General features: G+C 41.2%; 50 protein-coding genes, 3 tRNA genes and 3 rRNA genes (2 of these 56 running past the window's edge). 19 read left to right on the top strand and 37 right to left on the bottom strand.

What is annotated here, in order from left to right; translation table 11 throughout:
• The 6 genes from ntrC to PNIG_RS00815 form a co-directional block, all read left to right on the top strand.
• On the top strand, nucleotides 1-703 hold the 3' portion of the coding sequence (gene ntrC / locus PNIG_RS00840) for a nitrogen regulation protein NR(I) (RefSeq protein ID WP_011326882.1). 683 nt of this gene lie to the left of the window's left edge; only the last 703 of its 1,386 coding nucleotides appear in the window; its start codon lies off the left edge, out of view; it ends in the stop codon at nucleotides 701-703.
• Nucleotides 704-731: 28 nt separating this feature from the next.
• Nucleotides 732-1,190, top strand: a complete 459-nt coding sequence (locus tag PNIG_RS00835; protein ID WP_011326881.1) for a Crp/Fnr family transcriptional regulator — start codon at nucleotides 732-734, stop codon at nucleotides 1,188-1,190.
• A gap of 79 nt (nucleotides 1,191-1,269) precedes the next feature.
• Nucleotides 1,270-1,653: an RNA-binding S4 domain-containing protein gene (locus PNIG_RS00830; protein ID WP_011326880.1), complete on the top strand. Its 384-nt coding sequence runs from the start codon at nucleotides 1,270-1,272 to the stop codon at nucleotides 1,651-1,653.
• A gap of 107 nt (nucleotides 1,654-1,760) precedes the next feature.
• Nucleotides 1,761-2,195 (top strand): hypothetical protein, encoded by a 435-nt coding sequence (locus tag PNIG_RS00825; RefSeq protein ID WP_089367572.1) that lies wholly within the window; start codon nucleotides 1,761-1,763, stop codon nucleotides 2,193-2,195.
• Nucleotides 2,196-2,381: 186 nt separating this feature from the next.
• The gene (gene acnA / locus PNIG_RS00820; protein ID WP_089367571.1) at nucleotides 2,382-5,126 is read left to right on the top strand and encodes an aconitate hydratase AcnA; all 2,745 of its coding nucleotides are present in this window, start codon (nucleotides 2,382-2,384) and stop codon (nucleotides 5,124-5,126) included.
• A 141-nt stretch (nucleotides 5,127-5,267) separates the two neighbouring features.
• Nucleotides 5,268-5,519 carry a hypothetical protein gene (locus PNIG_RS00815; RefSeq protein WP_089367570.1) on the top strand — a complete coding sequence of 84 codons (252 nt, stop codon included), beginning with the start codon at nucleotides 5,268-5,270 and terminating at the stop codon, nucleotides 5,517-5,519.
• Nucleotides 5,520-5,526: 7 nt separating this feature from the next.
• Here PNIG_RS00815 and PNIG_RS00810 read toward each other — a convergent pair whose 3' ends face one another.
• The 15 genes from PNIG_RS00810 to rpsJ all read right to left on the bottom strand — a co-directional run bounded on the left by PNIG_RS00810 (nucleotide 5,527) and on the right by rpsJ (nucleotide 15,898).
• A complete protein-coding gene (locus PNIG_RS00810; protein ID WP_089367569.1) occupies nucleotides 5,527-6,030 on the bottom strand; it encodes a DUF4124 domain-containing protein in 504 nt (167 codons plus the stop codon).
• Between the two features lie 136 nt (nucleotides 6,031-6,166).
• Nucleotides 6,167-6,907, bottom strand: a complete 741-nt coding sequence (locus PNIG_RS00805; RefSeq protein WP_089367568.1) for a phosphoadenylyl-sulfate reductase — start codon at nucleotides 6,905-6,907, stop codon at nucleotides 6,167-6,169.
• Nucleotides 6,908-6,950: 43 nt separating this feature from the next.
• Nucleotides 6,951-8,648, bottom strand: a complete 1,698-nt coding sequence (gene cysI, locus PNIG_RS00800; protein WP_089367567.1) for an assimilatory sulfite reductase (NADPH) hemoprotein subunit — start codon at nucleotides 8,646-8,648, stop codon at nucleotides 6,951-6,953.
• 48 nt (nucleotides 8,649-8,696) lie between these two features.
• Nucleotides 8,697-10,511, bottom strand: a complete 1,815-nt coding sequence (locus PNIG_RS00795) for an assimilatory sulfite reductase (NADPH) flavoprotein subunit (RefSeq protein WP_089367566.1) — start codon at nucleotides 10,509-10,511, stop codon at nucleotides 8,697-8,699.
• A gap of 421 nt (nucleotides 10,512-10,932) precedes the next feature.
• A complete protein-coding gene (rpsQ, locus tag PNIG_RS00790) occupies nucleotides 10,933-11,190 on the bottom strand; it encodes a 30S ribosomal protein S17 (RefSeq protein ID WP_011326872.1) in 258 nt (85 codons plus the stop codon).
• Nucleotides 11,190-11,381, bottom strand: a complete 192-nt coding sequence (gene rpmC / locus PNIG_RS00785) for a 50S ribosomal protein L29 (RefSeq protein ID WP_011326871.1) — start codon at nucleotides 11,379-11,381, stop codon at nucleotides 11,190-11,192. The genes rpsQ and rpmC overlap by 1 nt, the downstream gene beginning before the upstream one ends.
• Nucleotides 11,381-11,794 carry a 50S ribosomal protein L16 gene (gene rplP / locus PNIG_RS00780; RefSeq protein ID WP_011326870.1) on the bottom strand — a complete coding sequence of 138 codons (414 nt, stop codon included), beginning with the start codon at nucleotides 11,792-11,794 and terminating at the stop codon, nucleotides 11,381-11,383. The genes rpmC and rplP overlap by 1 nt, the downstream gene beginning before the upstream one ends.
• A gap of 12 nt (nucleotides 11,795-11,806) precedes the next feature.
• Nucleotides 11,807-12,508, bottom strand: coding sequence for a 30S ribosomal protein S3 (gene rpsC, locus PNIG_RS00775; RefSeq protein ID WP_011326869.1), 702 nt, complete (start codon nucleotides 12,506-12,508; stop codon nucleotides 11,807-11,809).
• A gap of 12 nt (nucleotides 12,509-12,520) precedes the next feature.
• Entirely contained in the window at nucleotides 12,521-12,853 is a 333-nt protein-coding gene (gene rplV / locus PNIG_RS00770) for a 50S ribosomal protein L22 (protein ID WP_002957892.1), read from the bottom strand.
• Between the two features lie 13 nt (nucleotides 12,854-12,866).
• Nucleotides 12,867-13,145 (bottom strand): 30S ribosomal protein S19, encoded by a 279-nt coding sequence (gene rpsS / locus PNIG_RS00765; protein WP_010376377.1) that lies wholly within the window; start codon nucleotides 13,143-13,145, stop codon nucleotides 12,867-12,869.
• A 16-nt stretch (nucleotides 13,146-13,161) separates the two neighbouring features.
• Nucleotides 13,162-13,986 (bottom strand): 50S ribosomal protein L2, encoded by an 825-nt coding sequence (gene rplB, locus PNIG_RS00760; protein ID WP_011326867.1) that lies wholly within the window; start codon nucleotides 13,984-13,986, stop codon nucleotides 13,162-13,164.
• Nucleotides 13,987-14,001: 15 nt separating this feature from the next.
• Complete coding sequence (gene rplW / locus PNIG_RS00755) at nucleotides 14,002-14,304, bottom strand: 50S ribosomal protein L23 (protein WP_011326866.1); 303 nt, start codon at nucleotides 14,302-14,304, stop codon at nucleotides 14,002-14,004.
• Nucleotides 14,301-14,906, bottom strand: coding sequence for a 50S ribosomal protein L4 (gene rplD / locus PNIG_RS00750; protein WP_002957897.1), 606 nt, complete (start codon nucleotides 14,904-14,906; stop codon nucleotides 14,301-14,303). Before rplD ends, rplW begins: the two co-directional genes overlap by 4 nt.
• Nucleotides 14,907-14,923: 17 nt before the next feature.
• Complete coding sequence (rplC, locus tag PNIG_RS00745; protein WP_011326865.1) at nucleotides 14,924-15,559, bottom strand: 50S ribosomal protein L3; 636 nt, start codon at nucleotides 15,557-15,559, stop codon at nucleotides 14,924-14,926.
• A gap of 27 nt (nucleotides 15,560-15,586) precedes the next feature.
• On the bottom strand, nucleotides 15,587-15,898 hold the full coding sequence (rpsJ, locus tag PNIG_RS00740; RefSeq protein ID WP_002957900.1) for a 30S ribosomal protein S10: 312 nt from the start codon (nucleotides 15,896-15,898) through the stop codon (nucleotides 15,587-15,589).
• 438 nt (nucleotides 15,899-16,336) lie between these two features.
• Here rpsJ and plsB point away from each other — a divergent pair, with 438 nt between their 5' ends.
• Nucleotides 16,337-18,775 (top strand): glycerol-3-phosphate 1-O-acyltransferase PlsB, encoded by a 2,439-nt coding sequence (gene plsB / locus PNIG_RS00735; RefSeq protein ID WP_089367565.1) that lies wholly within the window; start codon nucleotides 16,337-16,339, stop codon nucleotides 18,773-18,775.
• A gap of 103 nt (nucleotides 18,776-18,878) precedes the next feature.
• On the opposite strand, the gene tesB is transcribed toward plsB, so the two are convergent.
• Nucleotides 18,879-19,736, bottom strand: coding sequence for an acyl-CoA thioesterase II (tesB, locus tag PNIG_RS00730; RefSeq protein WP_011326863.1), 858 nt, complete (start codon nucleotides 19,734-19,736; stop codon nucleotides 18,879-18,881).
• 76 nt (nucleotides 19,737-19,812) lie between these two features.
• On the opposite strand from tesB, the gene PNIG_RS00725 reads away from it, so the two are divergent.
• Together PNIG_RS00725 and PNIG_RS00720 are read left to right on the top strand one after the other, a co-directional pair.
• A complete protein-coding gene (locus PNIG_RS00725; RefSeq protein WP_089367564.1) occupies nucleotides 19,813-20,274 on the top strand; it encodes an EVE domain-containing protein in 462 nt (153 codons plus the stop codon).
• Between the two features lie 186 nt (nucleotides 20,275-20,460).
• Nucleotides 20,461-21,492: a hypothetical protein gene (locus tag PNIG_RS00720; protein WP_011326861.1), complete on the top strand. Its 1,032-nt coding sequence runs from the start codon at nucleotides 20,461-20,463 to the stop codon at nucleotides 21,490-21,492.
• Between the two features lie 80 nt (nucleotides 21,493-21,572).
• On the opposite strand, the gene PNIG_RS00715 is transcribed toward PNIG_RS00720, so the two are convergent.
• Nucleotides 21,573-21,776, bottom strand: a complete 204-nt coding sequence (locus tag PNIG_RS00715; RefSeq protein ID WP_011326860.1) for a PLDc N-terminal domain-containing protein — start codon at nucleotides 21,774-21,776, stop codon at nucleotides 21,573-21,575.
• Nucleotides 21,773-22,843: a potassium channel family protein gene (locus tag PNIG_RS00710; RefSeq protein ID WP_011326859.1), complete on the bottom strand. Its 1,071-nt coding sequence runs from the start codon at nucleotides 22,841-22,843 to the stop codon at nucleotides 21,773-21,775. The genes PNIG_RS00715 and PNIG_RS00710 overlap by 4 nt, the downstream gene beginning before the upstream one ends.
• A 179-nt stretch (nucleotides 22,844-23,022) precedes the next feature.
• On the opposite strand from PNIG_RS00710, the gene PNIG_RS00705 reads away from it, so the two are divergent.
• Nucleotides 23,023-24,333 (top strand): short-chain fatty acid transporter, encoded by a 1,311-nt coding sequence (locus tag PNIG_RS00705; RefSeq protein ID WP_089367563.1) that lies wholly within the window; start codon nucleotides 23,023-23,025, stop codon nucleotides 24,331-24,333.
• Nucleotides 24,334-24,391: 58 nt separating this feature from the next.
• Here PNIG_RS00705 and PNIG_RS00700 read toward each other — a convergent pair whose 3' ends face one another.
• The gene (locus PNIG_RS00700; protein WP_011326857.1) at nucleotides 24,392-25,408 is read right to left on the bottom strand and encodes a metalloprotease; all 1,017 of its coding nucleotides are present in this window, start codon (nucleotides 25,406-25,408) and stop codon (nucleotides 24,392-24,394) included.
• A gap of 176 nt (nucleotides 25,409-25,584) precedes the next feature.
• Between PNIG_RS00700 and PNIG_RS00695 the strand changes: the two genes are divergently transcribed.
• The gene (locus PNIG_RS00695; RefSeq protein WP_041454312.1) at nucleotides 25,585-26,814 is read left to right on the top strand and encodes an EAL domain-containing response regulator; all 1,230 of its coding nucleotides are present in this window, start codon (nucleotides 25,585-25,587) and stop codon (nucleotides 26,812-26,814) included.
• 13 nt (nucleotides 26,815-26,827) lie between these two features.
• Here the strand turns inward: PNIG_RS00695 and PNIG_RS00690 are convergent, their stop codons facing one another.
• Nucleotides 26,828-27,904, bottom strand: coding sequence for a hemolysin family protein (locus tag PNIG_RS00690; protein ID WP_089367562.1), 1,077 nt, complete (start codon nucleotides 27,902-27,904; stop codon nucleotides 26,828-26,830).
• Nucleotides 27,905-27,988: 84 nt separating this feature from the next.
• Here PNIG_RS00690 and PNIG_RS00685 point away from each other — a divergent pair, with 84 nt between their 5' ends.
• A complete protein-coding gene (locus tag PNIG_RS00685) occupies nucleotides 27,989-30,490 on the top strand; it encodes an alpha/beta hydrolase family protein (protein WP_089367561.1) in 2,502 nt (833 codons plus the stop codon).
• Between the two features lie 229 nt (nucleotides 30,491-30,719).
• On the top strand, nucleotides 30,720-31,439 hold the full coding sequence (locus PNIG_RS00680; RefSeq protein WP_011326853.1) for a response regulator transcription factor: 720 nt from the start codon (nucleotides 30,720-30,722) through the stop codon (nucleotides 31,437-31,439).
• On the opposite strand, the gene PNIG_RS00675 is transcribed toward PNIG_RS00680, so the two are convergent.
• The 7 genes from PNIG_RS00675 to nudE form a co-directional block, all read right to left on the bottom strand.
• Nucleotides 31,436-32,947, bottom strand: coding sequence for a YifB family Mg chelatase-like AAA ATPase (locus PNIG_RS00675; RefSeq protein WP_089367560.1), 1,512 nt, complete (start codon nucleotides 32,945-32,947; stop codon nucleotides 31,436-31,438). The two genes, PNIG_RS00680 and PNIG_RS00675, sit on opposite strands and share 4 nt — an antisense overlap.
• Nucleotides 32,948-32,980: 33 nt before the next feature.
• Nucleotides 32,981-33,595: a trimeric intracellular cation channel family protein gene (locus tag PNIG_RS00670; protein WP_011326851.1), complete on the bottom strand. Its 615-nt coding sequence runs from the start codon at nucleotides 33,593-33,595 to the stop codon at nucleotides 32,981-32,983.
• 289 nt (nucleotides 33,596-33,884) lie between these two features.
• Nucleotides 33,885-33,961 (bottom strand) — tRNA-Met (locus PNIG_RS00665).
• 172 nt (nucleotides 33,962-34,133) lie between these two features.
• Nucleotides 34,134-34,210 (bottom strand) — tRNA-Met (locus PNIG_RS00660).
• Between the two features lie 195 nt (nucleotides 34,211-34,405).
• Nucleotides 34,406-34,482, bottom strand: a tRNA-Met gene (locus tag PNIG_RS00655).
• A gap of 152 nt (nucleotides 34,483-34,634) precedes the next feature.
• Entirely contained in the window at nucleotides 34,635-35,420 is a 786-nt protein-coding gene (gene cysQ / locus PNIG_RS00650; protein ID WP_011326850.1) for a 3'(2'),5'-bisphosphate nucleotidase CysQ, read from the bottom strand.
• Nucleotides 35,413-35,985 carry an ADP compounds hydrolase NudE gene (gene nudE / locus PNIG_RS00645; protein WP_089368921.1) on the bottom strand — a complete coding sequence of 191 codons (573 nt, stop codon included), beginning with the start codon at nucleotides 35,983-35,985 and terminating at the stop codon, nucleotides 35,413-35,415. The genes cysQ and nudE overlap by 8 nt, the downstream gene beginning before the upstream one ends.
• Before the next feature lie 62 nt (nucleotides 35,986-36,047).
• Here nudE and yrfG point away from each other — a divergent pair, with 62 nt between their 5' ends.
• Nucleotides 36,048-36,695, top strand: a complete 648-nt coding sequence (yrfG, locus tag PNIG_RS00640; protein WP_011326848.1) for a GMP/IMP nucleotidase — start codon at nucleotides 36,048-36,050, stop codon at nucleotides 36,693-36,695.
• Between the two features lie 15 nt (nucleotides 36,696-36,710).
• Here yrfG and PNIG_RS00635 read toward each other — a convergent pair whose 3' ends face one another.
• From PNIG_RS00635 to PNIG_RS00625, 3 genes are all read right to left on the bottom strand, one after another.
• Nucleotides 36,711-37,334: a dUTP diphosphatase gene (locus PNIG_RS00635; protein ID WP_086994344.1), complete on the bottom strand. Its 624-nt coding sequence runs from the start codon at nucleotides 37,332-37,334 to the stop codon at nucleotides 36,711-36,713.
• A 106-nt stretch (nucleotides 37,335-37,440) separates the two neighbouring features.
• Entirely contained in the window at nucleotides 37,441-37,809 is a 369-nt protein-coding gene (locus PNIG_RS00630; RefSeq protein WP_011326846.1) for a YacL family protein, read from the bottom strand.
• Between the two features lie 114 nt (nucleotides 37,810-37,923).
• Nucleotides 37,924-38,142, bottom strand: a complete 219-nt coding sequence (locus PNIG_RS00625) for a hypothetical protein (RefSeq protein ID WP_011326845.1) — start codon at nucleotides 38,140-38,142, stop codon at nucleotides 37,924-37,926.
• Nucleotides 38,143-38,455: 313 nt separating this feature from the next.
• On the opposite strand from PNIG_RS00625, the gene uvrD reads away from it, so the two are divergent.
• Both uvrD and PNIG_RS00615 read left to right on the top strand, forming a co-directional pair.
• Nucleotides 38,456-40,621, top strand: coding sequence for a DNA helicase II (uvrD, locus tag PNIG_RS00620; protein WP_058372303.1), 2,166 nt, complete (start codon nucleotides 38,456-38,458; stop codon nucleotides 40,619-40,621).
• Complete coding sequence (locus PNIG_RS00615) at nucleotides 40,599-42,668, top strand: tRNA(Met) cytidine acetyltransferase TmcA domain-containing protein (RefSeq protein WP_089367559.1); 2,070 nt, start codon at nucleotides 40,599-40,601, stop codon at nucleotides 42,666-42,668. Before uvrD ends, PNIG_RS00615 begins: the two co-directional genes overlap by 23 nt.
• Nucleotides 42,669-42,981: 313 nt before the next feature.
• Here PNIG_RS00615 and rrf read toward each other — a convergent pair.
• The 5 genes from rrf to rhlB form a co-directional block, all read right to left on the bottom strand.
• Nucleotides 42,982-43,096, bottom strand: a 5S ribosomal RNA gene (gene rrf, locus PNIG_RS00610).
• A 145-nt stretch (nucleotides 43,097-43,241) separates the two neighbouring features.
• Nucleotides 43,242-46,130: ribosomal RNA gene (locus PNIG_RS00605) — 23S ribosomal RNA — on the bottom strand.
• A 300-nt stretch (nucleotides 46,131-46,430) separates the two neighbouring features.
• Nucleotides 46,431-47,966: ribosomal RNA gene (locus PNIG_RS00600) — 16S ribosomal RNA — on the bottom strand.
• Together the 16S, 23S and 5S rRNA genes form the textbook arrangement of a ribosomal RNA operon.
• A gap of 529 nt (nucleotides 47,967-48,495) precedes the next feature.
• Nucleotides 48,496-49,989 (bottom strand): guanosine-5'-triphosphate,3'-diphosphate diphosphatase, encoded by a 1,494-nt coding sequence (gene gppA / locus PNIG_RS00595; protein WP_089367558.1) that lies wholly within the window; start codon nucleotides 49,987-49,989, stop codon nucleotides 48,496-48,498.
• 45 nt (nucleotides 49,990-50,034) lie between these two features.
• Nucleotides 50,035-51,312 carry an ATP-dependent RNA helicase RhlB gene (gene rhlB, locus PNIG_RS00590; protein WP_041454311.1) on the bottom strand — a complete coding sequence of 426 codons (1,278 nt, stop codon included), beginning with the start codon at nucleotides 51,310-51,312 and terminating at the stop codon, nucleotides 50,035-50,037.
• Between the two features lie 91 nt (nucleotides 51,313-51,403).
• Between rhlB and trxA the strand changes: the two genes are divergently transcribed.
• Nucleotides 51,404-51,730 carry a thioredoxin TrxA gene (gene trxA / locus PNIG_RS00585; RefSeq protein ID WP_011326840.1) on the top strand — a complete coding sequence of 109 codons (327 nt, stop codon included), beginning with the start codon at nucleotides 51,404-51,406 and terminating at the stop codon, nucleotides 51,728-51,730.
• Between the two features lie 184 nt (nucleotides 51,731-51,914).
• Nucleotides 51,915-53,174: a transcription termination factor Rho gene (rho, locus tag PNIG_RS00580; RefSeq protein ID WP_011326839.1), complete on the top strand. Its 1,260-nt coding sequence runs from the start codon at nucleotides 51,915-51,917 to the stop codon at nucleotides 53,172-53,174.
• Nucleotides 53,175-53,273: 99 nt separating this feature from the next.
• On the opposite strand, the gene PNIG_RS00575 is transcribed toward rho, so the two are convergent.
• On the bottom strand, nucleotides 53,274-56,102 hold the full coding sequence (locus tag PNIG_RS00575) for a tetratricopeptide repeat protein (protein ID WP_089367557.1): 2,829 nt from the start codon (nucleotides 56,100-56,102) through the stop codon (nucleotides 53,274-53,276).
• 73 nt (nucleotides 56,103-56,175) lie between these two features.
• Between PNIG_RS00575 and PNIG_RS00570 the strand changes: the two genes are divergently transcribed.
• Entirely contained in the window at nucleotides 56,176-56,760 is a 585-nt protein-coding gene (locus tag PNIG_RS00570) for a DNA-J related domain-containing protein (RefSeq protein ID WP_089367556.1), read from the top strand.
• Between the two features lie 30 nt (nucleotides 56,761-56,790).
• Here PNIG_RS00570 and dbpA read toward each other — a convergent pair whose 3' ends face one another.
• On the bottom strand, nucleotides 56,791-57,671 hold the 3' portion of the coding sequence (gene dbpA / locus PNIG_RS00565) for an ATP-dependent RNA helicase DbpA (RefSeq protein WP_089367555.1). 508 nt of this gene lie beyond the right edge of the window; the window shows 881 of its 1,389 coding nt (coding positions 509-1,389); its start codon lies beyond the right edge, outside the window — the gene reads right to left on this strand; its stop codon occupies nucleotides 56,791-56,793.

Here is a 57,671-nt window from a genome sequence, read left to right as displayed (position 1 = left end):
CAATGGCGGCACCCTATTTTTAGATGAAATTGGCGATATGCCTCTCGACGTACAAACTCGACTACTGCGGGTATTATCTGATGGTGAGTTTTACCGTGTTGGCGGGCATAAAAGCATAAAAGTAGATGTGCGTATTATTGCTGCAACCCATCAAAACCTTGAAGAGCTCGTAAAACAAGGCAAGTTTAGGGATGACTTATTTCATCGCTTAAATGTAGTGCGCCTGCGCTTACCAGCCCTTCGAGAGCGTACCGAAGACATTGAGCGTCTAGCACTGCACTTTTTACATAAAAGCGCTAAAGATCTACAAGTAGAAAGTAAAATTCTTAGCCTTAAAGCAATTGAGCAGCTACGCTTGTTCAGTTGGCCCGGTAACGTACGTCAATTAGAAAACACCTGCCGTTGGCTTACGGTTATGGCTCCTGGCGAGCTTGTTAGCGAGCAAGACTTGCCACCTGAAATTATTAATGCCTCACTAACTCAAGAAGAAGGCGATTGGTTAGATGCCTTCCAGTTATGGCTTAATCAGGAACTTAAACAAGGTAAGGAAAATATTTGGCCTAATATTCAAGCGCAACTAGAAACCCGCTTAATAAAAACAGCACTCGCCAATTGCGCAGGCCACAAACAAGAAGCCGCTATAAAAATAGGCTGGGGACGCAATACATTGACCCGTAAATTAAAAGAGCGCAACATTAATTAGTTTTGCGCGAATAACTCTTAGGTAATTAATGAAGTTAATAGAGAACATTCCGCTATTTAAACAGATGGAAATTATCAACCGTTTAGGATTTTTTAAAGAATTTAGCCTTAACGAGCGCCAAATACTTTTAGAGTCGTTTGGTTTATTATATTTAGTGCGCGAAAATTCATTTTTATTTAAACAGCACGACAACGATAAGCGCCTATTTATAGTACTTAGCGGTGCATTAATAGTGTTTAAGCACAACCATTTATTAGAGCTCGGTACTATACGTCCTGGGGAGTTTATTGGTGAAGGCGCTTTTATTAATAACCGCGCACGCAGCATTAGCGCACGTGCTAAAACGGATGCAATTGTGCTTGCTATTACCTCTGATGCCCTTACTCGCTTACCCAATGTAATACGCGAAAAAATTAAAGATCGAATAATTGAAGGTATGAGCTTACGTATTGCCAAGTTGAGCGAACACATAGAAAACCATGGTTAGATTTGTATACGCACTTTGATGCAAAAATAGTGACTTCACTTTATACTAGCGTTAATGCGTTACCCCACCGAGAGCAAACATGAACGAAGAATATATAGAAATTGAACTAGAAGAAGAGCCGATTGAGCTGTGTAAATTATTAAAAGTACTAAATTTAGTAGAAGGCGGCGGCCAAGCAAAAAACTTAATTGCTGAAGGTTATGTGGGTGTTAACCATGAAATTTGTACAATTAAACGGAAAAAACTATACAGTGGCGACATACTAGAATTTGATGGTGAGCTTTTTCAACTTGCATTAACCGAAGATGCAACACCGGTAGAGCGACCTGCCGAGCAGCCGCAATCTGAGCCAAGCCAAGCAGCACCGCAGCCAGCGAGTCAGCCTGCAAAAAATAAACGTAAGCGTACTAAAAAACCTAAAGTAGATGAAAAAACCGGTCGTCGCCCTATTTCATTCGGTTAAATTATAGTCTTTTTTTGATTTTTTATTTATAAAACCAGCCAGCTTGTATAGTTGGCTTTTTTGATCTTTAATTACCTCACTAACTATAAAAAAAGTAAGGTAATTAAATGCTTGCACACCCCCCTCCTAAGTGGTTAAAACCACTCGCATGGGTAGCGCTTATATGGAACTTATGCGGCGTTATTGCCTTCGCACTACAAATGCTGATGACACCTGAAGTAATTAGCAAAATGCCTATAGATCAGCAAGCTGCATATTCTAACATTCCCGTTTGGTCAACCATTGCATTTGCTATTGCAGTCTTTGGCGGCACGCTTGGCAGTGCTTTATTGCTCGCTAAAAAGTCATTTTCACTGCCCGTATTTACCGTGTCGTTAATGGCTATTTTAATCCAACAGTATTACAATTTTATTGTTATTAACAGCGTTGAAATAATGGGATCTAGTGCGGTATTTATGCCACTGTTTGTGGTAGTAATTGCCATATTGCTACTTTGCGTTAGCTTTAAAGGCAAACAGCAAGGCTGGTTGTATGCAAATTAAAAATATCTTTTGGGTAAGTCTAGCTGGCTCCCTTGAATTAAAAACTTTCAGCATCATCTCTATTGTAATGGCTGTTTAAAAATCACGCTTTAAACACTGTTTTTTATCTTGGTATACACTTTGCAATTCACAAACTATAAAAGGTCACTCTACACAACACTTATCTAATAACAAAAGGGGCAAATAATGAATAATAGTTTCAAAACCCAGCAGCAACTTACCGTTAATGGTGAGCAGTTTCATATTCACTCTCTTAAAGGCCTTGGCGACAAAGCCAAACGCTTACCTTTTTCTTTAAAAATACTACTCGAAAACCTACTTCGTAACGAAGACGGCGAAAACATTAAAGAACAAGACATTCAAGCCCTATTAGATTGGGACCCTCAAGCTAAGCCCTCTGCTGAAGTAGCGTTTACGCCTGCCCGTGTTGTGATGCAAGACTTTACCGGTGTACCTGCCATTGTCGATTTAGCGGCAATGCGCGATGCGATGGAAAAACTAGGCGGCGATCCAGCAAAAATTAACCCGCTTTCTCCTGCTGAACTTGTTATTGACCATTCTGTGCAAGTAGATGGCTATGGTAACGAGGGTGCGTTTGACTTAAACGCCAAGCTTGAATATGACCGTAATAAAGAGCGTTATGAATTTTTACGTTGGGGCCAAACTGCCTTCGATAACTTAAAAGTTGTCCCTCCAGCAACCGGTATTGTGCACCAAGTAAATTTAGAGTATTTAGCGCGCGTTGTTTTTAATGATGAACGTAATGGCCAAAAGTACGCGTACCCAGACACTTTAGTGGGTACCGATTCGCACACCACTATGATTAACGGCTTAGGCGTACTTGGCTGGGGCGTAGGCGGCATTGAAGCCGAAGCCGCTATGCTTGGCCAACCTATTAGCTTATTAATACCTCAGGTTGTAGGGGTTAAATTAAACGGCCGTTTACCAGAGGGCACCACAGCTACCGACTTAGTACTTACCGTTACCGAAATGCTACGTAACCATGGTGTCGTAGGTAAATTTGTAGAGTTTTATGGTGATGGCCTTGCCGACTTACCACTTGCCGATAGAGCAACAATTGCCAACATGGCGCCAGAATATGGTGCTACATGTGGTATTTTCCCGATTGATGACGAAACCATTAACTATCTGCGTTTAACCAACCGCGATGAGAAACAGCTTAAACTTATTGAAGATTATGCTAAGCATCAAGGCTTATGGCGTAACGATGGCGATGAAGCTAATTACACCGATAAACTTGAACTGATATTAGATGACGTAGTACCAAGCCTTGCTGGCCCTAAACGCCCACAGGATAGAATATCACTTGATAAAGCTGGCGAAGCAATTAGTCAGCATTTAAAAGAGTTTCAAGACGAGCGTTTAGCAAAAATTAGCAGCAGTGATACAGAGCAAGCACGTATCGAAAGCGAAGGCCCTGTAACTAATCCTGACGAATCAAGCAATGAAGCGCCGTTTATAGGCGCAGCAAAAGTAAACTTTAAAGGCCAAGAGTTCGAACTAAAAGATGGTGCCTGTGTTATTGCCGCAATCACTAGTTGTACAAACACCTCTAACCCCAGTGTTATTTTAGCGGCTGGCTTAGTTGCTAAAAAAGCCAAGCAATTAGGGGTTAATGTAAAACCTTGGGTTAAAACATCACTTGCTCCTGGCTCTAAGGTCGTTACTGACTACTTAGAAAAAGCAGGGCTAATGGACGATTTAGAAAGCCTAGGCTTTAACTTAGTTGGCTATGGTTGTACAACGTGTATTGGTAACTCAGGCCCGCTGGCTCCTGAAATTTCAGATGCTATTCAAAAGCACAAACTGGTTGTGAGCTCAATTTTATCGGGTAACCGTAACTTTGAAGGGCGTATTCACCAAGATGTTAAAATGAACTTTTTAGCATCTCCTCCGCTTGTTGTAGCATACGCCATTGCGGGCAGAACCGATATTGACGTATATAACGAACCACTGGCACAAGATGCTAACGGTAACGATATTTACCTTAAAAACATTTGGCCAAGTGTTAAAGAAGTAAGCGATTTAGTTAAGGAAACGGTAACCAGAGAAATGTTCGAAAAAAATTATGCTAACGTATACGAAGGCGATAGCCGTTGGCAAAAAATTCAAATACCTGATGGGAAACTTTACGATTGGGATGATGCATCAACCTATATTAAAAAAGCACCCTTTTTTGATGGTATGAGTATTGAGCCTCCGGGTATTCCAACCATTACCGGCGCACGTTGTTTAGCAAAACTAGGTGACTCGGTTACTACGGATCATATTTCGCCAGCCGGTGCTATTAAAGCAGACTCACCAGCAGGGTTATATTTACAAGATAACAAAGTAGTACAAGCGCAGTTTAACTCCTATGGTTCGCGTCGTGGTAACCACGAAGTAATGATGCGCGGTACATTTGCTAATATTAGGCTTAAAAACCTCCTTGCACCCGGTACTGAAGGCGGTGTTACCCGCACGCAACCTGATGATGAGCTTGCCAGTATTTATGATGCCGCCATGGAATATCAAAAGAACGATACGCCATTGGTTATTTTAGCTGGTAAAGAATATGGTACCGGCTCATCTCGTGACTGGGCAGCGAAAGGCTCGCTACTGTTAGGTGTTAAAGCTGTAATAGCACAAAGCTATGAGCGTATTCATCGCTCTAACCTTATTGGTATGGGAGTTTTACCGCTACAGTTTAAAGATGGCGAAAGTCATGAGTCGCTAGGTTTAACCGGCCAAGAGCAGTTTGATATTGAAGGCTTGTTTGATAAAACCAAGGAAGTTAGCGTTATTGCAACTAATAGTGAAGGTAAAAAAGTAAGCTTTAGTGCCGATGTACGTATTGATACGCCAAAAGAGTGGGATTACTACAAACACGGTGGCATTTTACAGTATGTACTTCGTAATATGCTCGATTAACTAATAGCAACTTAAACTTACGCCTAAAATTTAATCATAGCCTAACAATTTTGTTAGGCTTTTTTATGCGCGTCAGTTGCGATAAATCAAGGTAATGCTTTAAAAACACCCTACACTAGTAAGACTATTAGTGAGGGCGCTATGTCACAAATCATAATTATTAGGCTACTTAAAATATCAATTATACTTGGGTTATGCCTAATTGTGACTGGTCATGCGTTAATTGTATCAAGCTACTTTACTCGCCAGCATGGTATTAACGGCATAATTACAGCGGCAGCCTGCATTGCTATTGGCGTATTATTATCGTTACCCACTAAAATTTATTTAACTATTTTACTTATGGAAGCAGAAAAGCGTTATTTAAAAGCGCATAGCCATAAACACAAATAATGAATAATTAAAAACCGTTTAAATCATTTAATTGTTTAGTACGTTGCTCTAATTTTTGTTTTGCTTTTTCAGCGTCATCAAACACCTTTTTAATTGATACTGGATCATAAACTGTAGGTGTAGCTGAAGTGTTATTTACTGCCGAGGATTTGGAACTGCCCGATAAAATAGCCGTATCTTGGGCAACCACCACGTTAATATCTTTAGGGTCTAGTTTTACTTCAACACTTTTACCATTAGGGTGAGGCGTATCTGAAAAATGCCATTGGCCTTGCCGATCTTGCCACTTAAATATTTTACTGCGGGTTGTTGAGGGTGTGTTCGACACGCTACTAACGGCTTGCTCAAACGTATTGCTGGTAAACGAGATTATTTTATCTTTAATTTGCTGAGATTCGTTGATCACAACAGATGTACTAAGCCATGTTTCTCCGTTTGGCTTTTTTAAATAAAATAGAGAAATAACAGCAATAATCATTACTGACACTGCTAAATAGGTAAAGTATTTCATAGCCTTCCTGCTTAAAATTAATCCTTTATTCGGCCAAGTTTAATAAAAAGCAATCAATCAGGCAATCCTTTTGTGTAAGTAAAAAACGCAGCCAAGGCTGCGTTTTATTAAATATTGAGCGAGATAATCAATAATATTAAATACCGTCACCATCCATGTGCAGTCCACATTCTCGGTTTAAACCAAAAAAGCGAGTTTCTTCCTCTGTCATTCCTGGTTCCAACTTACGTGTTGTATGTACGTCCCCCATCGACACATAACCTTGTTCCCATAATGGGTGGTAAGGTAAATCATGCTTAGTCAGGTACTGATACACGTCGCGGTTAGACCATTCAATAATCGGGTACACTTTAACGGTACCACGGCTTATTTCTACAAACTGTTTATCAGCACGTGTAGATGATTGATCGCGACGCAAACCACTAAACCACGTGCCCGCTTCTATCTCTTTAAGTGCGCGGGTCATCGGCTCAACTTTATTAAGCTGGTTATATTGCTTAATACCGTCCTCACCTTGCTCCCACAACTTGCCAAACTTAGCTTCTTGCCATGCTGGGCTTAGCTGCGCTCTATACACCTTTAAGTTTAGTGATAAACGCTCACTCATTTGTTCAATAAACTGATACGTTTCAGGAAATAGATAGCCTGTATCGGTTAATACAACGGGAATATCTGGACGTTGTGAGGTCATTAAATGCAGCATTACTGCCGCTTGAATACCAAAGCTAGATGATAAAAAAGCCGTATTAGGCAAGTTATCAAGCGCCCATGAAACACGCTGTTCTGCGCTCATATTCGCTAGCAAACCATTAGCATCAGCTAACATAGCCGCCTGGCTTTGTTTATCTAGCTGTAAAATGTTTTTAAATTCACTCATGGTAAATTCCAAACCTCACCAGCGCCAAAGCGCTGGTATTTAATTAAGCGTGAAAATCGGTTACTGATACTTTTACTTCAGCAACTATGCCTTTGCGTATAACAAAGTCACCAAAACACTCACCTTCGTTACGCTCATTAACCCATTGACCAATTAATTCATCAAAAGCAGCTAAATACACGTCTTCACCCACATTTTCTAAATATAATTTAGGAATACGTGTGCCTTCAAGGTTACCGCCTAGATACACATTATATTTACCCGGACCTTTCCCAACCAATCCCGCTTCGGCTAACATGGCACGCCCACAACCATTGGGGCAACCCACAACGCGCATAATAATACTGTCATTCGGCACACCATGCTTGGCTAACAGTGCTTCTATTTTTTCAACCAAACTAGGTAAATAACGCTCAGCTTCAGCCATAGCTAATGGGCATGTTGGCAGTGCCACACACGCCATAGAATTTTTACGTTGTTCGGTGTCTTTATCGTCAATTAAACCATGGTTACGGGCAATTTCTTCAATCACGGCTTTTTGATTTGCAGCTACACCAGCAATAATTAAGTTTTGGTTTGCCGTCATGCGCATGTCACCTTGGTGAACTTCTGCTATTTTACGACAGCCTGTTTTTAGTGGTTTGTCTGGATAATCTAAAATACGCCCACTTTGAATAAATAATGTTAAGTGATGTTTGCCATCTATACCTTCAACCCAACCTATACGATCGCCTCGGTGAGTAAATTTATAAGGACGACTTGAAGCAAACTCAACACCCGCACGTTTCTCTACTTCCGCTTTAAATACATCAACGCCTACTCGATCTAATGTGTATTTTGTTTTAGCATTTTTGCGATTTGAACGATTACCCCAATCGCGCTGTACCGACACCACATGCTCGGCAATTTTTAACGTATGTTCTAGTGGAATAAAACCAAAGTCGTCTGCTTTACGTGGGTAGGTTGCTGTATCGCCATGTGTCATGGCAAGGCCACCACCGACAAGTACGTTAAAGCCAATTAATTTACCATTTTCGGCAATAGCTACAAAGTTTAAATCATTGGCGTGCACATCCACTTCATTATTCGGCGGAATTGTTACCGTTGTTTTAAACTTACGCGGTAAGTAATTAGAACCTAAAATTGGCTCTTCTGTGGTTTCTGCTTTTTCACCATTAAGCCAAATTTCGGCGTAAGCCTTGGTTTTTGGTAATAGGTGCTCTGAAATTTTTGCAGCCCACTCATACGCTTCTTGATGCAGCTCTGACTCAACCGGATTAGTAGTACACAACACATTTCGATTAACATCGCCTGCGGTAGCAATAGAGTCAATTCCAACGCTATCCAGTAATTGGTGCATGCCTTTAATATTAGGCTTTAATACACCATGAAACTGAAACGTTTGACGCGTAGTTAAACGGATACTGCCATAGCTGGTTTTTTCTTCTGCAAATTTATCTATGGCTAACCATTGCTCAGGCTTAATAATACCGCCAGGCATACGCGCACGTAACATTACGTTGTGTAATGGTTCAAGCTTTTGCTTAGCGCGCTCACCACGAATATCGCGGTCATCTTGCTGGTACATACCGTGAAACCGAATTAACTGGAAGTTATCAGCGGTAAAACCACCGGTGATCTCATCTTTTAAATCTGTTGCTATAGTGCCACGTAAAAAATTACTTTCTCGTTTCATGCGCTCGTTATCAGAAAGCTTTACGTTTTTATCTTGTTCGCTCATGTTTAATCCTAAATTAGTGACAGTGACGGCTGCTTTAAATATTTAATTTTAGTAAACGTCTTTCTGATAGCGGTTTGCGCTGCGTAAATCTTTTAAATACTGCTGAGCATCTTCATCGCTCTTACCGGTATTTTCTTTAATAATTTCGAGTAATGCTTGGTGTACATCTTTTGCCATATGATTAGCGTCGCCACACACATAAAAATGTGCGCCGGCTTCAAGCCACTCAAAAATAGCTTTGCTGTTACTACGTAACTTATCTTGCACATACACTTTTTCGGCTTGGTCGCGGCTAAATGCAACATCTACTTTGCTTAGTAAACCCGACTTTAAGTAACCTTGAATTTCAACTTGGTATAAAAAGTCTTGAGTAAAATGTGGATTGCCAAAAAACAGCCAGTTTTTACCTGATGCGCCGCGCGCATCACGCTCTTGTAAAAAGGCGCGAAACGGTGCTATTCCCGTACCAGGGCCAACCATAATTATTGGTGTTTCATCATTCGTTGGTAAACGAAAATTATCGTTATGCTCACTAAATACCTTAACTTTACAGCCTTCCTCAGCACGGCGCGCTAAATAGCCCGAACAACCGCCCAAATGCTCGCTACCAAAAGTATTAAACTCAACCAATGCTACGGTTAAATGTACCTCGTCTTCAACCTCGCTTTGGCTAGAGGCAATTGAATATAAACGTGCTTGTAATTTACGCAGGCAATCGACGAGTGTTTGCGCGTCGAGCTTAGCCGGGTTTTGTGCAACCACATCAAATATTTGGCGCGGTTCAATGTATTCATGCATTGCCGCTTTATCTTCAACCAGTTTTAATAGTTGTGGTGTGCCTGTAGCTATTGCATATTTTTCCACAAAGCCAGGGTACGACTGCGTTAATTCAAGTTTTTCAATCAGTGCATCGCGAATACTTAGCTGTTCATCTGCAACTTTTACTAAACTAGCTGCATCAATTTGCGTGTGTGTAAGCAACTCATCAACACGGGCTTCGTCATTTAAAAAATACACACCTAATGAATCACCTGGTATATAACTAATGTCTGAGCCTTCAAGCGAAATTTCTACGTGGCGGACATCTTTAGTTGAGTCGCGACCTGTAATTTTTTGCACTAAACCTAGTTCTGCGGCAAACGGGTTTTGCTTAGTATATTGACTTGCCACGGTAGTTGACCCAGCAAACGACATTGCAATAACTTGACCACCTGAGCTACCTTGCTGTGCTTTTAAATCGGGTTCAAAGGCATCCAATGCACCAGTGATCCAAGTTGCCGCTTCGTCATCGTAATCTACATCTAAATCGGCGCGTTGATAAATTGTTTCTGCGCCGAGTTTATTTAACCGCTGCTCAAAGTCTTTTGCTGTTTGGCAAAAAAATTCATAGCTCGAATCCCCTAAGCCAATCACGGCTACCTTCACTCCATCTAACTTAGGCGCTTTTTTAGTGGTTAAAAATTCGTGCAAAGCCTCTGCATCTTCTGGTGGCTCACCTTCGCCGTAAGTTGCAACAACCACAGTTATAAACTTTTCTTTTTTTAGTGCAGTTGGTTTGTAATCGGCCATGTTCACTAGCTTTACGGCTAAACCGCGTGACTCTGCTTGTGCTTTTAACTTAGCAGCTACACCCTTTGCATTACCTGTTTGCGAGCCATATAAAATAGTTAATGCAACTGCCTCACCAGCATTTGGAGCTGCGCCCACTGCACCGCCTAAGGCCGCCGTATTAGCATTTGCAGCAAGATAGCCGCTAACCCATGCTTGTTGAATTGGATTAAGCTCAGCCACTAAACCTTGCAGCTTTTGTACTTGCTCTTGCGATAGCGGACTTGCCGCAGCGTTTAGTTGACCTAGCAACATGAATCAATTCCCCGTAACCCTAAAAGTTAAACACAACGTACTGTTATACGTCGTTCAAAATGAGTTTTACCTCACCCAGAGACTATCTGTTGAGGTTTACTGAGCTTGTAGGATAGCGGGCAATGCAGAGTTAAAAAAAGAACAGAATCAACTTTGATATTCTATTTAGTTATTAACTTCAGTAAATATAGTTAAAAACAGATTAAGGAATGGGTTTTCGAAGGATAAAAGGGGCTATTTGTGCCTGAGCTTTATTGAGTAGATAAATATTGTTGTTATGTATAAATACCACAACCATAAAAGAGCGCTAAATTAACTCTGAGTTGCTGATTGCTTGCAGCTCAAACTCGCAGCTTCGTAAAAACAAAAAGCCCCAGCAAATAAATGCCGGGGCTTTTTATAAAACAGACTTAATTAAAAATTAAGCTTGTTTTGGACGTTCAATAACTGCTACGAATGTCCAAGATTTACTCTTAGAAATTGGAGCACATTCACGGATAGTAACTACGTCACCAGCCTGAACTTCATTATTTTCGTCATGTACGTGTAGCTTAGTCGTGCGTCGAATGAATTTCCCATAAATTGGGTGCTTCACATAACGTGCGATAGCAATAGTGAAAGATTTTTCCATCTTGTCGCTAATTACACGGCCTTGAAGAGTACGAATTTTATCGCTCATTATTGACCTGCCTTCTGGTTAATAACTGTTTTTACACGCGCGATATCGCGGCGTACTGTTCTTAGCGTGTGTGTCTGAGCTAACTGACCAGTGCTTGCTTGCATGCGCATATTAAATTGCTCACGAAGAAGTCCTAGAAGTTCAGTATTAAGCTCTTCTACGCTTTTATCTTTTAGTTCGCTAGCTTTCATCACATTACCGTCCGAGTTACGAAAGTTGTTTTGAATGGCAATTTACGAGCAGCAAGGTCAAACGCTTCACGAGCAAGCTCTTCTGAAACACCTTCCATTTCGTAAAGTACTTTACCAGGCTGAATTTCAGCAACCCAATACTCAACAGAACCTTTACCTTTACCCATACGAACTTCAAGCGGTTTGTTCGTGATTGGCTTGTCTGGGAAAACACGGATCCAGATTTTACCTTGACGTTTCACGTGACGCGTCATGGCACGACGAGCTGCTTCGATTTGACGAGCAGTCATGCGGCCACGGCCAGTAGCTTTCAAACCGAAAGTACCGAAGCTTACTTTGTTACCGTTTTGCGCTAGACCACGGTTGCGACCTTTGTGCGTTTTACGGAATTTTGTACGTTTTGGCTGTAACATTACTCGCTACCTCTACTTAGCACTTTTTTTGGCTTTCTTTGGTGCGCGTTTAGCTGGCTTCTCTTGCTCTTGTACTAGTGGTAAACCACCAATAACTTCGCCTTTGAAGATCCAAACTTTAACACCAATGATACCATAAGTGGTTAAGGCCTCAGAAGTTGCGTAGTCGATATCAGCACGAAGAGTATGTAGAGGTACACGACCTTCACGATACCACTCTGTACGTGCGATTTCTGCGCCGCCAAGACGACCGCTAACTTCAACTTTAATCCCTTTAGAACCGATGCGCATTGCATTTTGTACCGAACGCTTCATAGCGCGACGGAACATAACACGACGCTCTAGTTGAGAGGCAATGCCGTCTGCTACTAGTTGTGCATCTAGTTCTGGTTTACGTACTTCAGAAATATTAATCTGAGCAGGTACACCAGCGATTTTAGTTACCGCTTGACGTAATTTTTCTACGTCTTCGCCTTTTTTACCGATAACAACACCCGGACGAGCCGTGTGGATTGTTACGCGGATTGATTTTGCTGGACGCTCAATAACGATTTTAGACACAGAAGCCGTTTTCAATTCCTTTGTAAGGAATGTACGTACTTTGTGATCGCCAAAAAGCTGTGCAGAGAAATCTTTTGAACTCGCGTACCAGGTAGAAACCCAAGGTTTAGATATACCTAGGCGAATACCAGTAGGATGAACTTTTTGTCCCATTACTTATATCTCCTAGCTATCTGAAACCATAACAGTGATATGGCTTGTACGCTTAAGGATGCGGTCTGCGCGTCCTTTAGCACGTGGCATAATACGTTTCATTGTAGGACCATCGTCCACAAAGATCGTTGTTATACGAAGCTCATCAATGTCAGCACCTTCGTTATGCTCTGCGTTAGCAATAGCAGACTCAAGTACTTTCTTTACTAATACAGCCGCTTTTTTCGGGCTGTACGCCAGGATTTCTAGTGCGCGATCAACCGGTAGTCCGCGGATCTGATCTGCAACTAGACGTGCTTTTTGCGCCGAACCAGAGGCGAATTTATGTTTAGCTAATGCTTGCATTTATCTTCCCCTCTTATCGTTTCTTCGCTTTCTTATCCGCAGCATGGCCACGGTAAGTGCGAGTTGGTGCAAATTCACCTAGTTTGTGACCGATCATTTCGTCTGTGATAAACACAGGAACGTGCTGACGACCATTATGGACAGCGATGGTCAATCCGATCATGTTAGGTATGATCATTGAACGACGGCTCCAAGTTTTAATTGGCTTCTTGTCTCCGCTTTCCAACGCTTTCTCTACCTTCTTCAGCAAGTGTAGGTCTATAAAAGGACCCTTCTTGAGAGAACGTGGCATGGCTATTCCTCAACTATTATTTAGTACGACGACGTACGATAAACTTATCAGTACGCTTGTTCTTACGTGTCTTAGCACCTTTAGTCGGCTTACCCCATGGAGACACAGGATGACGACCACCAGATGTACGACCTTCACCACCACCGTGTGGGTGATCTACCGGGTTCATGGCAACACCACGAACTGTCGGACGGATACCACGCCAGCGATTTGCACCTGCTTTACCAAGTGAACGAAGCATATGCTCAGCATTGCCTACTTCACCTAGAGTCGCACGACAATCAGCTTCAACTTTACGTACTTCGCCTGAACGAAGACGTAATGTTACATACTGACCATCACGAGCAAGGATTTGAACGTATGCACCAGCAGAACGTGCGATTTGAGCACCTTTACCTGGTTTTAATTCTACGTTGTGAACAGTCGAACCTACAGGCATATTACGCATTGGTAATGCATTACCAGGTTTGATTGGTGCATCAACACCAGACTGGATTGCATCGCCAGCTTTTAAGCCTTTTGGTGCGATAATGTAACGACGCTCACCGTCTGCATATAATACAAGAGCGATGTTTGCGCTACGATTTGGATCGTATTCTAAACGTTCAACAGTGGCTGGAATGCCATCTTTAGTACGTTTAAAATCGATTAAACGGTAATGTTGCTTATGACCACCACCGATATGACGAACCGTAATACGACCATTGTTATTACGACCACCTGATTTAGAGTTTTTCTCTAATAGTGGTGCGTACGGCTTACCCTTATGTAAATCAGAGTTAACCACTTTAACTAAGTGACGACGGCCCGCAGAAGTAGGCTTACACTTTTGAAGTGCCATAATTCTATCCCCTTATTACTCGGCGCCGCCGACAAAGTCTAGCTCGCTACCTTCTTTAAGAGTAACGTAAGCTTTTTTCCAGTCGTTACGACGACCGAAACGTGCGCCAGTACGTTTTGTTTTACCCTTAACGTTAAGTGTGCGAACACCCGTTACTTCTACTTCAAAAAGCTTCTCAACTGCTGCTTTAACTTCAGCTTTAGTTGAATCTTTTGCTACTTTAAAAACAATAGTATTGTTTTCTTCAGCAGCAATAGTGCTTTTTTCAGAGATATGTGGAGCAACGATCACTTTTAAAAGACGTTCTTCGCGAATCATGCTAGCGCCTCCTCAAGTTGCTTAACAGCAGCGGCTGTAATAAGTACCTTGTCGAAAGCAATTAAGCTTACAGGATCGATACCAGCTACATCACGCGTGTCAACCTTATAAAGGTTACGTGCCGATAAGAAAAGATTTTCATCTACTTCTTCAGTCACGATAAGAACATCTTTAAGCTCAAGTTCTTTAAGCTTAGCAACTAGTTCTTTAGTTTTTGGTGCTGCTAGAGCAAAACTTTCAACAACGATTAAACGCTCTTGACGAACTAATTCAGATAAGATGCTTTTAATCGCACCGCGGTACATTTTACGGTTTACTTTTTGGCTATGATCCTGTGGTTTAGCTGCAAAGCTAACGCCACCTGAACGCCAAATTGGGCTACGAATCGTACCAGCACGTGCTCGGCCAGTACCTTTTTGAGCCCATGGCTTTTTACCACCACCGCTTACTTCAGAACGTGTCTTCTGAGCACGAGTACCTTGACGAGCACCTGCTGCGTATGCAACAACTACTTGATGTACTAATGCTTCGTTAAACTCACGTCCAAAAGTAGCTTCAGAAACTTCAAGACCGCCAGAAGCGTCTTTAATTGCTAATTCCATCACTAAATCTCCAGGACTTATGCTTTAACAGCTGGTTTAACGATAACGTCACCGCCGATAGCGCCAGGTACTGCACCTTTAACTAAAAGCAAATTACGCTCAGCGTCAACGCGAACTAGTTCTAAGTTTTGAGTCGTTACACGCTCAGCACCCATATGACCGGCCATTTTCTTACCTTTAAACACCTTACCAGGTGATTGGTTTTGACCGATTGAACCAGGAGCACGGTGAGATAGAGAGTTACCATGTGTAGCGTCTTGCATGCTGAAATTCCAGCGCTTAACACCACCTTGGAAACCTTTACCTTTAGAAGTACCGGTTACGTCAACCTTGTTGATTTCGTTGAATAATTCAACAGTAAGCTCAGCGCCTACTTCAAAATCGCCTTCACCACCATTTAGGCGGAATTCCCACAGACCGCGACCCGCTTCAACACCAGCTTTAGCGAAATGACCCGCTGAAGCTTTGTTTACACGACTTGCTTTTTTAGTGCCTGCGGTTACTTGAAGCGCGTTATAACCGTCTGTTGCTTCAGATTTAATCTGAGCAATGCGGTTAGGTGTCGCTTCAATAACTGTCACAGGGATAGATACACCATCTTCAGTGAAGATTCGTGTCATACCCACTTTACGACCGACTAGACCTAATGCCATTTTCCTAAAACCTCTCTAATCTTCCGATTAACCCAGGCTGATTTGAACATCTACACCAGCAGCAAGATCTAAACGCATAAGAGCGTCAACAGTCTTGTCAGTTGGTTCAACGATGTCGATCAGACGTTTATGGGTGCGGATCTCGTACTGATCACGCGCGTCTTTATTAACGTGCGGTGATGTTAGTACAGTAAAACGTTCAAAGCGTGTAGGTAGTGGAATTGGTCCACGTACTTGTGCGCCAGTGCGTTTCGCAGTTTCCACGATTTCCGCCGTTGATTGGTCAATCAAACGGTGGTCAAAAGCTTTTAGGCGAATACGAATGCGTTGATTTGACATTCTTAACCTCAATATAAAGAGCATTTAAAAGAGCATAAAAAAACGACCGAAACAATCTTAAATATTAAGATGTCGGTTGTTAGATTATATCTACGTTGAGTTCCAAATCGGAACTCCTGTTTATTAGCTAGAAATCCTAGCTTAATTTATCCTTCCAAGTTCCCTTGGGAATTTTGAAAGCCTGCGTATTATAATTACATTGGTGATAAATGCAACAGCTAATTAGTAAATAATTACAGCCTGCTGGTTGCTCAAATATACTGCAACCTATTATAGAGCAGCTACAATCAAGTGTAATGCATATATATTAAGCCATAACGTACTGACTAATCGGCAACGCAAATTAAAGGCTTTTTTAGATCTTATGTTATCATATGCGCCAATTTTGCTTTTATATACCCAAATTATATGGGTAATTACTCTCTATATGGTGAGTCGATGCGTATTGTAAATTATTGCTTAAATGTTTTATCAGCTGGAGTAAGCCGCTTACTTGTAAGAAGTAAGGTACTGCCAGAAAAGCCGACTGAACAATATGAATTAAACTCTAAAAACCCTACCTTTTATATTGTACGCTTAAACTCTCGCTTTGACTTAGCGGCGCTTGCTCGGGTATGTAAACGCCATGGATTACCCGACCCTAGAGAACAACAAGTATTAGGCACACAACGCTTAGACCGCTTTATAGGGATTGAAAACCCACCACCATTAATTGGTGATATAGCAAAGCCAACTAATGCACTGGCGCAAGGCAAACAAATTATTGACCACTTATTAAGTAGTGGTCAAAAAGATGTGCAGGTTATTCCTGTTACTATTTTATGGGGCCGAGCACCCGGCAAAGAAAAGCCCGGACTTAGCACGCTCATAACACACTCATTAACACCAAGTTGGTTTAGAAAGTTATTTGTGGTGCTGTTTTCTGGCCGAGATAACTTTATCCGCTTTAGCCAACCGCTCGACTTATCGCTTTTAGTAGACGAAAAAGCGGATGTTAACGAGCTACCACAAAAACTATTAAGAGTAGCCCGCGTGCACTTTCGCCGCCAAAAACTTGCCGCAACAGGCCCTAAAATGCCATCGCGCGAGCAGCTATTTAACTCATTATTAGCCTCTCCAACGATAAAAAAAGCCATACAAGACGAAGCAAAGGCTAAAAACATTAGCCAAGCGCAAGCACGTCAAAATGCGGTTAAGTTACTTAATGAAATAGCGGCTAACTATTCAGAGGCGATGATACGCGTAGCTGAGCGTTTTTTAACTTGGCTGTGGAATAAGCTATATAACGGTATAGATATAAAATACACAGAGCAAATTCATGAGCTGACTAATAAAGGCCACGAAATTATTTATATGCCGTGCCATCGCAGCCATATGGATTACTTACTACTTACTTATGCTATTTATCATCAAGGTTTAGTACCACCACATATAGCCGCGGGTATTAACCTTAACTTTTTCCCGGCAGGCGGGATCTTTCGCCGCTCGGGCGCATTTTTTATTCGCCGTTCATTTGCCGGTAATAAGCTTTACTCTGCGGTATTTAAAGAATATTTAAGCCAGTTATTTATTAAAGGTTACTCTGTTAAATTTTATACCGAAGGCGGACGTAGCCGCACCGGGCGCTTGCTGCCGCCTAAAACGGGTATGTTAGCAATGACCATGCAAGCAATGCTGCGTGGTATTGACCGCCCTATTTCTATTGTGCCGGTATATATTGGTTACGAGCACGTTATGGAAATTAACACTTACCTTAAAGAACTCGCTGGAAATGATAAAAAAGGTGAGTCTATCTTTGGGATTTTTAAAGCGATTAAAAACCTTAAAAACTATGGCCGAGGTTATTTAAACTTTGGTGACCCTATTTCTATAAACCAATACTTAAATGACAACCAACCCAATTGGCGTGACGACATACATCCTACCGATGTACAAAAACCGCAGTGGTTAGGCCCACAAGTAGCAAACCTAGCCGACCAAGTTATGGTTAAAATTAACAATGCAGCGGCACTTAATGCGGTTAATTTATTAGCGATGATTTTACTGGTAAACGACAAGCATGCACTGAGTAAGCCAAAACTTTTAGCGCAACTTGATTTTTACTTACGCTTACAACGCGACGCCAGCTACAGTAATAAAGTAACAGCTCCAGAGGAAACGCCAGAGCAACTGTTAACGCATGCATTAAAGCTTAATAAGTTTGATGTGATAAGTGATGAATTTGGCGAAATTATCGCGATTAACGATAAAGAAAAAACACTCTTTAATTATTATCGTAATAATATTTTACATCTTTTTGCCGTACCAAGTTTAATTGCACTGCATTTGTTTAGAGAAAAAACCACAACAGTTTCAAAGTGTCAGCAGCTAATTGCGGCGTTTTATCCGCTGTTTGCTAAAGAATGGTATTTACGAGAGCTAGATGAGGATTACATTACGCGTATTTTGGCTAATTTTGTCGATCAAAACTTAATAGAACTTGATGGCGATAACATTCATATAACCAATACCAACGACTGTTTGGCTAAATTAGATATGTTAGGTAAAGCACTAAACTTTACGTTGCAGCGTTATGCCATTGTGATTGGCTTTATACAAACTAGCAACGGCATTGAAAAAGCGGAGTTAGAGCGAGAAAGCCAAGTGCTAGCACAACGCTTAGGTACTTTGCATGGGATTAAAACCCCAGAGTTTTTTGATAAAAAGGTGCTGGTCAGCTTTATTGATAATTTACGCGCACAGTCTTTAATTACCGATGGTGATGCGGGCTTAATAGGCAGCGTGCAATTATGTGAAACTTATATGCATCTTAAAGCATTATTGCCAGCACGTGTTTGGCAGTCAATTAGCGATATAGTACAAGGTCAGTGTAAATAAAGCCTTAGTTTTGAGTGAGTGCAACGCCGCTTACTTACTTGTTTAAATGTAGGTGCCGTACAATTTATATGGCACCTACTACCCTTTGTTACTAGTGCGTAAGTTAGCGCTGACGCATAACCCCTTCTTGCATTGTTGAGGCAATTAAGTTGCCTTGGCGGTCAAAAAATTGCCCTCTTACTAACCCTCGACCAGAACTTGCACTTGGGCTGTCAACTGAGTATAAAATCCAATCATCCATTCTAAATGGTCGATGAAACCACATTGCATGGTCAATCGTGGCAACTTGCATATTAGGTTGCATAAAAGACACACCATGCGGCTGCAAAGCAGTTGGTAAAAATTCAAAATCAGACGCGTACGCTAATAAGTAATTATGAATACGTTGATCGTCTGGCATTTCACCGTTAGCTTTAAACCAAATGTGCTTAACTGGCTCCATTGCTTCAGGTTTAAATGGGTTATGAAAGGTCACCGGACGTATTTCTATTGGCATTTCACTAATAAATTGATTGCGTATAGCTGCGGGTATTTGCTCGGCGTTTTCTTTATAAAACTCTAACGATGAACGCAGCTCTTCGGGTAAAGGTACGTCAGGCATAGTCGCCTGATGCGATAATCCTTCTTCAGCTCCTTGAAAAGACGCTGTCATGTAAAAAATAGGCTTACCGTACTGAATAGCACTAACCCGACGAGTGCTAAAGCTTTTACCATCGCGAATAGCTTCTACATCATACACAATAGGCTTAGTGGCATCGCCTGGGCGTAAAAAGTAAGAGTGGAGTGAATGTACAATACGCCCCTCTGGTAGCGTTTCTTTTGCAGCAGATAGCGCTTGGCCCATAACTTGGCCGCCAAATACAGCACCAAAACCTAAATCTTGGCTTTGCCCTCGATACAAACCTTGCTCAATTTCTTCAAGTGTTAACAACGACAATAAATCATCTAATACTTGGCTCATTATTACTTCCTCAATTCTCTAATACCCAAATGATACTATACAATAGAGGGATGTAAATCATTCTACGAGTCCTGATATGGCGTATTGGCTATTTAAAACTGAACCCGATGCATTTTCGATTGACGATCTTAAAAATGCACAAAATCAAACCACACTTTGGGAAGGGGTACGTAATTACCAAGCACGTAACTTTATGCGCGACGAGGTAAAAGTAGGTGACCTAGTAATGATTTACCATTCTAGCTGCAAGCTCGTAGGCGTAGTAGGTATTGCTGTAGTAACAAAAGCAGCTTACCCAGATCCAACTCAGTTTGATTTAAGTAGTGATTATTATGATGCTAAAGCCACCAGCGACAATCCTCGCTGGGTAGTAGTAGAAGTAACTTATCAATCTCATTTAAACTCTCTGGTTAGCTTAAAAGAAATAAAAGCTAACCCTCGCATCACCGACATAGCGCTTAAAAAAGGCGGGCGATTGTCAATAATGCCCGTAACCAAAAGTGATTGGCAAATAATCACCCACATGGCTGAGGAGTAAAATATTTTACTATTTAACCTGAGCCTAGTTATTTAAAAAGCGGTAAATTTAGTTACCGGCTAATTTATAAGTAAAGCAATCCTCTATGCAACAGGTATAACTCTCTGACACTAATACAAAAGTACGTTTGTTTTTCTTATCTATGGTAATTTGCTATAATTCGCCGCTTGTTTTTGTGGAGGAAAAATGAAGTTACTGTATTGGTTAGATGAGTGGTTAACCCTTTCGTGTGATGAGCAGCAAGCCAAACTGCCAATGTCTGGGGGAGATTTACTTGGCGATGTATATGTTAAGTACGACTTTATTGATATTAATAAGCCCCTACTATTTACCTTTTCGCCTGCTGGTACTGATGTGCAGGAGCAAGACCTTCACGCAGACTTCGCGCCCTGGGGTTATCACCTGGCACAAAAACAAAACGTAAATGTGATTGCCTTTCAGCACCTAGGGAAAAGTAATTGGTTTCGTAACCGCAATTTAATTTTTTTTCTGGAACAATTATCCCCACTGCTTACATCTTTTAAGACTCGATTAGGTTATGGCTTAAGCCGTGGTGGCTTTGCGGTTGGTGCTTTTGCAAAATTATTAAAGCTAGATCAGGTATTGCTTTTTCACCCTGTTAGCACTAAAAATAAAAGCTTAGTGCCATGGGACGACCGCTCTAGCACAGATATAGCTCAGCAATATGATTGGGAAGGCAGTTATGCCGATTTAGATTTAGGCAACGCCCAAGGCTATATTATTTACGACCCCACTAATCGTATTGATCGACTACATGCCAAGCGCTATAAGCAACTTAACCATTTACGGGTATTTGGTATGGGTCACGGCACTCACGCCACTTACTTAAACAAGTTTGGTTTTTATAAGCAAGTAGCTGTGGACTTTATGCGCCATCAACAAATTGATATTGCGCAGTTTCGCCTGCAAACTAAAACCTTACGCTTTAAAGAGGACTATTACAAAAGGCTCAATAAAGCGAATAAAAAATCGGCGCATCGCCTAGAATTACTAAGTACTGCACATAATATTTTGATAGACGAAAAAACAGCTCACGTACAGGAGCATCAAGCTAGCATTGATATTCAGCCACTTATTGATGTAGCGCTTAAACATCAAGAGCAGCACCCCGATGATGCCATCCAATTACTCGAAGTCGCCAAGCAATTAGCGCCAAACGACCCTCTTGTGAAGCACAAACTGAAAGAGCTTGAATAGTACTAAAATTTAAACTAGCGGCCTGCAATACTATTAATACCACTGCGGCAACTACTTCCTATTGCCAAAAAGCCTTATATTTAAGGCTTTTTATTTTGCCTTTTTTTACGCCCATGTTTAGGCACTATGGCTAAATACATAATAAGCCCTAACCACGAAAAAAATACAATGCCAATTAACCAAGCATTTTTTTCGTGGCCTTGAGTACGCTTACTATTGAGTACAATAACCACAGGTAAAATATAGGCAATTAAAAGAATGATTAAAAATATAACTTCGTTCATGCTTTTGCCAAAGCCGGCCAGTCAACCTCACGACTTAATACTCGCTCTACTGCTATGTAGTGCAAAATGTCGCCGGCGTTAATTTTATAATCAAGTGGCGGATTTAAATCCATATTTTGTGCACTTAAATTGTGTGCCACACCAAGTAAAATAGCATCATGCTGATGTTTAAAATGATGAAACAAAGTACCAAACTCCATCTCTTTGCTTTGCTCTGGAATGGCTAAGCTAAACTGCGTATCGCCATGTAAAATTGATAGTAGCTCTTCGTGCACTCGGCTCGAACCTGGATCTTGCATTGAACGTACGAGTATTTCTGCCGATTTAACACTGCTGCATTCTACATTTTGGCAATGCTCTAATAGCATATCTACTTTTGTTTCATCTAAAAAATGCGCGCTTATATGGCAATCATCTTTAACTAAACGGCTAATGCGCAATGCGGTAGTAAAGGTTTGATCGTCGTCTTGGCCGTCAATAATCACTTTATCGGCGTAGCTTATAGCTACACGTTTTAGCTCCTCTAAATCGGTAAAGCTACTTAACCGCACAAAGTCGACACTTTCGTTACTTAAAAATGGGTGCTCCATTTGCTCAGTTACTGCAAGTAAAATACGCCGTTCGGTACGTTTAGTGTCGGCCAGAATGTAATCAATCATTTTTTTAGTACGGGTATCGTGCCAACCAAAAATAATAATATGGTTGCTACTGTGAGCAAAGTTTTTATCACCAGTCATAGCGCGCCTAATTAAGTAAGTTATTGTTTGCCCTGTTTTGCCTAACAGAACGCCAAATAAAGCTAAACCAAAAGGTATTTGTATTAAAGCCACCACCCAACGCCCTAAATCTGTGGTTGGGCTAAAATCGCCATACCCTACGGTTGAAGTGGTTACCGTGTAATAATAAAAAAAGGTTGTTAGGGAGGTGAGTGCTTGCTCATTTGCTATATATAACAATCCCCATGTTAAAAGCATATGAGTCAAAATAGCCAGTGCCACTGCTTGCCAACTCAACTGATCTATATGAGCCCGTACAAGTAACACTAGCCTTTTAAATATCACCGGCATAATACAAAGTCTTAGTTAGTAAATTATCTATAAACAACACGTTACTTTATGCTATTGGTTTAAGCAATATTTTCACTATTCTCATTTAAACATAACGCCCATAAGACTAAATGCGGTTTGCCAATTAATGTTTTTCGTGATTAATTACCCTGCAAATAATACTAACAACAGTCCTAGTTATGCTTAATAAAATAGCCACTCCCTTTACCAAGCTCGTTGAGCGCTACCTGCCTGATCCCTTTATATTTGTAATACTGCTAAGTGTTATTACCTTAGTTATCGCTAGCGTGTTTACTCCAACAACCGGTATTGAAGTACTGCAAGCGTGGGGCGATGGTTTTTGGAACTTACTTAGCTTTGCAATGCAAATGCTGCTGGTGTTAATTACCGGCTATATGTTGGCAAGCACTCCACCTATTAGTAAGTTACTAGAAAAGCTCGCCACCTTTGCTAACACTGCACCAAAAGCAATTATATTAGTAACGCTTATTTCACTACTCGCTAGTTGGCTTAACTGGGGGTTTGGCTTAGTTATTGGCGCGTTATTTGCCAAAGCCATTGCTAAACACACCCGAGTTGATTACCGCTTATTAGTTGCCAGCGCCTACTCAGGTTTTGTAGTGTGGCATGGCGGGTTAGCAGGCTCAATTCCATTGACGATAGCCACCGATGGGCACTTTTTGCAATCAAGCATGGGGATTATTAGCACTGAGCAAACGCTATTTGCTGGCTTTAATATTGCCATACTAGTAGGGTTATTTATTATTATGCCGCTAGTTAACCGTTACATGCTACCAAGCGCCCAGGAAAGTGTTTACATAGACCCCGCACTATTAAAAAGTACCTCCCCTGCAATAATTAATATTACCAGGCCAGCCCAACACTTAGAGCAAAGTAAATTGCTTGGTATTACAATTGGCGTATTGGGGTTAACTTATTTAGGTTATTACTTTTTAGTTGCCGGCGGCGGTTTAAACTTAAATAGCGTAATTGCGTTGTTTTTGTTTTTAGCTATAACCTTACATCAAACACCGCATAACTTACTCAATAGCTTACAACAGGCAATTCCTAGTGGTGCTGGTATTGTTATTCAATTTCCGTTTTATGCCGGCATTATGGCGGTAATGGTTGATAGTGGCCTAGCACAGCAAATATCAAGCGGTTTTATTGCCATAGCGGATGCAGACAGTTTGCCATTTTTTAGTTTTATAAGTGCCGGGTTAGTTAATATGTTTGTGCCTTCGGGCGGCGGACAATGGGCGGTACAAGCGCCAATTGTAATACCCGCAGCGCAAGCGCTTGGCGCTGACATCTCACGAGTTGCAATGGCAGTAGCCTGGGGAGATGCCTGGACTAACTTAATTCAACCTTTTTGGGCATTACCTGTACTTGCTATAGCAGGCCTAAAAGCCAAAGACATTATGGGATTTTGTGTAGTGCAGTTGTTTGTAACTGGAGTATTTATATCCTTAATGTTGAGCTTTTATTAACTGTATAAAAATAATGTATTAAGCAGGACTGCAATTACAGCCCTGCTTTTAAATACGATTAGCTCGATAATATTTTCATTGGCAAGCTTAAAATGGGGTTTTCTGAGTCTGCAAAATGCATCATTACGGCTATATGCCCGGCAACCACCAGCGCATACATCACCGCTGAAAAACCTTGGCCATACTTATCAAGTGGCATTAAATGTGAAGTGTGTCTGCCGCGCCATTCAAATACAATTTCCAGCGCACCAATAAACAAAAAGAACACCAACAACATTAAACCAAAGGTGTAACTGAGCCATAAACCAAACAGTACTCCCAATAAACACACACTTAAACCGACCCATGAGCGCATAGAAAAGCTAATACTTTTTAATACATGGCCACCATCAAGCGGTAAAATAGGCAGTAAATTAAATAAGTTAAGTAAAGCGCTAAGCACAGCAACACCGGCAAATATTTCCATTTCGGTAGCGTAGTACAACACTAAACTTAATACTGACGTTATAAGCCCAAACGCGGGGCCCATTAAAGAAATCACTACATCTTGCCAACGCGTGGTAATTTTATCATCACTTACTGCAAGCCCGCCTACAAACGGAATTAAATAAATGCCTTTGGTTTTAATGCCAAAATATTGCATGGCACGCACATGGCCGTATTCATGCACCACTAAGCAAGCAATAAGCATAAGTGCAAACTCAATACTGAATAACCAGGCATAGCCGGCAACTGACGCTCCCGCTAACACCACCTTAATTACTTTGGCACTTTTAAATAGCTTAAAACCAAGTGCGGCCAATCCTAGCCAGCCTTTTTTAGTTTCACCGCCAGTAGCTGCAGGTAAAGCAAGTTGCGTAGCAAACTCATCGTTTACAAACAACGAAATACTCTGCTCATTTACCAATGAGCTATCAATACCTATTAGTTTGTTATCAAAAGTAAATTGATAATAGTTGTCGCGGGGATTATCAAAAGTAATAGCTTGTTGACTATGAAATATCTGCACAACTTTTTGCCCAGAAACCATAAGTGTAAAGGGCTGATCGGCTAACTTAAGTTCTATTCTTATCATAATTAAAACCGTTTAAAACAATAGCGCTAGTATACCGACTCAGCTAAAAAACACGAGCGAGCATGATTAATAACAACTTTTTATTAGCCGGCTAATATACACATTAAAAGAATGACAAACACATGAGAATCTACTACTTTTATAGTAATACACACTATGCATTGAAAGGGATAACAGTGAAAAAAGTAGTGCCTAATATTCTGGTCGTTGATGACTCAAAAGCTATTTTAATTGTAATGGAAGCAATCCTCGCTGAGTTAGATATGTCAGAAACCATAACCACTTGCCTAAGTGCTACAAAAGCGCTAGAAAAAGTTAAACGTGACATAAACTATTTTGATGCCATTTTTACCGATTTAAACATGCCTGAAATGGATGGCATGGAGCTAATACGCCATTTAGGAGAGCTAAATTACCAAGGCGCCATTATTATTATTTCTGAAATGGAGCATAAGGTAATTAGTTTAGCTGCCAACTTAGCCAAGCAGCATAATGCTCACCTTATCGGTAATATTTCTAAGCCCGTACAATTAACTCAAGTAGGCTCCTTGTTAAATAAAGTTGCCTATTTAAATAGCCACACTTTAATAAAAGAACCTGCTATTTCAAAAACAGAGCTTATTAACGCATTAAAAAATGACGAAATAACGCCGTTTTATCAACCTAAAATATGTATTAATACCAGTAAAATAAAAAGTGCTGAAGTATTAGCGCGTATTGTGTCAAATACCGACGGTAGTATAATTTTACCAGCTCGTTTTATTAGCCTTGCTGAGCAACATGATCTAATTAATGAAATTACATTTGCGCTCTTTGAAAAAGCCACCAGTGATTTCGAAAATATAAAAGAACAGCTAGGACAAAATTTAAAACTGGCATTTAACTTATCTCCCATGCAGTTAAACGATCTTAGCTGCCCAAATAAGCTATTACTTATATTAAAACTTAACCAGCTTAAACCTAGTGATATTATTATTGAGATAACCGAACAACATGCGCTTTCAAGCCTAAGCCAATTAGAAACATTAAACCGCTTAAGAATGCATGGTTTTGGTTTATCGCTTGACGATTTTGGCGTTGGCTTTACTAACATGAGCCAGCTTAAAAACTTGCCCTTTACCGAAATAAAAATAGACCGCACACTTATTAGTAATATAGAAACAGATCAGTTTTCTCAAGTTGTTGTAAGCTCCCTCATCGACATTACCAATCAAGAGCATTTAGAACTAGTAGCAGAAGGGGTTGAGCGCCCCGAAGAGCTTGCCTATTTAAGGCATTACAAAACTCGCTTAGCAATACAGGGATTTTTATTTAGTCGTCCTAAATCTAAGAGTGAATTTATAGACTGGGCACAATATTGGATTAAAGTGACAGGAAATACCATTAACTATAAACCCCCAAGCTAATAAGGAGACCTCTTTAGTTGTCTCCTCTAGGGTGTTTATCCTCTTCAGTGACTAAGTTTTTACTATTTGCCAAACGTTTATGCCAACGCTGCTTCGCAACCGCACGCATATTAGTGGACTGATCGCGCTCATCTACAATTTCTAAACCCATTAGTGCTTCAATCATGTCCTCAAGCGTAACAATACCCTGTACGTCGCCATACTCATCAACCACTAAACAAATATGCGTGCGGTCTGTTAATAAGGTTTGTAACAACGACGACGCATTTTGCGAACTAGGAACCGTATAGATTGGCTTTACTAGTTTACTAATTTTGTAATCGCTACCTAAGCGATGACATGCCAACATAATATCGTTTTTATGCACAAAGCCGATAATATCGTCAGTGTCTTTATCAAACACTAATATTCGAGAAAACGACGACGAACCATGCAGGTTCAAGTATTCGTTTACGGTTAAGTCTTTATGAACTTTAAAAATAACTGTACGTGGGGTCATCAAATCGCATAATTTGGCATGTCTAAAATGTAATAAGTTACGAATTATTTCAGACTCATCTTGGTGCAGCGCCCCCGACTCAGTGCCTATATCGGCCATGGCTTCTATTTCTTGGCGAATATAATAGGCTTGGTCATGCTTTGGTCCCATTAAATTTGTCAGCTTTTGTGCAAGCCATACAAAAGGTTTAAGCAATATAACTAAAAAGCGTAAACAGTAAGTCACACTTGGGGTAAGTACTCGCCAATAGTTTGCCCCTAACGTTTTAGGTATAATTTCAGAAAACACCAGCACAAATAAAGTCATCACTGCAGAGGCAACCCCTACTGCTGCATCCGAAAATACAATAGCTGCTTGCGCCCCAACTCCAGCGGCTCCGGCGGTATGCGCCACCGTATTAAGCGTTAAAATAGCCGCTAATGGCTGATCAATATTATTTTTTAGCTTTTCGAGCTGCTTAGCTAATACAGGCTGCTTTTTACGCAGTAATGCAACATAACTAGGTGAAATGCTTAACAGCACGGCTTCCATTACTGAGCATAAAAATGAAATAACAATGGCAACGACCATATAAACTATCAGTAATGTCATTTGCTCTCCGCTTAGTTGAATATATGGGCATGATAACAATACATGCTATATTTGGCCAAAGACTCAATAATAATAGGTATAATAATGAAACTTAACGCACTTTGGCGTCATAGCAATAAACTATTTAAACACTCCTTTGCCCTTTTTACTCTTAGCAGCTTAAGTTTTGCCGCGTTTGCAGTGCCGCTTGATAAATCTAAAATTCAATTTATTGGTCCACTGGCTGAAAACATGCAATTAAAGCCTTTTCAAACGGCCCAAAGCGATAGCATAATTAGTAACTTATTACCCCAGCTACAACTCCCCGTAGCTAACTTTTCGGTGTTTGACAAAAAACACAGCTGGCAACCATTTAATAAAATAAATGCACTCACTTTAGGCGGCTTACAGGCACTTAAGTTTAATATAGAAACCACGCGTTTTAGCCAAGGTACGTTAACCTTAAAAGGCATTGAACAAGGGCAATTGTTTATAAATGGCGAATTGCAAAAGGCAGACAACAGCAGCTACAAACTCGCCTTAAATAATGGTAGTCATACTGCTATTATTGTTGCGCAACAAGTTGCAAATTGGCACGATGTAATACTCGACTTTGCACCAAAAACACCGAGCGATAACATTACCCTTAGTACTTCACAAACTAAGCGTTTATCGGCAAAACAATTATTTGATGCTCCCACTATTAGCGGCTTATCATTAGCGCCAAACTCAGAGCACTATATTACGACAACGCGCCGCTTTAATGATAAAACACTAAATCAAGCAAACAATGTAACTGAACTTAAAAACACCGACAATCAAACACTGTATCGCTTTGAGGCAGAACAACCAAGCAACCTTATTTGGAGCCCAGACAACCGCTTTTTAGTGTATTTACTAAATGGTGAATTAAAACAACTTAACCGTAAAAATTTATCAATAAAAACCCTCTCTACTCGCTTAGAAGGCGCTAGCGGTTTTACCTTTTATAACGAGCACAGTGTAATATTTAGTTGGTCTAACCCTGCATCTGACAAGGGTAATGACAAACTCACGAAGCATTATAAAGGGTTACAAGATCGCTGGTCATACGCACGTTCAGTAAGCCAAGTTTATATGCTTGATACGCAAAGTGGTTTAATAAAAACACTTAGCCAAGGGCCACTTTCGCATAGCTTTGAAGACTTTAACAATAAGCGCGGTAAACTATTAATGAGCCGCCCTGTAGTCGCTATGCAAGCGTCAACTCACCCAGAAACAGAACTAGTAGAGCTTGATTTAAAATCAAATAAGCTTACTTCTTTGGGTAAATTTAAAACTTTTAATCAGGCCAAGTACGCCAATAAAGATGTGTATGTTGTTGCAGGTCCCGACTTTAAAAATGGGGCAGGTAGAGCATTGCCAAAAGAAATGCTAGCGAATAACTACGACGGTCAACTTTACCTGCTTACAGACGGCGGAAAAAACGTTAAAGCACTCAGTAAACAGTTTGATCCGGCAATTGGAAGACTGAGTGTTTTAAACAATGGCGACGCATTGCTAAAGGTTACTGAGCACGACACCCAACCGCTCTACCTATTTGATTTAAGTAAGCAGCGCTTTAAAAAATTAAATACTGGTTTAGATATTGTTGAGCAGTTTAGCTACTCAAACGAGCGCAACATTGAAATATTACTCAGTGGCACCACGGCTTCTAGTCCACAACAATTAAAGCGGTTTAATATAAGTAAAAACACCGCTAAAATAGTCTGGGATTCAAAGCCACTTAGCTATGCAAATACACAAATTCCAACTCTCGAAGAATTTAATTTCACTAATAAAAATGGCGTTGAAATTTCAGGGCGTGTTTACATCCCAAATAATCTTGATAAAACTAAAAAACACCCAGCGCTAGTTTATTACTATGGCGGCACATCGCCAGTGACACGAGGCTTTACTGGACGTTATCCGTTTAATTTATGGGCGGCAAACGGGTATGTGGTTTATGTAATACAGCCAACAGGCGCTACCGGCTTTGGGCAAAAGTTTTCGGCGCAGCACGTTAATGCGTGGGGCAACTACACCAGCGACGATATAATTGCAGGCACGCAGGCATTTTTAAATAAATACAACTATGTAGACAGCAAAAAGGTAGGCAACCTAGGTGCCTCTTACGGTGGTTTTATGACTATGCATTTAGCAACTAAAACCGACTTATTTAGCGCATCGATTTCTCATGCTGGTATTTCTAACCTCACATCTTACTGGGGTGAAGGATGGTGGGGCTACTTATATTCTGGCGAAGCGTCTAAAAACAGCTTTCCGTGGAATAACCCCGAGCTTTATAGTAAACATAGCCCGGTATTTAATGCCGATAAAGTAACCACGCCTATGCTACTCATTCATGGTGACAGTGATACTAACGTACCCGTTGGCGAAAGCTTAACTATGTACACTGCACTTAAATTACTTAATAAAGATGTAGAGTTAATAGAATACAAAGGTGCGAACCATCAAATTATTGCCCGCGACAAACGTTTTGATTGGTGGAATACCATGCTAGCTTATTTTGATAAAAAACTTAAAAATGAGCCACAATGGTGGGATTATCTTTACCCTAACGACTAGTCGCTAAATTGTTTTTAATAATTAAGTGAACTTAGATTAAGATATTTATTCTGAGTACAGCAGGCTAAATAGCACCTTTAATAAAACCCTAAAGGTGCTAAATTTTCTAAACTGTAAACTTATTAACTACTTTTGAAACATTAGCTTACTTAAAAACAATAAACGCCCTTCTCAGCCTTTACTTAATGGTGCTACCATAGAAAACTATAAGCATTAACAATAAAGTATTATGACTATTCATGTTTTATTGGTTGAGGACGACGAATTACTCGTTAAACGCATCCAAAATCATTTTACAAATACCGAGTTTACAATAGAAGTTGACCCTACTGGCGCCGATGCACTGAGCACTATAAGGTCGCGAGTTAATTTGCGCGGTGCTTTTTCATTAGCCATTATTGATATTGTTTTACCAAAGCGCGACGGCTTACAACTTGCAAAAGAGCTAAATACTCTTACCGATATTGGCGTAATTTTATTATCGAGCCGTGATTCACAGGCCGATCGCATTGCTGGCCTTGCCCAAGGCGCAGACGACTACATATGCAAACCCGTAGACTTACTTGAACTAGAGCTGCGCATGCGTGCTTTATATAAACGCATTGCACACTTAAATTCAGACAATGATAAAAACGATGATAACGGCGAAGAGTTTATAGAATATGCCGACTTTAAATTACACCCCGACAACCGCACACTAATTACAGCTACAGGTGCTGAATCGCGCTTAACCGAAGCGGAACATAAAGTACTTATTTGTTTAATTGGTAACGCAGGTAAAGCAACTTCTCGCGAAAAAATATCTGAAGAAATAGGCCAGCCTGATTGGAGCCCAAACGATCGTACTGTTGATGTGTTAATTGGCCGTTTGCGTAAAAAATTAAATGATGAAAAAGATCAAAAGCGCATTGTTACCGTACGCGGCAAAGGTTATATGCTCTCTATTTAGTACTTAGTTAATTGCGCTAGTAAGCGCTCAAAGGCGCGGTAGTTAAGTGCTTCTTTTAGCTCATTTAAGCTAATACGCTCCGCCCCTTTTAAATCACTAATAGTACGCGCTACTTTAATTATTCTATGGTATGAGCGTGGCGATAATGCCAGTTTTTCACTCGCTCTGGCTAAAAACTGCAACTCAGTGGAAGCGAGATCACAATGTATACTCATTTCTTTATTGTTTAACCGCGCATTCACTTTACCTTGGCGTTTTAGCTGCAAATAATAAGCAGCCTCTACTCGCGCTCTTACTACTGCACTGGTTTCTTCGGGTTTGCTACTTTGTAACTCAACACTCGTTAGCCTTGGTAATTCAATTTGTAAGTCAATACGGTCAATAAACGGCCCCGAAACACGCGACAAATAACGCATTACTTGATCAGGCGTTGCCCGCTTATCATTATGGCAACCTGTAGGGCTGGGGTTTAGCGCCGTAATAAGCTGAAACTGCGCCGGAAACTCCATTTGCCTTGCCGCACGCGAAATAGTGACAGTACCAGTTTCCATAGGTTCACGCAGCGAATCGAGCACTTTACGTTCGAACTCTGGCAACTCATCTAAAAAAAGCACGCCATTATGCGCCAATGAAATTTCACCCGGTTTAGGGTTTGACGAGCCACCGACTAATGCAACGGCAGAGCAGGTATGGTGAGGATTGCGAAATGGCCGTTGTCGCCAATTAGTTAAATCAATCGACTGGCCAATAATAGAATAAAGCGCCGCAGTAGCAATTGCTTCATCATCTGACATGGTTGGCATAATGGTTGCCATACGTTGAGCCAGCATTGACTTACCCGTACCAGGGGGTCCTAAAAATAGTAAGTTATGGCCTCCTGCAGCGGCAATTTCGAGTACTCGCTTTGCCCCAGGCTGGCCTTTCACATCACTTAAATCAAGCAAAAAATCAGGAGCTTGCGTACAATCTGGGTATTGTATATTTAACGGCAGTGGTTGCTGATTAAGTAAATCGCCCCACACTTCTGCAATAGAGCTTACGGCTTTGCGTTTAACCCCGTTAACTAAACTGGCTAAGCTATCATTTGCCAGTGGTAAAAAACAGCAACGGTCCTGCTCTTTAGCAGCAAGCACCGAGGGCAAAATAGCATTTACGCCACGTATCTCACCGTTAAGTGCCAGCTCCCCATAAAACTCATATTTATGAATGTCAGAGCACACTATTTGCCCTGAGGCGACTAAAATACCTACGGCAATAGCAAGATCGAATCGGCCACCGTCTTTTGGTAAATCGGCAGGGGCTAAATTAACAGTAATACGTTGATCGGGAAAACCAAACTTAGAATTTTCAAGTGCGCTACGCACTCTGTCTTTAGATTCTTTAACCGAAGCCTCGGGCAAACCGACAATATGAAAAGCAGGCAAACCATTACCTAAATGCACCTCAACAATCACTTCGGGGGCATTTATGCCCACCTGAGCACGAGAATATATGCGAGCTAACGACATTCCCTATCCTAATAAATACCCTTTAGCTTTAGTTTAGTCGGGATATTTAAAAACGTGTAATACAATACCCCATTTTATGGCTGCAAAACGCAGTAATAGAGTCATCAACATACTCAAAATCATCGCAACTTCAACGATAAGCGAAAAGTTAATACACAAGGTGTACACTATTCCCCCTGCTATACAGGTGGTTGCATAAAGCTCGCCCTTTAACAGCATGGGGATCTCTCGGGCAAGTACATCACGAATTAGGCCACCAAAACATCCAGTAATAACCCCCATAATCACTGCTGTCATATCTGGCATACCGGCAAGCAATGCTTTTTGTGTGCCCATCACGGCAAAAAAAGCTAAACCAAACGCATCGGCAATTTGTAAGTTATAGTGGGGTATGGTTCTTTGCTTATTTATTAGTCGCGTTGTTAGTAGTATTGCAGCTAAAATTGCAGCAAAATAACTTTGGTCGTGCAGCCAAAATACCGGAACATTTAATATCACATCGCGAACAGTTCCTCCGCCGATAGCGGTTACGGTAGCAAGTACAACAACACCAAAGCCATCCATCTTCTTTTCATACGCTACCAAGGTGCCCGATATGGCAAATACTGCAACACCTATTAAATCAAACCAGTGGTAAAGTTCTGTCATGCCTACTCTTGCTAAAATATTTACGTTATTGCTACATAAGCTACGCTAAGTTTAAAAAAATAACTACTTTTAGCACTAATTAAGCTGCTAAGTTCCTTTTATATTCAAAACTAACCTATAAACCCTATGAGTTAAATTAACCTTTATAGCCGTTTATTACTCCTTCCTGATTAGCCAATTGAACGTGGTAAACAGTAAAGCGACGGCTTTTGGGTTGTAAGTCATTCGCCAAATTTTAGACATAAAAAAACACTCTTTAAGAGTGTCTGTTTATTCTTATTTATTTCAGTGGTTGCGGGAGCCGGATTTGAACCGACGACCTTCGGGTTATGAGCCCGACGAGCTACCAGACTGCTCCATCCCGCGCCTGAAATTGTATACTTATTTAAAGTTGCTTACATTACAACTTAGCTTCCAATTAAAAATTGGTTGCGGGAGCCTAATTTATAACGACTACCTTTGCTGGCTAATGAAGAGCTGAGACCGACAAGTTTTCATTAACTAACATTTACAGTAACCTCAATCCTCTAAAGGAAATTGGTTGCGGGAGCCGGATTTGAACCGACGACCTTCGGGTTATGAGCCCGACGAGCTACCAGACTGCTCCATCCCGCGCCTGTATATTTTAAGTCTATCGACTACTTTATTTTAACTCTTAAGCTAGAGTTTACAGTAACCTCAATCCTCTAAAGGAAATTGGTTGCGGGAGCCGAATTTAAAACGACTACCTTTGCTGGCTAATGAAGAGCTGAGACCAACAAGCTTTTCCTTAACTAACATTTACAGTAACCTCAATCCTCTAAAGGAAATTGGTTGCGGGAGCCGGATTTGAACCGACGACCTTCGGGTTATGAGCCCGACGAGCTACCAGACTGCTCCATCCCGCGCCTGTAATTTCTTTAAAACAAATCCGTAATATTTACGAGCCTGCCTTGAAGAGAGCGCTACTATATAGGAATAAACATATAATGCAAGGCTTTAGTTATTATTATCGTTCAAGTGAACAAAAAGCAAGCAGTTGATGTTGTAAGTATTCCCTTTAGTGTGGATTAATCATTTTTTGCCACTCCCAATCAGGGTGCCCCATTACAATGAAGTCTGGGTTTTCAGTACTTTCACGCTGGTTATAAGTTAGTGGGTTAAACTCTGCATCGGTAATACTGCCGCCAGCTTGCTCAACTATAATTTGTGATGCGCCCGTATCCCACTCACCAGTGGGGCCTATTCTCAAAAAACAGTCGGCCTTTCCCTCTGCAACAATACATGCTTTTAAAGAGCATGACCCTAAAGCAACAGTAGTAAATTGGGCGTTAAGGTATTGGCTCACTGCTTCAATTTTTTGACGGCGGCTCACAGCAACCGTTAAGTTATCGGGTGAGGCTACAAATATTTGCTTATCGCTACCATTTTTACGCTTAAATGCCCCATTATCGGCGCTCGCAAAATAGGTTACCCCTTTTGTTGGCCAATGAATAACTCCCAGCACAGGTTGGTTATTCTCAATGAGTGCTATATTTACCGCAAAGTCGCCACTTTCTAAAATAAATTCTCCGGTACCATCCATAGGATCAAGTAACCAATAACGTTGCCAATGCTGCCTATCGGCTAATGCTGGGATCGGTGTTTCTTCTGACATAATAGGAATATTGGGTGCTAATGCCTCTAAACCAGCCACAAGTACGTCGTTAGCAGCAAGATCAGCTTTAGTAACTGGTGTGTTGTCTAGCTTTTGCTCTTTGCCAATATCACCATTTTTATAAATAGCCATAATGGCATCACCAGCACGCTCAGCCAATAATATACAAGGCTCTAGTAATTTATTCATCAATGACTCCTGATGCTAAATACTGATCTAATAATAATAAAGCAGCTACACTGCGTGCTTCGGTAAAATCGTCTTGTGTTAATAATGACCGCCAATCGGTTAATGACCACTTAACAACGACCAGTGGCTCTGGCTCATCACCGGGCAATGTTTGTGAATACAATTGTTTAGCGACCATAATGTGCATGGTGGTATTAAAATGACTTGGCGCTATAGATACCGCTTTTAATCGTTTTAGGTAATCTGCACCAAAACCAACTTCTTCTTTAAGTTCGCGATTAGCGGCTTGCTCTGGTGTTTCACCTGGGTCAATTAACCCTTTAGGAAAACCCAGTTGATAGTCGTTAGTACCAGCGCAATATTCTCGCACTAGTAGTAATTCGTTATCTTTAGTTAACGGCACAATCATTACTGCACCTCGCCCGCCGCCACGAATTCGCTCATATTGACGTTCTTCGTTATTAGAGAATTTAAGTTCTAAAGATTCCACGGTAAATAAGCGACTTTTAGCTACAACTTTATTACTGAGGATTTGCGGTGGTATAGGGTGCTTTTTCTGTGTCATTGGCGTTAATTTGCTATCATGGCAGTTGTGCTTAATCATAAACTTTTCACAGGGAAAAGCCCATGCTAAATTGGTCAAAAATCGATACAGTTTTACTCGATATGGATGGAACATTACTCGATTTACATTACGATAGCCATTTTTGGCTTAACGTTATTCCACAACAGCACGCATTAGCAAAAAATATTAGCTTTGAAGCAGCGCAAGCTGATATTTCAAAACGCTACCAAGCCGTTAGCGGAAAAATACAATGGTACTGCTCAGATTATTGGGAGCAACAGTTAAACCTGCCTATTATGGAACTAAAGCGACAGTCTAAGCACTTAATAAAAGTGCGCGACGATGTGCCGTACTTTTTAACTGAACTTAAAAAAGCAGGTAAAGAGTTAATTTTACTTACTAACGCCCACCCTGAGTGTGTAATGCTTAAATTTGAGCAAACTGCAATTGATAACTACTTAGATGGAGTCGTATCGACTCATGAATATGGGGTAAGTAAAGAGCAGCAAAGCTTATGGCAACAGGTGCAAAGTGACTTAGGATTTAACAAAAGCCGTACGCTTTTTGTTGATGATAGTGTTCCTGTACTCAACGCTGCACGCCAATACGGTATTGAACACTTGCTTGCGGTTGCTAACCCAGACAGCCAACAACCACATAACGATATAGCCGATTACTTAAATGTTACCGACTATCGCAAGCTAATTTAATTATTTTAGCGCAAACTATTTTGTTGGATATCGTGCCTCTAAGCCTTCGTACACTAATTTTGCAAAATCTGCATGTTCGGTATTAAGGCTTTTAACAACTTCTACTAAATGCTCGTTATCTTCTTGGCCATCCCACACTTTAATGTAACTGCCATCTTTATAGCCATGATCTTGGCGGAAAAAGTTTAAGGTATTTTTACCTACATAACCTCGGTATAAATCGTCAATATTCATACCTATTTGTGCCATACAACCTGCAAAAGCAGCCGCATTAAAAGTTTTATCTGCGACAGCAGATGCCGCCAATACTTCCAGTGTTTGCTTAAAGTCATCGGCTTGATGGGCAGTGCTTAATTCTAGCTCAAGCTGTTTAGCTATTTTTTCGTAGCTGGTGATACCGTCAATTCTGAGTGACAAGCCAAAATGAAAAATATCCACTAACTCTAAAATAACTTGTTCGGTATCAGGCGTTTGTTTTTTCCACCATTTCCAACCGTAATGATCGAGCATTTCTGCACACTCAACCCAAATGGCTCTGTACCAATCAAACCCTTGGCTAAACCATTGGTCATGTACTTTGGTATTCATGGCATTTTGCATTTCTAGCATCACTACTAGTTTGTTTAAATTGGCAGACATATCAATTCCTGTCGTTTTTGATTAGCTAAATTTTCATTAGTGTAATAATACAGATAAAATGCTTGTTGTGCATTGCTGTATATTTTCATTAGCGTGCTAACTATGTTTATCTTGAAGTCGTAAACTCATGCCATGAGTTTATTAGGTCTATAAAATCTTCAAAACCACAACCACTGCTTAGGCCATTTTCTTCAAGCATTAAATCGTCGTCTTGATAAGCCATAAGATCTTCACTGTCTTGGTGCAGAGCATGGGCTTCAAATAGAGCTTCGTCTTTCGTTAAAATTAAATCTATTTCTTGGCCCTTTAGCGTTAAAGGCTCAAAGCTTGAACTCACCGATGCAATAAGCGCTTGCACCATAGCTATTTTATCTTTGCCTATTTCTTCGTTTAACCAGCGGCCAATTATGGCATGCTCGCTACTTATTTTAATGCGTAATCCGCTAATTGGATCGCGAATAAATTGATATTCCATACGTATCGCTTTTAAATCGTTAGTTGCGCAATTATATACGTAAATAGCTGCAGACGCTAAAAAGCAAAATAGCGCCAAAAGGCGCTATTTTATAAAGCTTTAATATTAATTACGTCACGATCTATAACGTGCTGCATCAATAATTGCCCAAACATATACAATAGCGGCAATTATTCCTGGCACAATTAAAAACCATAATGCCGCACCACCAAAAAATAATATAGCGAATATAAGCGCGGCAAGAATACGCCCTTGCACTAGCTGCCCCAACCCCGGGAAAAATATATTACATAATGCTGCGATTACGTTACCGCCTGAACCTTGTCCTGACATACTAACCTCTGTAGTTTATTTAATTTTATATTTTAGCTATAGAATTACTTACACACTCTATGCCAATTTAATAAATGTTACAAATCATATAGTTGTATTTTTATCAGTTTAACGCTGTGGTGATTTTTACTAAATTGAGGTCAAATTAGCAATTTTTATTATATCTTTTTAACCTTTTTCTTTTTTGATTTGCTATCAAGCTACTAGTTTAGAACATAATTTTATGAATAGCTGTGTATAAAAACAGTATTTTATTTAGCCTAACAAAAACACCTGCTATACTGCCCGCATTATTGATTAAAAAGGCGTAACGATGGACGTTTCACAATTACTCGATGGCTTAAACGACAAACAACGCGATGCCGTTGCAGCCCCACTACAAAACATGCTGGTATTAGCAGGTGCTGGGTCTGGTAAAACACGAGTGTTGGTTCATCGTATTGCTTGGCTAATGCAAGTTGAGCAAGCCTCAGCGTATAGTATTTTTGCGGTTACCTTTACTAATAAAGCAGCTAAAGAGATGCGTACTCGCGTTGAAGAGACGCTAAAAGCGCCGGTTGGTGGTATGTGGATTGGTACTTTCCATGGTTTGTCGCACCGTATTTTACGCGCGCACCACCGTGAAGCAAAATTACCCGAAGCATTTCAAATTTTAGACTCAGACGATCAGCTACGTATGATCAAACGTTTATTAAAATCGATGAATATTGATGATAAAAAATGGCCCGCTAAACAGTTTGGTTGGTACATAAGCGCTAAAAAAGATGAAGCACTTCGCCCTAAAGATATTCAAGCCTACGATATTAACGAGCAAATGATGCTGCGCGTGTACGCGGCGTATCAAGAAGCATGCGACAGAGCAGGCTTAGTCGATTTTGCCGAAATACTACTGCGCAGCTACGAAGTACTCAAAAACAACCCTACACTACTGCGCCATTATCAACAGCGCTTTGCACACATGTTAGTAGACGAGTTTCAAGACACCAACACCATACAATACGCATGGTTAAAACTACTTGCTGGCGACTCCAATAGTATTATGATTGTTGGCGATGACGATCAGAGTATCTATGGTTGGCGCGGTGCAAAAATAGAAAACATTAAACGTTTTTTAACTGACTTTAGCGCAGAGACCATTCGTCTTGAGCAAAACTATCGCTCTACCGCCACTATATTAAAAGCCTCAAATGCCCTGATCCAAAATAACTCAGAGCGTATGGGTAAAAGCTTATGGACCGACGGTAACGAGGGCGAACCTATTTCTATTTACGCCGCATTTAACGAGCTAGACGAAGCGCGTTTTGTAAGTAGTAAACTGCGTAGTTGGTTAAATGCCGGCAATGCGCTGCAAGATGCGGCTATTTTATATAGAAGTAATGCGCAATCACGTGTACTCGAAGAAGCCATGCTACAAGAAGGCCTAAAGTATCGTATTTATGGCGGCATGCGATTCTTCGAACGCCAAGAAATTAAAGACGCCCTGTCGTACTTACGCATAATAGGTAACCGTCAAGACGATGCTGCATTTGAACGAGTAATTAATACTCCAGCTCGTGGTATTGGCGATAAAACGCTAAGCCATATACGCGACTGTGCACGCGCCGAATCGTTACCACTTTGGTATGCAGCAAAAGCAATTGTAGAGCAACAACATTTATCTGGCCGCGCTTCTGGTGCAGTGAGTAAGTTTGTCGAACTAGTAGAGCATATTGAAGATAAAATTAGCGATCTAACGCTACATGAGCAAGCTAAGTACGTTATTCAAACTTCTGGGTTAATGGCAATGTACCAAGCCGAAAAAGGTGAAAAAGGCCGTGCCCGAGTAGAAAACTTAGAAGAACTTATTAGCGCTTGCGATCAGTACGAATTGCCTGAGGAAGAAGAATATAGCTCTCCTCTACAAGGCTTTTTAGCGCATACCTCGCTTGAATCTGGTGAAGGACAAGCAGAAGAGCACGAAGACGCCGTACAAATGATGACATTGCACTCAGCTAAAGGTTTAGAATTTCCGTTAGTGTTTATGGTTGGCGTAGAGGAAGGTATGTTCCCTTCTCAACAAAGTAATGAAGAGTCTGGCCGTTTAGAAGAAGAACGCCGCCTTTGTTATGTAGGTATGACCCGCGCTATGGATAAACTATATATTAGCCATGCCGAAAGCCGTCGTTTATATGGACAAGAAAAATACCATACACCATCGCGCTTTTTACGGGAAATTCCCGAGGACTGTGTTGAAGAAATTCGTATTAAAACCCAAGTATCTCGACCACCCGCTGCAGGGCGTTTTAGCGCATCAGTTAGTCACGCTGCATTTGAAGATAGCGGCTTTAACTTGGGGCAACGTGTACTGCATGCTAAATTTGGTATTGGTACAGTACTTAATTACGAAGGTGCGGGTGCGCAATCTCGCGTACAAGTCAACTTTGATGATTTAGGTAGTAAGTGGTTAGTAACGGCATATGCAAGACTACAAGCTATATAAAAAGCAACTCATACAACTAGAACAACAATTAGCTGGCGCGCATCACCGCCAGCTAGTGCTTGTTACTGGCAATGATAATTGGTGCTATGAGCTGACAAACTCACTAGTACAAAATACTAATACACTTACTCTATCTAAACATTGTGCACTTAAAAATGCTCAATGGCCTGCACACATTCACCAAATATTAGGACAAGAATTTACCCACGCCATTTACGATGGCTTTAGTGGCTTATACCCCGATAAGTTGGCCGCAATTGCTGGTACAGTTAGAGCTGGCGGAGTATTGTTTGTATTACTTCCTGAGCTGGGTAACCTAAATAACTGGCAAGATCCCGCATTAAAAAGTGTCCAGTCTCATGGCCACAGCAATCAATATAGTTTATTCAATCAGCGTTTCAGCTCTATTATTAAAAGCTTACCGGCCTTGCATTACAGTGAAGAATTTGGCTGCATCAATAATAATTATAACTATGTCCTGCACAGTAATATTGATTTTGAACCGCAGAAAAACTGCGTAGCACAAATAGTAAAAGTAGCTCATGGTCGCGCCAATAGACCGCTACTGCTCAATGCAGATAGAGGCCGAGGAAAGTCAGCCGCATTAGGCCTAGCAGCCGCAAAATTAGCTGATAAAAATGTAATTATTTGCGCCACTCAATTTAGAGCAACACACAGCAGCTTTAAACACTTAGCTGCACAGCTAAATGTTAATTACGATCCATTACAAAAACAGCTTGCTAACATGCAATATATTGCGCCAGACGCTCTGTTAAATGAGCTTCCCGAGTGTGACGTACTCTTAGTAGATGAAGCTGCTGCTATCCCAGTGCCTATGTTATTAAGCATGTTAGCGCATTATCCTCGCATTGTATTTGCAAGCACCTTAGTGGGTTATGAAGGCAATGGTAGAGGCTATACAATTCGCTTTAGTCAATATATTAAAAACCACTACAAAGCTTCTAAAGTAATTACTCTTGATGAGCCATTGCGCTTTGCTAAGCACGATCCACTTGAGCAGCATATTCGCAGTTTATTAGCACTTGATGCACAGTATCAAGAGACTAATAGCAATAAATCGCAGATTCCTAAGCATAGTGAAGTAACTCAGCAACAACTCGTAACTGATGAAGCACTATTGTGCCAAGTCGTTGCTTTACTTGCACTTGCTCATTATCAAAGTAGTGTGAATGATTTACGCCAGTTGTTAGATGCGCCATCGCAACGCATATTTATAAGCAAATTAGACAAGCAATTAGTGGGTGTATGCTTAATCGCGATAGAAGGCGGTTTAAGTGAAGAACTTACTGAGCAAGTTATAAGTGGTAAGCGCCGCCCACAAGGCCATTTAATGGCGCAAACACTTGCACAACTTAGCTTTAACAGTGATTTTTTAACTCATTTAAGTGCGCGAGTTGTCCGTATTGCAATTGATCCAAGCTCACATTATTGTGGCCTAGGAAAAGCATTACTGAGCTATAGCGAGTCACAAGTAAAAGAACAATGTACTTGGTTTGGTGCTAGTTTTGGTGCCACTGCACAATTGCTAAATTTTTGGCAAAGCCTAGGCTTTAATGCTGTTAAATTAGGTTACCAGCGCGACAAAAGCACTGCTGAGCACGCAACTTTAGTTGTTAAATCTCTTAATGCACCACAACAAAGTTTACAGTCACTGATTAAACAGTTTCAATACGAGCTGTTTTATGGCCTATTAAGCCATTTTAAGTCATTAGAATGGCAACTGGTTAGCACATTACTGCGCTCATTTAATGATGAGGTAATAGCTTCTGATACGTTAAGGTTATTTACACAGCAACTCAGCAGTAACCGCTTTACTATTTCCCCCACTCTCTGGCGTTTAATTAGCCAAAATCCTGTTATAATTACTAGGATAGCAGCCAATCAGCAGCAACTTTTAATTCAAACAGTTTTACAACACCATACCGATGAGCAACTTATTAAAAATTTAAATCTCAGCGGCAAAAAGCAATTAGAACAACAGTTTAGAAACACAACAAACATACTCGCAAAGCAACTTTCTTCATAAAGCCATTTCACTTTTCTGCAGACTTAAAAAAGCCCGAATCGTTAAATTCGGGCTTTCTACAATTTGGGGGCGGCGCGCTACTTCGTAGCGACAACGCAGTAGAATGTCGTAAGTGCCCACAGCGGTGGAGAGTCACAGTGCAAATGCACCACATTCATTGGCTAGTGGTGATGTTTTTATGATTTGAGTGTCGGGTGTCGCTACGCTCGCCCAACCTACGCGGGAGACTTGTGTACATTACTCACCCACATTTCACTTTTCTCCAGACGTAAAAAAGCCCGACTATTTCTAGTCGGGCTTTCTACAATTTGGAGCCTGGCAATGTCCTACTTTCACATAGCAAATGCTACACTATCATCGGCGCTGTTTCGTTTCACTACTGAGTTCGGCATGGGGTCAGGTGGGTCCAAAACGCTATTGTTACCAAGCAAATTAGGGCGTTAATTCGTATCACTACAAATTAACTGAATTTGGAAAATATCTGATAATATTTTTTAAGTCTTTGCGTAAATATCTACTTTAGTCATATTAACTTCTTGCTTGAACTGTCACATAAAACGCGTTTGGCGTTGTATGGTTAAGCCTCACGGGTAATTAGTACAAGTTAGCTTAATGCCTCACAGCACTTCCACATCTTGCCTATCAACGTTGTAGTCTCCAACGGCCCTTCAGAGAGCTTATAGCTCTAGTGAGAAATCATCTCGAGGCCTGCTTCGCGCTTAGATGCTTTCAGCGCTTATCAGTTCCGAACGTAGCTACCGGGCAATGCCATTGGCATGACAACCCGAACACCAGCGGTTCGTTCACTCCGGTCCTCTCGTACTAGGAGCAACCCCTCTCAATTCTCAAACGCCCACGGCAGATAGGGACCGAACTGTCTCACGACGTTCTAAACCCAGCTCGCGTACCACTTTAAATGGCGAACAGCCATACCCTTGGGACCGACTTCAGCCCCAGGATGTGATGAGCCGACATCGAGGTGCCAAACACCGCCGTCGATATGAACTCTTGGGCGGTATCAGCCTGTTATCCCCGGAGTACCTTTTATCCGTTGAGCGATGGCCCTTCCATTCAGAACCACCGGATCACTATGACCTACTTTCGTACCTGCTCGACGTGTCTGTCTCGCAGTTAAGCTGGCTTCTACCATTACACTAACCGTACGATGTCCGACCGTACTTAGCCAACCTTCGTGCTCCTCCGTTACTCTTTAGGAGGAGACCGCCCCAGTCAAACTACCCACCAGGCACTGTCCGTAACCCCGATTCAGGGGCCAACGTTAGAACATCAAAACTACAAGGGTGGTATTTCAAGGTTGACTCCAACAAAACTAGCGTCTCATCTTCAAAGTCTCCCACCTATCCTACACATGTAGGTTCAATGTTCAGTGCCAAGCTGTAGTAAAGGTTCACGGGGTCTTTCCGTCTAGCCGCGGGTACACAGCATCTTCACTGCGATTTCAATTTCACTGAGTCTCGGGTGGAGACAGCGTGGCCATGGTTACACCATTCGTGCAGGTCGGAACTTACCCGACAAGGAATTTCGCTACCTTAGGACCGTTATAGTTACGGCCGCCGTTTACCGGGGCTTCGATCAAGAGCTTCTCCCTAAGGATAACCCCATCAATTAACCTTCCGGCACCGGGCAGGTGTCACACCGTATACGTCATCTTGCGATTTTGCACAGTGCTGTGTTTTTAATAAACAGTCCCAGCCACCTGGTCACTGCGGCTCCCGTCCGCTTAGAGAGCAAGTCTCATCACAGATAGGAGCGTACCTTCTCCCGAAGTTACGGTACGATTTTGCCTAGTTCCTTCACCCGAGTTCTCTCAAGCGCCTTAGTATTCTCTACCTGACCACCTGTGTCGGTTTGGGGTACGATTCCATATAATCTGAAGCTTAGAGGCTTTTCCTGGAAGTATGGCATCAGCAACTTCATCACCGTGGTGACTCGTCTCGTGTCTCAGGTTTAATGTTCGTCCGGATTTACCTAAACAAACGCCCTACTCACTTTCACATGGACTACCAACGCCATGCTTGCTTAGCCTGCTCCGTCCCCCCATCGCAATTATATCGAGTACAGAAATATTAATCTGTTTCCCATCGACTACGCCTTTCGGCCTCGCCTTAGGGGTCGACTTACCCTACCCTGATTAACATGGGATAGGAACCCTTGGTCTTCCGGCGTGGGAGTTTTTCACTCCCATTATCGTTACTCATGTCAGCATTCGCACTTCTGATACCTCCAGCAACCCTCCCGGGTCACCTTCAACGGCTTACAGAACGCTCCCCTACCACTCATCCTAAGATGAATCCGCAGCTTCGGTGCATAGTTTAGCCCCGTTACATCTTCCGCGCAGACCGACTCGACCAGTGAGCTATTACGCTTTCTTTAAAGGATGGCTGCTTCTAAGCCAACCTCCTGGCTGTCTGGGCCTTTCCACATCGTTTCCCACTTAACTATGACTTTGGGACCTTAGCTGGCGGTCTGGGTTGTTTCCCTCTTCACGACGGACGTTAGCACCCGCCGTGTGTCTCCCGGATATTACTTTACGGTATTCGGAGTTTGCAAAGGGTTGGTAAGTCGGGATGACCCCCTAGCCTTAACAGTGCTCTACCCCCGTAAGTATTCGTCCGAGGCTCTACCTAAATAGATTTCGGGGAGAACCAGCTATCTCCCGGTTTGATTAGCCTTTCACTCCTAACCACAAGTCATCCCCTAACTTTTCAACGTTAGTGGGTTCGGTCCTCCAGTTGATGTTACTCAACCTTCAACCTGCTCATGGCTAGATCACCGGGTTTCGGGTCTATACCTTGCAACTATTCGCCCAGTTAAGACTCGGTTTCCCTACGGCTACCCTAATCGGTTAACCTCGCTACAAAATATAAGTCGCTGACCCATTATACAAAAGGTACGCAGTCACCCAACAAGTGGGCTCCTACTGCTTGTACGTACACGGTTTCAGGTTCTATTTCACTCCCCTCACAGGGGTTCTTTTCGCCTTTCCCTCACGGTACTGGTTCACTATCGGTCAGTTGGGAGTATTTAGCCTTAGATGATGGTCCACCTATATTCAGTCAAAGTTTCACGTGCTCCGACCTACTCGATTTCACTTAAAATGTCTTTTCATGTACGGGACTATCACCCTGTATCGTGGCGCTTTCCAGCAGCCTTCCATTAACACATAATAAGCTTAAGGGCTGTTCCGATTTCGCTCGCCGCTACTTTCGGAATCTCGGTTGATTTCTTTTCCTACGGGTACTTAGATGTTTCAGTTCTCCGCGTTCGCCTCGTTAACCTATGTATTCAGTTAACGATACCTGCAAGCAGGTGGGTTTCCCCATTCGGAAATCCTAGTCTCAAGTGCTTTTTACTAGCTTGACTAGGCTTATCGCAAGTTAATACGTCCTTCATCGCCTCCAACTGCCAAGGCATCCACCGTGTACGCTTAGTCACTTAACCATACAACCCAAACGGGTCTTTGTTGTGTGACAGTTTAACTTCGCCAGAAGTCAATATTGAATACTAAAGTAGATACCAATCAATCAACTCATAAGAGTTAACTAAATGGCACTGAATGGTACTGCTACCATTCTTTTTTTACTTTTGAAAACTCTTGATAAATAACAATGTTATTCATCAGAATTTTATTATCAGCTTTTCCAAATTTTTAAAGAGCATATTAATTAGTTATCCCGAAGGACAAGCACTAATTAACAATCATCTGTGTGGACACTACGAACAAATAAGTTCTAAATCGTATAAGGAGGTGATCCAGCCCCAGGTTCCCCTAGGGCTACCTTGTTACGACTTCACCCCAGTCATGAATCACTCCGTGGTAAACGTCCTCCCGAGGGTTAGACTATCTACTTCTGGAGCAACCCACTCCCATGGTGTGACGGGCGGTGTGTACAAGGCCCGGGAACGTATTCACCGCGTCATTCTGATACGCGATTACTAGCGATTCCGACTTCATGGAGTCGAGTTGCAGACTCCAATCCGGACTACGACGCACTTTAAGTGATTCGCTTACTCTCGCGAGTTCGCAGCACTCTGTATGCGCCATTGTAGCACGTGTGTAGCCCTACACGTAAGGGCCATGATGACTTGACGTCGTCCCCACCTTCCTCCGGTTTATCACCGGCAGTCTCCTTAGAGTTCTCAGCATTACCTGCTAGCAACTAAGGATAGGGGTTGCGCTCGTTGCGGGACTTAACCCAACATCTCACAACACGAGCTGACGACAGCCATGCAGCACCTGTATCAGAGTTCCCGAAGGCACCAAACCATCTCTGGTAAGTTCTCTGTATGTCAAGTGTAGGTAAGGTTCTTCGCGTTGCATCGAATTAAACCACATGCTCCACCGCTTGTGCGGGCCCCCGTCAATTCATTTGAGTTTTAACCTTGCGGCCGTACTCCCCAGGCGGTCTACTTAATGCGTTAGCTTTGAAAAACAGAACCGAGGCTCCGAGCTTCTAGTAGACATCGTTTACGGCGTGGACTACCGGGGTATCTAATCCCGTTTGCTCCCCACGCTTTCGTACATGAGCGTCAGTGTTGACCCAGGTGGCTGCCTTCGCCATCGGTATTCCTTCAGATCTCTACGCATTTCACCGCTACACCTGAAATTCTACCACCCTCTATCACACTCTAGTTTGCCAGTTCGAAATGCAGTTCCCAGGTTGAGCCCGGGGCTTTCACATCTCGCTTAACAAACCGCCTGCGTACGCTTTACGCCCAGTAATTCCGATTAACGCTCGCACCCTCCGTATTACCGCGGCTGCTGGCACGGAGTTAGCCGGTGCTTCTTCTGTCAGTAACGTCACAGCTAGCAGGTATTAACTACTAACCTTTCCTCCTGACTGAAAGTGCTTTACAACCCGAAGGCCTTCTTCACACACGCGGCATGGCTGCATCAGGCTTGCGCCCATTGTGCAATATTCCCCACTGCTGCCTCCCGTAGGAGTCTGGGCCGTGTCTCAGTCCCAGTGTGGCTGATCATCCTCTCAAACCAGCTAGGGATCGTCGCCTTGGTGAGCCATTACCTCACCAACTAGCTAATCCCACTTGGGCCAATCTAAAGGCGAGAGCCGAAGCCCCCTTTGGTCCGTAGACATTATGCGGTATTAGCAGTCGTTTCCAACTGTTGTCCCCCACCTCAAGGCATGTTCCCAAGCATTACTCACCCGTCCGCCGCTCGTCAGCAAAGTAGCAAGCTACTTTCTGTTACCGCTCGACTTGCATGTGTTAGGCCTGCCGCCAGCGTTCAATCTGAGCCATGATCAAACTCTTCAATTAAAAAGTTTTATGTCTTTCGACAGCTCAATGAATTCTGAATTTATTTTAATATCTTTCGATATTGAATTGACTGTGCCGAATAATTACCGAAATAACTATTCTGTTGGTCACTCAGTTTTCAATTGAGACTCTAATTTGTTTGCCTTACTTAGCGAACTAAGCTTGGCTGTTAGAACTCAATCTGTACGAGTGCCCACACAGATGATTGCTTTATATTGTTAAAGAACGTTGCGACAATAAAGTAAAACTTTATCTCGCTAGGGCTGCGCATATTACGCTCTCCTATTTTTTTGTCAACACTTAAATGTAAACTTTATAAAAATCTAAACTTAAGTTTTACTCGACTCACTGATTGACTCTTGCCTCGCTAAGCGTTGCTGTCTGCCGTCTCAGTGGGGTCGCATTATAGGGCGCAGCCAGTTTTACGCAAGCGTTTTTTAAAGAAAACTTAAAATAAAACGCTGTTCGCTTGATATTTAAACCAAGTGGTTATTTTAAACACTAAAAAGGCCCTTATGGGCCTGTTTAGTTAATTTACTATGAGCTTCCAGCCAAGTTTCGCTTGCTGCTTAGATTCTTGTTGCAGCTCGCTTGCCATTAATGGATGGTTTTTCAACCAGTCATTTTCAAACTGCAGATTTAAGACATCGTCTTTAACAGTTATCGCAAACTCAGGGAGTACATCATCTTGGCGACGCATACATAAAATGACAGCTATACGTATTAGTCTTACTAAATACTGCGCAAGTACACTATTTGCACCAAGAGAATCAAAATAGCCTTTTTGAAGATCAGAGCGATGCCCTTTAGCTACCGCAACAATGACTTTATGCTCTGACTGCGAAAAACCTGGCATTTCAGTATTTTTTAAAATATAAGCACTGTGTTTGTGATACTGCTTATACTCTATCAATAAACCAATTTCATGAAGCTGTGCAACTGCCGTTAATAAAGGCAACCCATTAAGTGTTTTTATTGGCCAGCTTTCATTTACTTCTGATGCTAAGTTTAATACGAGACTGGCGACGCGGCTAGCTTGCTTTTGATCAACATGGTAACGATCGATAAAGCCATCGATTGTACGTTTACGAATATCGCTATTATGCAGCTCTGGTAGCATGCTGTATAAAACACCCTCACGCAGTGCTCCACCTGCTAATCCCATTTTTTCGATCTCGAGCGATTCAAATAATGCAATTAAAATGGCAAGCCCTGATACAAATACTAAACGGCGATCTTCACTTAGCCCTGGTAGGTCTAATGCGGCAATCGTTTTATAAGCGATTGATTGCTTTTTGATAGTGTAGAGTTTTTCAAGGGTTAATAGCTCATCTAGGTTTTGCGCTATCATGATTTCTTGAATTGCTTGTACTGTACCCGAAGCACCTGAGGCTATTTGCCAGCCTTTAATTTTATACTCTGATGCAATTTCATCAATGACAGTGCGTGCGGCTTTTATTGCGGTGTTAAAGTTTGCATTGCTTAATTTGCAATCTTTAAAATAGCGCTCTAGGTAGGTAACACACCCGATGTTCAGGCTTTTGTAAAGTAATGCATCAAAGTTCTTACCAATAATCACTTCAGTGCTAGCACCACCAATATCGATAACAAGCTGACTACCGGTACAAGATGAGGTATGAGCAACGCCTTTATATATAGTGCGCGCTTCTAGTTCACCGCTAATGACATTAACTTTATGACCGAGGATTTTTTCTGCTTGCGCTTTAAATACATCAGCATTACTAGCTAAACGTAATGTGGCGGTGGCAACTATAGTGATGTTTTGTTTAGGGATGTCTTGTAAGCGCTCAGCAAATAACGCTAGGCACTCCCATCCTCTATGCATTGCTTCTGAGCTTAATACATTGTCTATATCAAGCCCTGCAGCTAACCTTACTTTGCGTTTAACACGACCTATGGTTTGCAGGCCGCCAGCTATTGATTTAGCAATAAGCATATGAAAGCTATTTGAACCTAAATCAATAACTGCATATACATTTTTTTGCGGTTTAAGTTGCCCCACCGTTCAAAAACCTCTAATTACTATTACAGTTAAACTAACGGTCGTTTATGACCGTCCTTTTTGATAACTATTATTTGGGCGACGTCCGCTGTTGTTACTGCGATTACGTGGGCCTGTAGAAAAGTTACGCTTTCTATGAATAGTAGGTTTAGTTAAATCATCCAGTAATGCTGTTTTATCGTAATGTGATAAAGGAATACTGTGATCTATATACTCTTCAATTTCATGCAAGTTATAAGCATATTGTTCACATGCAAAACTAATAGCGTGACCAGACGCGCCAGCGCGGGCTGTACGGCCAATACGGTGTACGTAATCTTCGCAATCATCTGGTAAATCAAAATTAAATACATGGCTTACTTCAGGAATATGTAGACCACGTGCTGCAACATCTGTTGCCACTAAAAAGTCTAAGTCGCCTTTACTAAACTCAGCTAAAATTGATTGACGTTTTTTCTGATTTACGTCACCGGTAAGCATGCCAACCCGATGTCCATCGGCTTTTAACCAGGCATATACGGTTTCACAACTATGCTTAGTGTTAGCAAAGATAATGGCTTTTTCAGGCCACTCTTCTTCAATTAACGTCAGCAGCAGCTTAATTTTATCTTCTTGTGAAGGATGAAATAGCTCTTCTTGAATGCGTTTACCGGTTTTTACGTCTGGTTCAATTTGTACGTGCTCAGGATTGGTCATATGTTCAAACGCAAGTTCTTGTACACGATACGATAGCGTTGCAGAGAATAATAAATTTAAACGCTTTGATGTATCTGGCATACGGTGGAACATATAACGAATATCTTTGATAAAGCCCAAATCAAACATACGATCTGCTTCGTCAAGCACGACTACCTCAATTTCATTAAGGGTGTAACAGCCTTGCTTATACAGATCAATTAAACGACCTGTAGTACCAATTAAAATATCAACGCCTTTTTCTAGTTGTGCACGTTGTTTTTCGTAATCTTCGCCACCATATACTAAACCTAAGTTAAGATTACAGTGCGGCGCTAAAATTTTTGCATCTTTGTGTATCTGAATCGCCAGCTCCCTTGTAGGGGCCATGATCAGGGCTCTTGGATGTTTACTAGGGGCTTTGCTAGATTGTAATAACCGATGGCACGTGGCAGTTAAAAACGCCAACGTTTTGCCTGTACCTGTTTGTGCTTGGCCTGCGATATCGCGACCCTCACAAATAAAAGGTAGGCATTTAGCTTGAATGGGTGTGCAATATTCAAACCCACTTTCGGTTAAACCGGCAACCACTTCCGGTGCAATAGCAAAGTCTGAAAACTTTTTATCGGTCAAATGTGTCTTAGTCATAGCGTTTAAGCATAACGTTTAAACTTGCAATAAGAAACAAGAGTGTTTAAATACGCACTAAATATTTCGCCTAACTAAACCGGAGAGCGCAATGAGCGAGAAAATAATCCAAATTACTGACGATAGCTTTGAAGCTGACGTATTACAATCAGACAAGCCTGTACTAGTAGACTTTTGGGCTGAGTGGTGCGGACCTTGTAAAATGATCGCCCCTATCCTTAGTGAAGTTGCTGAGGAATTTGATGGTCGCGTTACCATAGCTAAACTTAATATCGATCAAAATGCGGGTACACCGCCTAAATTTGGTATTCGTGGTATCCCTACATTACTTCTTTTTAAAGATGGCCAAGTTGCTGCAACTAAAGTTGGCGCACTTTCAAAAACTCAATTAATCGAGTTTTTAGAAAACAATCTTTAAATTTAAACAATAAAAAGGGCTTAATGCCCTTTTTTTATTATTTTTTTGTATAAACACTGGACGCTGTGTCAATGAGCTGCTAGTTTATAAAGCCAACTAATCCTTAGTTATATTCAACAAACCTCACTCAACGATCAAACAAAGCGATTTTGAGTATGACAACTGTAATAAAGAACCCACCAATATGCATTTACGCGAACTAAAAGACAAATCTATAAAAGAGCTTGTAGACTTAGCTGAGTCCATGGGGCTCGAAAACGTAGCCCGCTTAAGAAAGCAAGATATCATTTTTGCTATTTTAAAATCACATGCCAAAGGCGGAGAGAATATCTTCGGTGGCGGTGTATTAGAAATTTTGCAAGATGGTTTTGGCTTTTTAAGATCATCAGAAGCCTCTTACTTAGCTGGCCCAGATGACATTTATGTTTCACCTAGCCAGATTCGCCGTTTTAGTATGCGTACTGGCGATTCAATCTCAGGCCTTATTCGTCCACCTAAAGACGGTGAGCGTTACTTTGCTTTACTTAAAGTAAATGAAGTTAACTTTGATAAACCTGAAAACTCTCGCACTAAAATTCTTTTTGAAAACCTAACACCACTGCATGCAAACGAACGTTTTCGTATGGAACGCGGTAACGGTAGTAAAGAAGATATTACAGCCCGAGTACTTGATTTAGCCTCTCCTATTGGTCGTGGTCAACGTGGTTTATTAGTAGCACCGCCAAAAGCGGGTAAAACCATGCTACTACAAAATATTGCGCAATCGATTACTCACAATCACCCAGATGCAACATTAATGGTATTACTAATTGATGAGCGTCCGGAAGAAGTAACCGAAATGCAGCGTCTTGTAAAAGGCGAAGTAATTGCATCAACATTTGATGAACCTGCTTCTCGCCACGTACAAGTAGCCGAAATGGTTATCGAAAAAGCAAAACGTTTAGTAGAGCATAAAAAAGATGTTGTTATCTTACTTGACTCAATCACACGTTTAGCCCGTGCTTACAACACCGTTATTCCATCATCTGGTAAAGTACTTACCGGTGGTGTTGATGCAAACGCACTCCATAAACCGAAACGTTTTTTTGGTGCTGCACGTAATGTTGAAGAAGGCGGCAGCTTAACAATTATTGCTACTGCGCTTATTGATACCGGCTCTAAAATGGATGAAGTTATCTACGAAGAGTTTAAAGGTACTGGTAACATGGAACTACATCTTAACCGTAAAATTGCGGAACGACGTGTATTCCCAGCTATCGACTTTAACCGTTCAGGCACTCGTCGTGAAGAGTTACTCACAAAACCAGATGAGCTACAAAAGCTGTGGATTTTGCGTAAAATTGTTCATGACATGTCAGAAATTGACGCAATGGAATTTTTAATTGATAAATTATCGATGAGCAAAACCAACGATGAGTTTTTTGATTCGATGAAACGCCAGTAATTCCATATAAGTTTTAAAGCTTATAAAAAAACGCCTAACAATTGAATATCAATTATTAGGCGTTTTTATTTGCCTGCAAAAAAGTAGCGCTGTACCGCTTTAACCATGCTCTTTGTAGTGCAAAAATAAGGCTTGTAGTTTATCAACTAACACTGCAATATTTTGTACTTCTTCTGGGCTTTTACACGCATCATCTAACGCTTTTGCAGCGTCTGCAATATCGCACAACTTAAACATTTGTGCTGCCCCTAAAATACGATGGCTATCTTTTTGTAACGCAACAAAGTCGCCACTATTAAAGTGTTGGCTAATTAACTCACTTTCTATTGATAAGCTTTGTTTGAAACTAGTCACTAAGTCACTCATATCTATATTTACGCTTGTGCTGTTTTGCTCATTTTTTATTGATGCGAGATGCTCAGCTATAGTGCTATAAAACTTCTCTTTATCAATTGGTTTAGCTAAGTAATCAGTAAAACCAAGTGCTAAATACTGCTCGATCTCATGGCTCATTGCATTGGCCGTTAAGGCAAATATTGGCTGCTCATAACCGCACTGCCTGAGCAACTCAAAAGCAGTAATGCCATCCATAATAGGCATTTGAATGTCCAACAGCACAAAATCAGGATACTCTTTTAAACATTGCTCTACAGCTTGCTCGCCATTTTCAACTGCAATAACGTCAAGCCCCATGGCGCGTAAATAACGGCTTATTAATCTGCGATTATCGTCATGATCCTCAGCAAGTAACACTTTAGCGCTTAGCGCTTTATAGTCACCATTTATATTGTCTTTAGCTGTAACTGCACATTCGCTTTTATCTACTGGTACGCACGGTACAAAGAATGAGAATTGACTGCCTTTTTTAAATTCGCTTTGCACACTAATATATCCTCCCATCATGGCAGCTAGTTGTTGTGACAAACTAAGCCCCAAACCAGTACCACCAAAACGACGGCTAATACTATTATCTGCTTGGCTAAAGCATTCAAAAATAAGCTTAAGTTGCGCTGTATTCATACCTATTCCGGTATCTTTTACCGTGAGCACTAGCCCTTGATCGGTATTATTGGCCACAATCGTAACTTGGCCACTGTGAGTAAATTTAATTGCATTAGCACACAGGTTTATTAATATTTGCTTTACTCGGGTTAAATCAAGCCTGGTATACAGTTCATCACCGAGTTGGTTGTCAAATACCAAAGATAAGTTTTTAGCTTTTGCTTGTACGCTAAACATCCCATGTATGTCATTCAGCACTTGTACAATATCAAAACAAGAAATAGACAGCTCCAATCTGTTTGCTTCTATTTTACTTAAATCGAGCACATCATTAATTAAACTTTTTAAATGCTCGCTTTGACGCTGAATAACTTTGAGCTCATCTTGTAACTGCTCAGGATCATACAAACCATTAATTAAGTCGTCGGTTTGGCTTAAAATAGCGGTGAGTGGGGTGCGAATTTCATGGCTTATATTTGCTAAAAACTGACTTTTAACATCGTTTGCTTCGCGCAGCTCTTGCGCCACACTTTGTAATTCTAACGTGCGTTGCTCTACTTGCTCTGTTAGTTGTAATTTTGCATTACTTTCTATTCTGCGACGGTAAATTGCTATTACTGTAATTAAAATAAGGATTGCTACAATGCCAAGCAGAATAGTTAACTGTGAACGTTTAGATATTTGCAGTTGTTGTAAGTGTTGTTGTTGTTTTAGCTGTTTAATTTCTTGGTTTAGTTTATCTGCTTCAAATTGAGTTTGAAAAATACTAACTGCCTTTGAAGCCTCTTCTGTATTTATACTACGTTGATAGTCAACATACTGCTGATGCAATTGCAGCGCTTGTTTAAAGTCGCCTAAGCTTGAGTAAATCAAAGCCTCAATACCTAAGCCGTCTTTAATGCGCATGCCATTTTTATATTCTTTTGCTAATGCAATTGAGTGCTCTGACGTTGTTTTTGCATTTTCAATATCGCCCTGAGCAAACTGCGCAGTGGCAAGCACATGCAGTGCTGCCGCTAATAACGATTTATTCCCTGCATCAAGTGCAAATTGCTGCGCCGCCTTTGCATGATATAAGGCCACATCAAATTTATTTAAGTGCAGATTAATACTCGCTAAATTAGCGTGCTTAGTAGAGAGTTGGAATGCATTATTTATGCTCTGATAGTAACGCAGTGCCAGCTGATTATAATGCAGTGCCAACTGGTATTGCTTTGACTCAGTATAGGCTACTCCCATATTGCCATAGACTTGAGCTACACCATCTTCATCACCAAGTTGTTGAAATACCTTTAATACCTCACGATACATTTCAAGTGCTGATTCGTAACGAGAAAGGCGAATATATATCCCGGCAATATTGTGCAAAATATCGGCTTTGTCTTGCGCACTGCCCTCTTTTTCGTAGATCAGTTTTGCTTGCTGATAATAATCTAGTGCTAATTCCATGTTATACATATCAAAATAAGCCAAGCCTATATTACTTAATAAATTGGCTTGTTTTAATGAGCCTTTTAAACGTATGGCTAACCCTAAAGCCCGGCTATAATCAACCACAGCTTGTTGTACAAACCCTTGATAATACAACACCACACCTTGCATTTTTATTGCTCTAAAATACAGATCGGGCAACTCATTAAAGGTGATGCTACTCTCTAATAACTTATAATACTCTAAGGCATGGGGAAGGTCGTTGGCATTAAAGGCAAGTTCAGCTAAGTCGCTATATATAGCAATGCGCTGTTGGTGTGGTAAGTTTTTTTTAGCTAACAGTGTAGAGGCAAAGCTTTGTTTATCTGACCAACTTTCAGCAGACTTAAATTGTTCAAATAAGTCGGCTGGTGTAACAGAAAAACTCAATGTAGAAAAAATGCTGCATACAGCCATAAAGCCAACAAAAAAGAAGCGTTGTAACCAACCCTGCATAATTACATCCTTGAAACTTTTGTAGCCACTATGATAATTTACCCAAGATACACTAATAACTAGATTGTAAACAATGCTTAACCCACTGATAGATGAGATTTTTGAGTTACTTTTGCAAAAGAAAGTATGGATGGTACATACTTTAGCAGCAGAATTACAACAACGTAAAATGATTAACACGCTTGATGTTGCCCCTGATCGTGATTTATTCAAACGTAACTTTTTAATTATGAACGCGCTTTATCAGCTACAGCAGCAAATTATGCCTAAGCAGCAACTCCTTATTAGTGGTTTACAAATACAACTTATTACCACAGCCAGTAACACTCTCATAAAAAACACCGATCCGCTACGAGACTACTACCTTGATTGGCAAAACTTTGAAACCTCTAGCGCCGAAATCGATACTCTTTTAACCCAGTTTTGGCAGCGTTTTACCAAACACAGTAAATCTGCACAAATAATAGATCTAGACACTCATAAACAGCTATTAATAAAGTGGCAACTATCTCAGCAAAGCACGCTAAAAGAAGTACAAAAGCGTTGGCGGCAACTGGCGTTACAGTGTCACCCAGATAAAGCAGTTGGTAATGCAGAAAAATTTAAACAGTTAAAGTGTGAATATGAGCAGCTTAGGGCAAGCTGCTCAGTAGATTAGTAATTATTGAATTAGTTATTCAGTACACTATTAGCACGTAAGGCGACGAGCGCGTATTTTACGGCCTTTAATATTACCTTCGGTTAATTTACGCAGTGCCGGTTTTGAAGAATTACGCTCTACGGCAACAAACGCAACGTTGTCGAGTACGTTTATTTTACCAACTTGACGCCCCGCAATACCGTCTTTACCGGTAAGTGCACCTAAAATATCACCTGCGCGTACTTTTTGCTTTTTACCTGAATCAAGCATTAAGGTTACCATTTCTGGTTTGTATGGTGGTTTTTCTAATAAGCTAAACGATGGCATTGGCTCTGGGATCACATCGCGCTCATAATAGTCACCAATTTGTGCAATTTTAAATGCTTCTGCCTCACCATAAATAGAGCATGCAATACCCTTTTTACCCGCTCGACCGGTACGACCAATACGATGCACATGTGTTTGTGTGTCGTGAGCTAAGTGATAGTTAATCACCATATCCATATCGTCAATGTCTAAACCACGCGCGGCCACATCGGTTGCCACTAGTATTGATGCACTTTTATTAGAAAAATGAATTAACGTACGCTCACGATCACGCTGCTCTAAATCACCATGTAAAGATACCGCACTAAAGCCTTCATCAACTAAATCATCACACAATTGCTGTGTTTCTACTTTAGTATTACAAAACACGACACAGCTTTGCGGGGTAAATTTAAGCAGCAATAATTTAAGTGTTGGGTAACGTTGTTTATTGTTATCCATTTTATAGAAGTATTGCTTAATAGTGCTTTTAGCTTGCTCTTCTTCTACCTTAACCATTACTGGATTGCTAAGCACACGCTTTGCAACAGCTTCTATTGCACGTGGAAACGTAGCGCTAAATAGTAATGTTTGGCGGTTAGTAGGAATACGCTCAATAATTG

Source organism: Pseudoalteromonas nigrifaciens (assembly GCF_002221505.1).
In the GTDB taxonomy this organism is placed as follows: Bacteria; Pseudomonadota; Gammaproteobacteria; order Enterobacterales; family Alteromonadaceae; genus Pseudoalteromonas; species Pseudoalteromonas nigrifaciens.
This window is presented reverse-complemented; position numbering and strand designations above follow the sequence as displayed.

Excerpts from the sequence above, each read along its gene's own strand:
- PNIG_RS00705 (WP_089367563.1), top strand. The coding sequence starts at position 23,023 with ATGCTTAATAAAATAGCCACTCCCTTTACCAAGCTCGTTGAGCGCTAC.
- rhlB (WP_041454311.1), bottom strand. The coding sequence starts at position 51,312 with ATGACTAAGACACATTTGACCGATAAAAAGTTTTCAGACTTTGCTATT.
- trxA (WP_011326840.1), top strand. The coding sequence starts at position 51,404 with ATGAGCGAGAAAATAATCCAAATTACTGACGATAGCTTTGAAGCTGAC.
- PNIG_RS00815 (WP_089367570.1), top strand. The coding sequence starts at position 5,268 with ATGTCACAAATCATAATTATTAGGCTACTTAAAATATCAATTATACTT.
- rplC (WP_011326865.1), bottom strand. The coding sequence starts at position 15,559 with ATGGCATTAGGTCTAGTCGGTCGTAAAGTGGGTATGACACGAATCTTC.
- plsB (WP_089367565.1), top strand. The coding sequence starts at position 16,337 with ATGCGTATTGTAAATTATTGCTTAAATGTTTTATCAGCTGGAGTAAGC.
- PNIG_RS00810 (WP_089367569.1), bottom strand. The coding sequence starts at position 6,030 with ATGAAATACTTTACCTATTTAGCAGTGTCAGTAATGATTATTGCTGTT.
- rplP (WP_011326870.1), bottom strand. The coding sequence starts at position 11,794 with ATGTTACAGCCAAAACGTACAAAATTCCGTAAAACGCACAAAGGTCGC.
- PNIG_RS00570 (WP_089367556.1), top strand. The coding sequence starts at position 56,176 with ATGCTTAACCCACTGATAGATGAGATTTTTGAGTTACTTTTGCAAAAG.
- nudE (WP_089368921.1), bottom strand. The coding sequence starts at position 35,985 with ATGACACAGAAAAAGCACCCTATACCACCGCAAATCCTCAGTAATAAA.
- PNIG_RS00835 (WP_011326881.1), top strand. The coding sequence starts at position 732 with ATGAAGTTAATAGAGAACATTCCGCTATTTAAACAGATGGAAATTATC.
- PNIG_RS00690 (WP_089367562.1), bottom strand. The coding sequence starts at position 27,904 with ATGACATTACTGATAGTTTATATGGTCGTTGCCATTGTTATTTCATTT.
- rplB (WP_011326867.1), bottom strand. The coding sequence starts at position 13,986 with ATGGCACTTCAAAAGTGTAAGCCTACTTCTGCGGGCCGTCGTCACTTA.
- acnA (WP_089367571.1), top strand. The coding sequence starts at position 2,382 with ATGAATAATAGTTTCAAAACCCAGCAGCAACTTACCGTTAATGGTGAG.
- PNIG_RS00825 (WP_089367572.1), top strand. The coding sequence starts at position 1,761 with ATGCTTGCACACCCCCCTCCTAAGTGGTTAAAACCACTCGCATGGGTA.
- PNIG_RS00625 (WP_011326845.1), bottom strand. The coding sequence starts at position 38,142 with ATGTCAGGACAAGGTTCAGGCGGTAACGTAATCGCAGCATTATGTAAT.
- rplV (WP_002957892.1), bottom strand. The coding sequence starts at position 12,853 with ATGCAAGCATTAGCTAAACATAAATTCGCCTCTGGTTCGGCGCAAAAA.
- PNIG_RS00630 (WP_011326846.1), bottom strand. The coding sequence starts at position 37,809 with ATGGAATATCAATTTATTCGCGATCCAATTAGCGGATTACGCATTAAA.
- PNIG_RS00615 (WP_089367559.1), top strand. The coding sequence starts at position 40,599 with ATGCAAGACTACAAGCTATATAAAAAGCAACTCATACAACTAGAACAA.
- PNIG_RS00725 (WP_089367564.1), top strand. The coding sequence starts at position 19,813 with ATGGCGTATTGGCTATTTAAAACTGAACCCGATGCATTTTCGATTGAC.
- cysI (WP_089367567.1), bottom strand. The coding sequence starts at position 8,648 with ATGAGCGAACAAGATAAAAACGTAAAGCTTTCTGATAACGAGCGCATG.
- rpsQ (WP_011326872.1), bottom strand. The coding sequence starts at position 11,190 with ATGAGCGATAAAATTCGTACTCTTCAAGGCCGTGTAATTAGCGACAAG.
- rpsS (WP_010376377.1), bottom strand. The coding sequence starts at position 13,145 with ATGCCACGTTCTCTCAAGAAGGGTCCTTTTATAGACCTACACTTGCTG.
- tesB (WP_011326863.1), bottom strand. The coding sequence starts at position 19,736 with ATGAGCCAAGTATTAGATGATTTATTGTCGTTGTTAACACTTGAAGAA.
- PNIG_RS00635 (WP_086994344.1), bottom strand. The coding sequence starts at position 37,334 with ATGTCTGCCAATTTAAACAAACTAGTAGTGATGCTAGAAATGCAAAAT.
- PNIG_RS00715 (WP_011326860.1), bottom strand. The coding sequence starts at position 21,776 with ATGAACGAAGTTATATTTTTAATCATTCTTTTAATTGCCTATATTTTA.
- rho (WP_011326839.1), top strand. The coding sequence starts at position 51,915 with ATGCATTTACGCGAACTAAAAGACAAATCTATAAAAGAGCTTGTAGAC.
- PNIG_RS00685 (WP_089367561.1), top strand. The coding sequence starts at position 27,989 with ATGAAACTTAACGCACTTTGGCGTCATAGCAATAAACTATTTAAACAC.
- rplW (WP_011326866.1), bottom strand. The coding sequence starts at position 14,304 with ATGATTCGCGAAGAACGTCTTTTAAAAGTGATCGTTGCTCCACATATC.
- rpmC (WP_011326871.1), bottom strand. The coding sequence starts at position 11,381 with ATGAAAGCTAGCGAACTAAAAGATAAAAGCGTAGAAGAGCTTAATACT.
- PNIG_RS00805 (WP_089367568.1), bottom strand. The coding sequence starts at position 6,907 with ATGAGTGAATTTAAAAACATTTTACAGCTAGATAAACAAAGCCAGGCG.
- PNIG_RS00670 (WP_011326851.1), bottom strand. The coding sequence starts at position 33,595 with ATGACAGAACTTTACCACTGGTTTGATTTAATAGGTGTTGCAGTATTT.
- uvrD (WP_058372303.1), top strand. The coding sequence starts at position 38,456 with ATGGACGTTTCACAATTACTCGATGGCTTAAACGACAAACAACGCGAT.
- PNIG_RS00710 (WP_011326859.1), bottom strand. The coding sequence starts at position 22,843 with ATGCCGGTGATATTTAAAAGGCTAGTGTTACTTGTACGGGCTCATATA.
- PNIG_RS00700 (WP_011326857.1), bottom strand. The coding sequence starts at position 25,408 with ATGATAAGAATAGAACTTAAGTTAGCCGATCAGCCCTTTACACTTATG.
- rpsC (WP_011326869.1), bottom strand. The coding sequence starts at position 12,508 with ATGGGACAAAAAGTTCATCCTACTGGTATTCGCCTAGGTATATCTAAA.
- PNIG_RS00575 (WP_089367557.1), bottom strand. The coding sequence starts at position 56,102 with ATGCAGGGTTGGTTACAACGCTTCTTTTTTGTTGGCTTTATGGCTGTA.
- PNIG_RS00795 (WP_089367566.1), bottom strand. The coding sequence starts at position 10,511 with ATGTTGCTAGGTCAACTAAACGCTGCGGCAAGTCCGCTATCGCAAGAG.
- PNIG_RS00830 (WP_011326880.1), top strand. The coding sequence starts at position 1,270 with ATGAACGAAGAATATATAGAAATTGAACTAGAAGAAGAGCCGATTGAG.
- yrfG (WP_011326848.1), top strand. The coding sequence starts at position 36,048 with ATGCTAAATTGGTCAAAAATCGATACAGTTTTACTCGATATGGATGGA.
- cysQ (WP_011326850.1), bottom strand. The coding sequence starts at position 35,420 with ATGAATAAATTACTAGAGCCTTGTATATTATTGGCTGAGCGTGCTGGT.
- PNIG_RS00720 (WP_011326861.1), top strand. The coding sequence starts at position 20,461 with ATGAAGTTACTGTATTGGTTAGATGAGTGGTTAACCCTTTCGTGTGAT.
- PNIG_RS00675 (WP_089367560.1), bottom strand. The coding sequence starts at position 32,947 with ATGTCGTTAGCTCGCATATATTCTCGTGCTCAGGTGGGCATAAATGCC.
- rplD (WP_002957897.1), bottom strand. The coding sequence starts at position 14,906 with ATGGAATTAGCAATTAAAGACGCTTCTGGCGGTCTTGAAGTTTCTGAA.
- rpsJ (WP_002957900.1), bottom strand. The coding sequence starts at position 15,898 with ATGTCAAATCAACGCATTCGTATTCGCCTAAAAGCTTTTGACCACCGT.
- PNIG_RS00680 (WP_011326853.1), top strand. The coding sequence starts at position 30,720 with ATGACTATTCATGTTTTATTGGTTGAGGACGACGAATTACTCGTTAAA.